The sequence below is a fragment of the Actinoplanes nipponensis genome (genome assembly GCF_016862275.1).
Classification (GTDB): domain Bacteria; phylum Actinomycetota; class Actinomycetes; order Mycobacteriales; family Micromonosporaceae; genus Actinoplanes; species Actinoplanes nipponensis.
This window is the reverse complement of record NZ_BOMQ01000014.1, coordinates 1-55,024: the sequence shown is the minus strand read 5'-3', so window position 1 is coordinate 55,024 and position 55,024 is coordinate 1. Positions and strand designations below refer to the sequence as shown.

Annotated in this window: 56 protein-coding genes; 24 read left to right on the top strand and 32 right to left on the bottom strand. The window is 73.0% G+C overall.

Going from position 1 to position 55,024, the window contains the following annotated elements:
* Positions 1 to 11: 11 nt before the first annotated feature.
* Positions 12 to 1,145, bottom strand: coding sequence for an MBL fold metallo-hydrolase (locus Ani05nite_RS05560; RefSeq protein WP_203765726.1), 1,134 nt, complete (start codon positions 1,143 to 1,145; stop codon positions 12 to 14).
* Between the two features lie 178 nt (positions 1,146 to 1,323).
* Between Ani05nite_RS05560 and Ani05nite_RS05555 the strand changes: the two genes are divergently transcribed.
* From Ani05nite_RS05555 to Ani05nite_RS05535, 5 genes are all read left to right on the top strand, one after another.
* Positions 1,324 to 1,842: an LURP-one-related family protein gene (locus Ani05nite_RS05555; protein WP_377882034.1), complete on the top strand. Its 519-nt coding sequence runs from the start codon at positions 1,324 to 1,326 to the stop codon at positions 1,840 to 1,842.
* Between the two features lie 23 nt (positions 1,843 to 1,865).
* On the top strand, positions 1,866 to 3,362 hold the full coding sequence (locus tag Ani05nite_RS05550; RefSeq protein WP_203765724.1) for a deoxyguanosinetriphosphate triphosphohydrolase family protein: 1,497 nt from the start codon (positions 1,866 to 1,868) through the stop codon (positions 3,360 to 3,362).
* Between the two features lie 74 nt (positions 3,363 to 3,436).
* Positions 3,437 to 3,988, top strand: coding sequence for an ATP-binding transcription factor AbmR (gene abmR / locus Ani05nite_RS05545; RefSeq protein ID WP_203765723.1), 552 nt, complete (start codon positions 3,437 to 3,439; stop codon positions 3,986 to 3,988).
* 49 nt (positions 3,989 to 4,037) lie between these two features.
* Positions 4,038 to 4,784 carry a HipA family kinase gene (locus Ani05nite_RS05540; protein WP_203765721.1) on the top strand — a complete coding sequence of 249 codons (747 nt, stop codon included), beginning with the start codon at positions 4,038 to 4,040 and terminating at the stop codon, positions 4,782 to 4,784.
* Positions 4,781 to 5,158 carry a DUF3037 domain-containing protein gene (locus Ani05nite_RS05535; protein ID WP_203765719.1) on the top strand — a complete coding sequence of 126 codons (378 nt, stop codon included), beginning with the start codon at positions 4,781 to 4,783 and terminating at the stop codon, positions 5,156 to 5,158. The genes Ani05nite_RS05540 and Ani05nite_RS05535 overlap by 4 nt, the downstream gene beginning before the upstream one ends.
* 37 nt (positions 5,159 to 5,195) lie before the next feature.
* Here the strand turns inward: Ani05nite_RS05535 and Ani05nite_RS05530 are convergent, their stop codons facing one another.
* Positions 5,196 to 6,146, bottom strand: coding sequence for an SDR family NAD(P)-dependent oxidoreductase (locus tag Ani05nite_RS05530; RefSeq protein WP_239129340.1), 951 nt, complete (start codon positions 6,144 to 6,146; stop codon positions 5,196 to 5,198).
* A 91-nt stretch (positions 6,147 to 6,237) separates the two neighbouring features.
* Between Ani05nite_RS05530 and Ani05nite_RS05525 the strand changes: the two genes are divergently transcribed.
* A complete protein-coding gene (locus Ani05nite_RS05525; RefSeq protein ID WP_203765717.1) occupies positions 6,238 to 7,305 on the top strand; it encodes an ATP-dependent DNA ligase in 1,068 nt (355 codons plus the stop codon).
* 66 nt (positions 7,306 to 7,371) lie between these two features.
* Complete coding sequence (locus tag Ani05nite_RS05520) at positions 7,372 to 8,943, top strand: alpha/beta hydrolase (RefSeq protein ID WP_239129338.1); 1,572 nt, start codon at positions 7,372 to 7,374, stop codon at positions 8,941 to 8,943.
* Here the strand turns inward: Ani05nite_RS05520 and Ani05nite_RS05515 are convergent.
* Complete coding sequence (locus Ani05nite_RS05515; RefSeq protein ID WP_203765715.1) at positions 8,897 to 9,349, bottom strand: potassium channel family protein; 453 nt, start codon at positions 9,347 to 9,349, stop codon at positions 8,897 to 8,899. The two genes, Ani05nite_RS05520 and Ani05nite_RS05515, sit on opposite strands and share 47 nt — an antisense overlap.
* A 65-nt stretch (positions 9,350 to 9,414) precedes the next feature.
* Here Ani05nite_RS05515 and Ani05nite_RS05510 point away from each other — a divergent pair, with 65 nt between their 5' ends.
* Positions 9,415 to 9,915, top strand: a complete 501-nt coding sequence (locus tag Ani05nite_RS05510) for a GNAT family N-acetyltransferase (RefSeq protein ID WP_203765714.1) — start codon at positions 9,415 to 9,417, stop codon at positions 9,913 to 9,915.
* Positions 9,916 to 9,927: 12 nt separating this feature from the next.
* On the opposite strand, the gene ligD is transcribed toward Ani05nite_RS05510, so the two are convergent.
* The 3 genes from ligD to Ani05nite_RS05495 form a co-directional block, all read right to left on the bottom strand.
* Positions 9,928 to 10,950 (bottom strand): non-homologous end-joining DNA ligase, encoded by a 1,023-nt coding sequence (gene ligD, locus Ani05nite_RS05505; protein ID WP_203765713.1) that lies wholly within the window; start codon positions 10,948 to 10,950, stop codon positions 9,928 to 9,930.
* A gap of 86 nt (positions 10,951 to 11,036) precedes the next feature.
* Positions 11,037 to 11,573: an LPXTG cell wall anchor domain-containing protein gene (locus Ani05nite_RS05500; protein WP_239129326.1), complete on the bottom strand. Its 537-nt coding sequence runs from the start codon at positions 11,571 to 11,573 to the stop codon at positions 11,037 to 11,039.
* Positions 11,574 to 11,685: 112 nt separating this feature from the next.
* Positions 11,686 to 12,174, bottom strand: coding sequence for a PH domain-containing protein (locus Ani05nite_RS05495; protein ID WP_203765711.1), 489 nt, complete (start codon positions 12,172 to 12,174; stop codon positions 11,686 to 11,688).
* A gap of 76 nt (positions 12,175 to 12,250) precedes the next feature.
* Between Ani05nite_RS05495 and msrB the strand changes: the two genes are divergently transcribed.
* A complete protein-coding gene (msrB, locus tag Ani05nite_RS05490; protein ID WP_203765710.1) occupies positions 12,251 to 12,655 on the top strand; it encodes a peptide-methionine (R)-S-oxide reductase MsrB in 405 nt (134 codons plus the stop codon).
* Here msrB and Ani05nite_RS05485 read toward each other — a convergent pair.
* From Ani05nite_RS05485 to Ani05nite_RS05460, 6 genes are all read right to left on the bottom strand, one after another.
* A complete protein-coding gene (locus Ani05nite_RS05485; protein ID WP_203765709.1) occupies positions 12,636 to 13,121 on the bottom strand; it encodes a dihydrofolate reductase in 486 nt (161 codons plus the stop codon). The two genes, msrB and Ani05nite_RS05485, sit on opposite strands and share 20 nt — an antisense overlap.
* Positions 13,118 to 13,915 (bottom strand): thymidylate synthase, encoded by a 798-nt coding sequence (locus Ani05nite_RS05480; RefSeq protein ID WP_203765707.1) that lies wholly within the window; start codon positions 13,913 to 13,915, stop codon positions 13,118 to 13,120. The genes Ani05nite_RS05485 and Ani05nite_RS05480 overlap by 4 nt, the downstream gene beginning before the upstream one ends.
* A gap of 65 nt (positions 13,916 to 13,980) precedes the next feature.
* Positions 13,981 to 14,235, bottom strand: coding sequence for a hypothetical protein (locus Ani05nite_RS05475; RefSeq protein ID WP_203765705.1), 255 nt, complete (start codon positions 14,233 to 14,235; stop codon positions 13,981 to 13,983).
* A gap of 73 nt (positions 14,236 to 14,308) precedes the next feature.
* Positions 14,309 to 14,518, bottom strand: a complete 210-nt coding sequence (locus Ani05nite_RS05470; RefSeq protein WP_203765703.1) for a DUF397 domain-containing protein — start codon at positions 14,516 to 14,518, stop codon at positions 14,309 to 14,311.
* A gap of 49 nt (positions 14,519 to 14,567) precedes the next feature.
* Complete coding sequence (gene wrbA / locus Ani05nite_RS05465) at positions 14,568 to 15,176, bottom strand: NAD(P)H:quinone oxidoreductase (protein WP_377882031.1); 609 nt, start codon at positions 15,174 to 15,176, stop codon at positions 14,568 to 14,570.
* A 70-nt stretch (positions 15,177 to 15,246) separates the two neighbouring features.
* Entirely contained in the window at positions 15,247 to 15,522 is a 276-nt protein-coding gene (locus tag Ani05nite_RS05460) for an isoamylase early set domain-containing protein (protein WP_203765700.1), read from the bottom strand.
* A 76-nt stretch (positions 15,523 to 15,598) separates the two neighbouring features.
* On the opposite strand from Ani05nite_RS05460, the gene Ani05nite_RS05455 reads away from it, so the two are divergent.
* Positions 15,599 to 16,042, top strand: coding sequence for a GNAT family N-acetyltransferase (locus Ani05nite_RS05455; RefSeq protein ID WP_203765699.1), 444 nt, complete (start codon positions 15,599 to 15,601; stop codon positions 16,040 to 16,042).
* Here the strand turns inward: Ani05nite_RS05455 and hemQ are convergent.
* From hemQ to hemE, 3 genes are all read right to left on the bottom strand, one after another.
* Positions 16,039 to 16,746 (bottom strand): hydrogen peroxide-dependent heme synthase, encoded by a 708-nt coding sequence (gene hemQ, locus Ani05nite_RS05450; RefSeq protein ID WP_203765698.1) that lies wholly within the window; start codon positions 16,744 to 16,746, stop codon positions 16,039 to 16,041. The genes Ani05nite_RS05455 and hemQ overlap by 4 nt on opposite strands.
* Positions 16,747 to 16,831: 85 nt before the next feature.
* The gene (gene hemG, locus Ani05nite_RS05445) at positions 16,832 to 18,229 is read right to left on the bottom strand and encodes a protoporphyrinogen oxidase (RefSeq protein ID WP_203765697.1); all 1,398 of its coding nucleotides are present in this window, start codon (positions 18,227 to 18,229) and stop codon (positions 16,832 to 16,834) included.
* Positions 18,230 to 18,343: 114 nt separating this feature from the next.
* Positions 18,344 to 19,372: a uroporphyrinogen decarboxylase gene (gene hemE / locus Ani05nite_RS05440; RefSeq protein ID WP_307836690.1), complete on the bottom strand. Its 1,029-nt coding sequence runs from the start codon at positions 19,370 to 19,372 to the stop codon at positions 18,344 to 18,346.
* A gap of 86 nt (positions 19,373 to 19,458) precedes the next feature.
* On the opposite strand from hemE, the gene Ani05nite_RS05435 reads away from it, so the two are divergent.
* A complete protein-coding gene (locus Ani05nite_RS05435; protein ID WP_203765695.1) occupies positions 19,459 to 20,031 on the top strand; it encodes a DUF3000 domain-containing protein in 573 nt (190 codons plus the stop codon).
* Here Ani05nite_RS05435 and Ani05nite_RS05430 read toward each other — a convergent pair.
* Positions 20,028 to 21,026 carry a S1C family serine protease gene (locus Ani05nite_RS05430; protein WP_203765693.1) on the bottom strand — a complete coding sequence of 333 codons (999 nt, stop codon included), beginning with the start codon at positions 21,024 to 21,026 and terminating at the stop codon, positions 20,028 to 20,030. The two genes, Ani05nite_RS05435 and Ani05nite_RS05430, sit on opposite strands and share 4 nt — an antisense overlap.
* Before the next feature lie 189 nt (positions 21,027 to 21,215).
* On the opposite strand from Ani05nite_RS05430, the gene Ani05nite_RS05425 reads away from it, so the two are divergent.
* The 6 genes from Ani05nite_RS05425 to Ani05nite_RS40835 all read left to right on the top strand — a co-directional run bounded on the left by Ani05nite_RS05425 (position 21,216) and on the right by Ani05nite_RS40835 (position 30,027).
* On the top strand, positions 21,216 to 22,562 hold the full coding sequence (locus Ani05nite_RS05425; RefSeq protein ID WP_203765691.1) for a ribonuclease D: 1,347 nt from the start codon (positions 21,216 to 21,218) through the stop codon (positions 22,560 to 22,562).
* Positions 22,563 to 23,429: 867 nt separating this feature from the next.
* Positions 23,430 to 24,626 carry a thiolase family protein gene (locus Ani05nite_RS05420; protein ID WP_203765689.1) on the top strand — a complete coding sequence of 399 codons (1,197 nt, stop codon included), beginning with the start codon at positions 23,430 to 23,432 and terminating at the stop codon, positions 24,624 to 24,626.
* Positions 24,627 to 24,634: 8 nt separating this feature from the next.
* Positions 24,635 to 26,695 (top strand): 3-hydroxyacyl-CoA dehydrogenase NAD-binding domain-containing protein, encoded by a 2,061-nt coding sequence (locus Ani05nite_RS05415; RefSeq protein WP_203765738.1) that lies wholly within the window; start codon positions 24,635 to 24,637, stop codon positions 26,693 to 26,695.
* Between the two features lie 153 nt (positions 26,696 to 26,848).
* The gene (locus Ani05nite_RS05410) at positions 26,849 to 27,754 is read left to right on the top strand and encodes a hypothetical protein (protein ID WP_203765687.1); all 906 of its coding nucleotides are present in this window, start codon (positions 26,849 to 26,851) and stop codon (positions 27,752 to 27,754) included.
* Positions 27,755 to 27,906: 152 nt separating this feature from the next.
* Positions 27,907 to 28,833 carry a hypothetical protein gene (locus Ani05nite_RS05405; RefSeq protein WP_203765685.1) on the top strand — a complete coding sequence of 309 codons (927 nt, stop codon included), beginning with the start codon at positions 27,907 to 27,909 and terminating at the stop codon, positions 28,831 to 28,833.
* 204 nt (positions 28,834 to 29,037) lie between these two features.
* Complete coding sequence (locus Ani05nite_RS40835; protein WP_377881934.1) at positions 29,038 to 30,027, top strand: DUF2637 domain-containing protein; 990 nt, start codon at positions 29,038 to 29,040, stop codon at positions 30,025 to 30,027.
* Between the two features lie 17 nt (positions 30,028 to 30,044).
* Here the strand turns inward: Ani05nite_RS40835 and Ani05nite_RS05390 are convergent, their stop codons facing one another.
* The 6 genes from Ani05nite_RS05390 to dxs form a co-directional block, all read right to left on the bottom strand.
* Positions 30,045 to 31,274, bottom strand: coding sequence for a sensor histidine kinase (locus Ani05nite_RS05390; protein WP_203765683.1), 1,230 nt, complete (start codon positions 31,272 to 31,274; stop codon positions 30,045 to 30,047).
* Positions 31,271 to 31,963 (bottom strand): response regulator transcription factor, encoded by a 693-nt coding sequence (locus tag Ani05nite_RS05385; protein WP_203765681.1) that lies wholly within the window; start codon positions 31,961 to 31,963, stop codon positions 31,271 to 31,273. The genes Ani05nite_RS05390 and Ani05nite_RS05385 overlap by 4 nt, the downstream gene beginning before the upstream one ends.
* A gap of 85 nt (positions 31,964 to 32,048) precedes the next feature.
* Positions 32,049 to 33,368 (bottom strand): PQQ-binding-like beta-propeller repeat protein, encoded by a 1,320-nt coding sequence (locus Ani05nite_RS05380; RefSeq protein WP_203765679.1) that lies wholly within the window; start codon positions 33,366 to 33,368, stop codon positions 32,049 to 32,051.
* A gap of 38 nt (positions 33,369 to 33,406) precedes the next feature.
* On the bottom strand, positions 33,407 to 34,732 hold the full coding sequence (locus tag Ani05nite_RS05375) for an outer membrane protein assembly factor BamB family protein (protein ID WP_203765677.1): 1,326 nt from the start codon (positions 34,730 to 34,732) through the stop codon (positions 33,407 to 33,409).
* A gap of 2 nt (positions 34,733 to 34,734) precedes the next feature.
* Entirely contained in the window at positions 34,735 to 36,057 is a 1,323-nt protein-coding gene (locus Ani05nite_RS05370; protein ID WP_203765676.1) for an outer membrane protein assembly factor BamB family protein, read from the bottom strand.
* A gap of 49 nt (positions 36,058 to 36,106) precedes the next feature.
* Positions 36,107 to 38,035 carry a 1-deoxy-D-xylulose-5-phosphate synthase gene (gene dxs / locus Ani05nite_RS05365; RefSeq protein WP_203765674.1) on the bottom strand — a complete coding sequence of 643 codons (1,929 nt, stop codon included), beginning with the start codon at positions 38,033 to 38,035 and terminating at the stop codon, positions 36,107 to 36,109.
* Positions 38,036 to 38,161: 126 nt separating this feature from the next.
* On the opposite strand from dxs, the gene Ani05nite_RS05360 reads away from it, so the two are divergent.
* Positions 38,162 to 39,532: a cation:dicarboxylate symporter family transporter gene (locus Ani05nite_RS05360; RefSeq protein WP_203765672.1), complete on the top strand. Its 1,371-nt coding sequence runs from the start codon at positions 38,162 to 38,164 to the stop codon at positions 39,530 to 39,532.
* Positions 39,533 to 39,595: 63 nt separating this feature from the next.
* Here the strand turns inward: Ani05nite_RS05360 and Ani05nite_RS05355 are convergent, their stop codons facing one another.
* Genes Ani05nite_RS05355 through Ani05nite_RS05345 form a run of 3 tightly spaced genes read right to left on the bottom strand, consistent with a single transcriptional unit; the run spans position 39,596 to position 44,249 of the window.
* Positions 39,596 to 40,837: a serpin family protein gene (locus Ani05nite_RS05355; RefSeq protein WP_203765670.1), complete on the bottom strand. Its 1,242-nt coding sequence runs from the start codon at positions 40,835 to 40,837 to the stop codon at positions 39,596 to 39,598.
* The gene (locus tag Ani05nite_RS05350) at positions 40,834 to 42,198 is read right to left on the bottom strand and encodes a class I SAM-dependent RNA methyltransferase (RefSeq protein WP_203765668.1); all 1,365 of its coding nucleotides are present in this window, start codon (positions 42,196 to 42,198) and stop codon (positions 40,834 to 40,836) included. The genes Ani05nite_RS05355 and Ani05nite_RS05350 overlap by 4 nt, the downstream gene beginning before the upstream one ends.
* Positions 42,195 to 44,249 carry an APC family permease gene (locus Ani05nite_RS05345; protein WP_239129324.1) on the bottom strand — a complete coding sequence of 685 codons (2,055 nt, stop codon included), beginning with the start codon at positions 44,247 to 44,249 and terminating at the stop codon, positions 42,195 to 42,197. The genes Ani05nite_RS05350 and Ani05nite_RS05345 overlap by 4 nt, the downstream gene beginning before the upstream one ends.
* A gap of 113 nt (positions 44,250 to 44,362) precedes the next feature.
* Between Ani05nite_RS05345 and Ani05nite_RS05340 the strand changes: the two genes are divergently transcribed.
* Complete coding sequence (locus tag Ani05nite_RS05340) at positions 44,363 to 45,028, top strand: potassium channel family protein (protein ID WP_203765664.1); 666 nt, start codon at positions 44,363 to 44,365, stop codon at positions 45,026 to 45,028.
* A complete protein-coding gene (locus tag Ani05nite_RS05335) occupies positions 45,025 to 45,705 on the top strand; it encodes a potassium channel family protein (protein ID WP_203765733.1) in 681 nt (226 codons plus the stop codon). The genes Ani05nite_RS05340 and Ani05nite_RS05335 overlap by 4 nt, the downstream gene beginning before the upstream one ends.
* On the opposite strand, the gene Ani05nite_RS05330 is transcribed toward Ani05nite_RS05335, so the two are convergent.
* The 4 genes from Ani05nite_RS05330 to dut form a co-directional block, all read right to left on the bottom strand.
* Positions 45,702 to 46,520 (bottom strand): DUF3159 domain-containing protein, encoded by an 819-nt coding sequence (locus tag Ani05nite_RS05330; protein WP_203765662.1) that lies wholly within the window; start codon positions 46,518 to 46,520, stop codon positions 45,702 to 45,704. The genes Ani05nite_RS05335 and Ani05nite_RS05330 overlap by 4 nt on opposite strands.
* The gene (locus tag Ani05nite_RS05325) at positions 46,517 to 46,897 is read right to left on the bottom strand and encodes an OB-fold nucleic acid binding domain-containing protein (RefSeq protein WP_203765660.1); all 381 of its coding nucleotides are present in this window, start codon (positions 46,895 to 46,897) and stop codon (positions 46,517 to 46,519) included. The genes Ani05nite_RS05330 and Ani05nite_RS05325 overlap by 4 nt, the downstream gene beginning before the upstream one ends.
* A 144-nt stretch (positions 46,898 to 47,041) precedes the next feature.
* Positions 47,042 to 47,755, bottom strand: coding sequence for a DUF3710 domain-containing protein (locus tag Ani05nite_RS05320; protein WP_203765731.1), 714 nt, complete (start codon positions 47,753 to 47,755; stop codon positions 47,042 to 47,044).
* Between the two features lie 33 nt (positions 47,756 to 47,788).
* A complete protein-coding gene (gene dut / locus Ani05nite_RS05315) occupies positions 47,789 to 48,280 on the bottom strand; it encodes a dUTP diphosphatase (RefSeq protein WP_203765659.1) in 492 nt (163 codons plus the stop codon).
* A 90-nt stretch (positions 48,281 to 48,370) separates the two neighbouring features.
* On the opposite strand from dut, the gene Ani05nite_RS05310 reads away from it, so the two are divergent.
* Positions 48,371 to 48,853 (top strand): DUF3093 domain-containing protein, encoded by a 483-nt coding sequence (locus tag Ani05nite_RS05310; RefSeq protein WP_203765658.1) that lies wholly within the window; start codon positions 48,371 to 48,373, stop codon positions 48,851 to 48,853.
* Here Ani05nite_RS05310 and Ani05nite_RS05305 read toward each other — a convergent pair.
* Both Ani05nite_RS05305 and Ani05nite_RS05300 read right to left on the bottom strand, forming a co-directional pair.
* Complete coding sequence (locus tag Ani05nite_RS05305; protein WP_239129323.1) at positions 48,843 to 49,688, bottom strand: hypothetical protein; 846 nt, start codon at positions 49,686 to 49,688, stop codon at positions 48,843 to 48,845. The two genes, Ani05nite_RS05310 and Ani05nite_RS05305, sit on opposite strands and share 11 nt — an antisense overlap.
* Positions 49,689 to 49,854: 166 nt before the next feature.
* Positions 49,855 to 50,151 (bottom strand): DUF4193 domain-containing protein, encoded by a 297-nt coding sequence (locus Ani05nite_RS05300; protein WP_023561654.1) that lies wholly within the window; start codon positions 50,149 to 50,151, stop codon positions 49,855 to 49,857.
* 384 nt (positions 50,152 to 50,535) lie between these two features.
* Here Ani05nite_RS05300 and Ani05nite_RS05295 point away from each other — a divergent pair, with 384 nt between their 5' ends.
* Positions 50,536 to 51,075: a LytR C-terminal domain-containing protein gene (locus Ani05nite_RS05295; protein ID WP_203765657.1), complete on the top strand. Its 540-nt coding sequence runs from the start codon at positions 50,536 to 50,538 to the stop codon at positions 51,073 to 51,075.
* Position 51,076: 1 nt separating this feature from the next.
* Here Ani05nite_RS05295 and Ani05nite_RS05290 read toward each other — a convergent pair whose 3' ends face one another.
* A complete protein-coding gene (locus tag Ani05nite_RS05290; protein ID WP_203765656.1) occupies positions 51,077 to 51,898 on the bottom strand; it encodes an inositol monophosphatase family protein in 822 nt (273 codons plus the stop codon).
* A 276-nt stretch (positions 51,899 to 52,174) separates the two neighbouring features.
* On the opposite strand from Ani05nite_RS05290, the gene Ani05nite_RS05285 reads away from it, so the two are divergent.
* Positions 52,175 to 53,743 (top strand): RNA polymerase sigma factor, encoded by a 1,569-nt coding sequence (locus Ani05nite_RS05285; protein ID WP_239129322.1) that lies wholly within the window; start codon positions 52,175 to 52,177, stop codon positions 53,741 to 53,743.
* A gap of 290 nt (positions 53,744 to 54,033) precedes the next feature.
* Positions 54,034 to 54,273: a DUF7455 domain-containing protein gene (locus tag Ani05nite_RS05280; RefSeq protein WP_125803548.1), complete on the top strand. Its 240-nt coding sequence runs from the start codon at positions 54,034 to 54,036 to the stop codon at positions 54,271 to 54,273.
* The last annotated feature ends 751 nt before the right edge of the window (positions 54,274 to 55,024 follow it).

Here is a 55,024-nt window from a genome sequence, read left to right as displayed (position 1 = left end):
GCGGGGGAGACCTAGGCGATCGCCTGCCACCAGCCGTCCACGGCCGGCGGGTTGTCCACATCCACCCGCTCGCCCGGCCGCGGCACCGCGAGCCGTACGTCGCGCGCCTTCGCCTCCCGCCACGCCCGGTCCGCGGGCTCCGGCCAGTCGTGCAGGGCCAGGTTGAACGTCCCCCAGTGCACCGGGATCATCAGGCCGCCGCGCACGTCCACGTGGGTCGCCACGCCGTCCTCGGGGAACATGTGGATGTCCGGCCAGGCGTCGCCGTACGCGCCGATCTGCACCAGCGTCACGTCGAACGGCCCGTGCTCCTCGCCGATCCGGGCGAAGCCCGGGAAGTAGCCGGTGTCCCCGGAGTAGAACGCCTTGCGGTTCGGGCCCGCGATCACCCAGGACGACCAGAGCGTCTCGTCGCGGGTGAAGCCGCGGCCGGAGAAGTGCCGGGCCGCGGTCGCGGTGAACTCGATGCCGGCCACCGTGGCCCGCTCGTCCCAGTCCAGCTCGATGATCCGGGTGGCCGGCACGCCCCAGCGCTCCAGGTGCGCGCCCACGCCCAGCGGCACCAGGAACGGCGCGGCCTGCAGGTCCACCAGGTTGCGGATCGAGTCCATGTCCAGGTGGTCGTAGTGGTCGTGGGAGATCAGCACGGCGTCGAGCGGCGGCAGTTCGCGCAGCGCGATCGGCGGTTCGTGCAGGCGCTTGGGGCCGGTCAGCCGGGACGGTGAGCAGCGTTCGCTCCACACCGGGTCGAGCAGGACCCGGCGGCCCTCGATCTCGATCAGCGCGGACGAGTGGCCGTACCAGGTGACGTAGAGCCCGGCCGGGTCGCCGCCGGTCTCGGGGCGCAGCACCGGGATCGGCTGGCTGGGGTGCCGGCGGTCGCGGTCGGTGAGGGTCGCCGCCAGGACCCGCGGCATCGAGCTCGCCGCCAGCATCGTGGCGGGCTCGGTGTTGCGGAACTTGCCGTCGGCGAACTGGGCGGAGCGGCGGTACCGCTCGCCGCGTTCGCCGTCGGCCCGGGCGCCGATCTTGCGGCTGCCGATCTGCGCGGGGATGTCACGCCCGATCCACGCCGCAGCGGCCCCCAGTGCCAGGGCCACGTACGCCCCGGTCCGTCCCCGCCGGCCGTCTGCCTGTTTCGCCATGCGCGCATCCTCCGTGTCAGTTCTGTCCCGGCTGCCAAGTCTGACCGCCCGCGGGTGCTCACCGCCACCGTCGTGCTGTGGATCTCCTCAGGTACCGGGGGTGTGTCACACTGCCGCCGTGACTGTCAACACCCTTCAGAACCAGCAACAGCTCATCGTGCGCCAGCGGCTCCGCCTGATGGTCAACCAGTACGAGGTCCACGCCGCCGCGCCCGACGGGTCCGAGGCCGGCGTGCTCGCCTTCGCCCAGCAGAAGCGGATGGCGTTCAAGGAGCAGGTGACGCTCTACACCGACGACACCAAGACGACCCCGGTCCTGGGCTTCAAGGCCCGTCAGGTTCTCGACCTGGGCGCCACGTACGACGTCACGGACGCCACCGGTACTCCTATCGGCCTGTTCCGCAAGAATTTCAAGGAATCGCTGCTGCGCTCGACGTGGCACCTGGAGCAGCCCGGCTACGGCGAGATGATCGGCCGGGAGACCAACGTGACCGTCGCGATCCTGCGCCGGTTCGTGGACTCGCTGTCCTGGCTGCCGTACCACTTCGAGTTCCTGCTGAACGGCCGTCCGGCGTTCTCGGTGGTCAAGAAGTGGGGCCTGCGCGACAAGTACGTCGTCACGATCCACGACCCGCAGCTGGACCGCCGGTTGGTCGCCGCGATGTCGGTGGCCCTGGACGCGCTCCAGAGCCGCTGAGCTCATGCATTAGCGTCGGGCGCATGGACGATCCACGCGCCCGACGCCTCTTCGGCGACAGTCTCGTCGCCCCCGGTGACCTCGCCACCAGCCCGTACCGGGTGGACCGGGACCGGATCGTCAGCTCGCCGTTCTTCGCCCGGCTCGGCGGCGTCACCCAGGTGATCAGCCCCGGCGGGGTCGGGCTGCTGGTGCACAACCGGCTCACCCACAGCCTGAAGGTGGCCCAGGTGGGCCGGGCGATCGCGGAGCGCCTGGCGGCGGACACCCGCTACGCCGACCTGCTGGAGAAGCTGGGCGGCTGCGACCCGGACGTGGTGGAGGCCGCCGCGCTGGCCCACGACCTGGGGCATCCGCCGTTCGGTCACCTCGGTGAGCGGGTGCTGGACCAGCTCGCCCGGCAGCGGCTGGGCCTGCGGGACGGCTTCGAGGGCAACGCCCAGTCGTACCGGATCGTCACCAGTACGGAGATCCGCGGGCAGGCCACCATCGGGTTGAACCTGACGGCGGCGACCCGCGCGGCGATCCTCAAGTACCCGTGGACCCGCCGTACCCATCCGGCCCCGCATCCCCGGCTCATGGAGCCGCCGCCGCGCGGTGCGGCCGCCCCGCCGGACGACCCGGACGGCGGCTCGCTGAAGTTCGGGGCGTACTCGACCGAGGTCGAGGACATGGTGCAGGCCCGCCTGCCGTTCGCCGGGCGGGTGGCCGACTGGCAGCAGACCGCCGAGGCCTCGGTGATGGACACCGCCGACGACATCGCGTACGCGATCCACGACCTCGAGGACGTGCACCGGGTCGGCGTGCTGCAGCAGGGTTCGGTGGCGGCGGAGCTGAGCGCGTGGCAGCGTTCCTCCTTCGCCGCCGTCCCGGACGAGGAGCTGGCCCACGCGCAGCGCCGCCCGGGCAGCTCGATCGAGGCGCTGCGCCGCCAGCTGCACCGCAAGGACAGCTGGATCAGCGACGACGACGCGTTCGCCGCCGCGGTCGAGCAGGTGCGCGCGGAGCTGGTGGACGGCCTGCTGGCCGCGCCCTTCGACGGCTCGCTGGACGCGGAGGCCCAGGTGGCGGCGTTCTCGGCGAACTGGACCCGGCGCCTGGTCGAGTCGATCGAGGTGACCGAGAACCCGGCGGTGCGCTCGGGTCACGTGCTGCTGGCCCCGGCCCAGTGGCACGAGGTGCAGGTGCTCAAGTTCGTGCAGAACAGGTTCGTGCTGGCCCGTCCCGACCTGGCCCTGCACCAGCGGGGCCAGGCCCGGCTGGTGGGCTCGCTGGTGGAGGCGCTGCTGTCCTGGCTGGCCGACCCGGACGAGACCGAGCGGCTCCCCCGGCGCATCCGCGACCTGGTGGAACTGGCCGAGGCGGAGCTGCCGGAGGGCACCCCGGACCGGATCTACCGGGCCCGCGGACGCGCGGTGATCGACTACGTGGCGGCGCTGACCGACAGTCAGGCGGTGGCGCTGATGGACGCGCTCTCCGGCCGTACGCGTCAGCTCTGGACCGACGCCTTTGTCCTCTGAGAGCTGAACCGACTTCCTGGTGCAAGCGGTGAAACGGTGTAAGCATGTAATCATCGCTTCAGTTGGAGGTTTTCATGCGCTTCCGTCCGCCCTCCGGGGCCCGTACCGAGCCACCCTCCGCCGATGACGCCGCCGCCTGGATCACCGGCGCCGTCCCCGACGGCTGGTTCACCGAACCGCCGCAGGTCGTCACCGACCGGGACGAGATCATCATCTGGGGCCGGGTGCCCGCGCCCGAGCTGGGCGCCGACGCCACCGACGCCGACCGGTCGGCCGCCCAGGCCGGCCGGATCCACCAGTTCCGCGAGGACACCCGGGACGGCCGGATCAAGGTCGCCCTCCAGGTCGAGCACCGCTACCAGCGCAAGGTCAGCTGGGGCGTGCGCTGCGGCGACACCCAGGAGCTGTTCACCCACCTCTCCGCGCCGGTGATGACCCGGCTGCGGCAGAGCGAGCGGCTGGTGCTCGACACCCTGGTCGACGCCGGGGTGGCCCGCAGCCGCTCCGAGGCGCTGGCCTGGTGCGTCAAGCTCGTCGGGGAGCACACCGAGGACTGGCTGACCGACCTGCGCGACGCCATGACCAAGGTCGAGGACCTGCGCCGCCGCGGCCCGAACGCCGCCTGAGACGCCGGGCCCGGGTGGCCCGGCAGCCGCACGCATTAGGGTGAGCGGCGTGCTGTCCCAGGTCACCGCCACCCGCTACGTCACCCCGCTGCGTGAGGGCGGCTCGCTGCCCGGCATCGTCGAGGCCGACAACCTCGGCACGTACGTGGTGAAGTTCCGCGGCGCCGGCCAGGGCCCCAAGGCGCTGGTCGCCGAGGTCATCTCCGGCGAGCTGGCCCGGCGGCTCGGCCTGCCCGTGCCGGAGCTGGTGGTGGCCGAGCTGGACCCGGTCGTCGCGCGGGCCGAGCCCGACGAGGAGGTGCAGGAGCTGATCAAGGCCAGCGCCGGCGCCAACCTCGGGATGGACTACCTGCCGGGCGCGCTGGGCTACGACCCGGTGGCCCACCCGGTCGACGCCGAGCTGGCCTCGCGCACGCTGGCCTTCGACGCGTACGTGGAGAACGTGGACCGCAGCTGGCGCAACCCGAACCTGCTGATCTGGCACGCCGGCCTGTGGCTCATCGACCACGGTGCGACGCTCTACTTCCACCACAACTGGCCCCGGGCGGCCGCCGTGGTGCGCCGGGCCTACAGGTGGGACGACCACGTGCTGCGGCCGTACGCGACCGCCCTGGCCACCGCCGGCCCGGAGCTGGCCGCCCAGCTCACGCCGGCGCTGCTGGAGGAGGTCATCGCGCTGGTGCCGGACGAGTGGCTGGCCGAGTTCGACTTCGCCTCCCCCGGCGAGGCCCGCCGGGCCTACCTCGGCCACCTGACGGCGCGCGCCGCCGAGCCGACGGCCTGGCTGCCGGCATGAGGGTCCCGTACGAGTACGCGGTCATCCGCGCGGTCCCCCGGGTCGAACGCGGTGAGCTGATCAACGTCGGCGTGCTGCTCTACTGCCAGCGCCTGGGCTTCCTGGCCGCCCGCACCCACCTGCACGAGCCGCGGCTGCTGGCCCTGGACCCGAACGCCGACCTGGACGGCATCCGGGCGTCCCTGCAGTCCTGGGAGGTCACCTGCGCCGGCGGAGCCGACGGCGGCGCGGCCCGGGAGATGAAGCCGGGCGAACGGTTCCGCTGGCTGGTGGCCCCGCGCAGCACCGTACTGCAGGCCGGGCCGGTGCACATGGGGCTGGCGGCGGACCCGGCCGCCGAACTGGACCGGCTGGTCGAGCTGCTCGTCCGGTAGGGCGGGCCGCACCGCGACCCCCGGTCGCGGGTACGGCTCAGGACCCGCGCCGGAACCGCCGTACCCCCGCGGCCACCGTGCTCGAGGCCAGCACGGTAGCCGTCGCAGCGAGGGCCGCCACCGGCAGGCGTCCCCACCGGGCCGGTCCGCCCTCCACCCGGGCGGCGGCCCGGAAGACGTTGCCGGTGTCCGGGGCGACCCGGCGCCGGCTCAGGCCCAGCCGGCCCATCATCGGCCCGACCAGCGCGTCGTAGACCGGCGGCAGGGCCTTGAAGCCGAACTCGGTCAACCGGTTGGCCGCGCCCACCGACAGCTCCCGGCGCGGGCGGTCGGCCAGCCGGACGATGCCGGCGCCCATCCGCGCGGCGCTGTCCACCGGCGGCGGCGGGCGGCCCACTAACCCGGCGTAGTTGGCCGCGCTGGTGTAGATGGGCGTGTCCACGCTGCCGGGCACGAGCTGGCAGACGTGGATGCCGGGCGCGTCCCGGGTCTCCTGCCGCAGCGTCCGGGCCAGGCCGCGCAGGCCCCACTTCGAGGTCACGTAGGCCGACATGTACGGCGCGGTGATGTGCCCGAGCAGCGAGCTGGACAGGATCAGGGTGCCCTGGCCCTGGCGGCGGAACACCCGCAACGCCGCCCGGGCCACGTTGGCGGAGCCGAGCAGGTCGGTGGTCACCACCTTGTCGAAGACGTCCGGCGGCACGTCCTCGAACCGGCCGTACGCCATCACCGCCGCGGAGTCCGCCCACACGTCGATGCGGCCGAACCGTTCCACCGCCGCGTCGGCGAGGTCCTCGACCTCGGCCCGGACACCGATGTCGGTGGGCACCACCAGCGGGCTCCCGCCGCAGCGCGCCGCCACCTTCTCCAGGTCGGCCAGGCCCCGCGCGGCCAGCACCAGCCGGTCGCCGCGTTCGGCGAAGGCCAGGGCGGCGGCCCGGCCGATCCCGCTGGACGCACCGGTCAGCACCACCACACGTGAGGTCATGGCCCACCTTTACCCCCCGCGCCGCCCGCTGAACGTGTTCAACCGGTGCGTCCGGGCTTCCTTTCCCGGCCCGAACGGGGAGACTGGGCCGATGGACCTGCCGATCAACCCGCCCGTGAAGCCGATGCTGGCCAAGCCCGTCGCGGAGATCCCCGCCGGACAGCTCTACGAACCCAAGTGGGACGGCTTCCGGTCGATCATCTTCCGCGACGGCGCCGAGGTGGAGATCGGCAGCCGCAACGAGAAGCCGATGACCCGCTACTTCCCCGAGGTGGTCGAGGCGGTGCTGGCCAACTTCCCGGAGCGCGCGGTGATCGACGGGGAGATCATCGTGGCCGACACCGGGCGCAACACCCTCGACTTCGAGGCCCTCCAGCAGCGGATCCATCCCGCCGCGAGCCGGGTCAAGCTGCTCGCCGAGCAGACCCCGGCCGGCTTCGTGGCCTTCGACCTGCTGGCGCTGGGCGACGAGGACCTGACCACGCTGCCGTTCGCCGAGCGCCGGGCCCGCCTCGAGCGGTGCCTGGCCGACGCGAAACCGCCGGTCCACGTCACCCCGGCCACCGACGACCTGGACACGGCCCGGCGGTGGTTCGCCGAGTTCGAGGGGGCCGGCCTGGACGGGCTCATCGCCAAGGGCAAGGACCTGGGCTACGAGCCCGACAAGCGGGTGATGAGCAAGATCAAACACAAGCGTACGGCGGACTGCGTCGTCGCCGGCTACCGCGTGCACAAGTCCGCCGACAACCGGATCGGCTCGCTGCTGCTCGGCCTGTACGACGAGCGCGACGTGCTGGTCTCGGTCGGCGTCATCGGCTCGTTCCCGATGGCGGTCCGCGAGGAGCTCTTCACCGAGCTGCAGCACCTGGTCACCACGTTCGAGGGGCACCCGTGGAACTGGGCGGCGCACGAGCAGGGCGAGCGCACCCCGCGCAAGAACGAGGTCAGCCGCTGGAACAACGGCAAGGACCTGTCGTTCGTGCCGCTGCGCCCGGAGCGGGTGGTCGAGGTCCGCTACGACTACATGGAGGGCCTGCGGTTCCGGCACACGGCCCAGTTCGAGCGGTGGCGGCCGGACCGTGAGCCGCGCTCGTGCACGTACCAGCAGTTGGAGCGGCCGGTGCGGTTCCAGCTGGCGGACGTGCTGACGAGCCGCTGAGCCAGGTTGTCAGACTTCTCGGCTAGCCTCGTGCGAGCAAGAGCCGATCGAGAAAGGCCGCGCACTGTGCCGCGTACCCCCCGCCTGGTCCTGGCCGCACTGGTCGCTGCGGTCGTCGCGACCGCCGGTTGCACGCTGCCGGTCTTCGCTCCCGACGATTCCGACGGGGCCGCCCCGGCAGTCGGCGGCAGCAAGGCGCCGCCCGCGGTGCCCGGCACGCAGGCGCAGTGGACGGCCTGTCCCGACGTACCGCGGGGCCTGGTGGGGCGGGCCGCGTCCGGCATGACCTACGACTGCGCCTCGGTGGCCGTGCCCCGCAACTGGGCCGCGCCGCAGACGGGCGAGACGTACGACGTCGAGATGATCCGCATCCGCTCGGCGACCCAGAAGGACCGGATCGGCTCGCTGCTGATCAACCCCGGCGGCCCCGGTGGCTCGGGCATCGACACGGCCGTCTACCTCTCCTTCGGCCAGGCCCTGGGCGGGCTGCCGACCGAGGTCACCGACCGGTTCGACATCGTCGGCTTCGACCCGCGCGGCGTCGGGCGCTCCGACCCGGTCAAGTGCATCAGCGACAAGGACCAGGACGCCACCTTCGCCGCGACGCCGGATCCGGAGTCCGACGCCGAGTTCCAGGAAGTGGTCGCGCTCAACAAGCGCGTGGCCGAGGGCTGCGGCCGCAAGTACGGCGCCCAGCTGCCGCTGTTCTCCACCGAGCAGGCCGCCCGCGACATGGACGCGATCCGCACCGCCGTCGGCGACCAGAAGACGACCTACCTGGGCTTCTCCTACGGCACCCTGCTCGGCGCGACGTACGCCCAGCTGTTCCCCGACAAGATCCGGGCGCTGGTGCTCGACGGCGCGATCAACCCCGAGCAGGACTTCGTGGCCGGCTCCGAGTCGCAGGCCAAGGGCTTCGAGCGGGCGTTCACCAACTTCACCACCTGGTGCAAGGCCAACGCGGGCAAGTGCCCGATCGCCCCGGACGCCCGCGGGGCGGTGACCGACGCGCTGGCCAAGGCCGAGGCGTCTCCGGTCGAGGGGTCCGACGGCCGCGAGGCCACCGCCGGCTGGATCTTCGTGGCGGTGATCTCCTCGCTGTACACCGAGTCGGGCTGGCAGCAGCTCGCCAAGGCGGTCGACGACCTGCGGACCGGCGACGCGGACGGCATCTTCGAGCTGGCCGACCAGTACGCCGACCGCAAGCCGGACGGCAGCTACTCCAATCTGTTCGACGCCAACCTCGCGGTCAACTGCGCGGACACCACCGGCGCGCCGAGCGTGGAGAAGGTCCGTCAGCTGCAGGGCGAGTGGCGCAAGAAGTACCCGCTGTTCGGCGCGCCGCTGGCCATGGGCATGCTGCCGTGCACGTTCTGGCCGGGCGCCCGCGACCCGTACCCGACCGGCCCGGCCACCGGCGCGCCGCCGATCGTGGTGGTCGGCACGACGGGCGACCCGGCGACGCCGTACGAGAACACCGCCGAGCTGGCCCGGATGCTGGGCACCGGTCAGGTGCTCACCTGGGAGGGTGAGGGCCACACCGCATATCCGAGCACCAAGTGCATCGTGAACGCGGTCGACGGCTACCTGCTCAATCTGCAGGTGCCGAAGCAGGGACTGCGCTGTCCTCCGCAGTGATGCCCTCCCGCTCGGCCAGGTCCTCCAGCAGGCGCCGCACGTGGCGCAGGTTGTTCTTGAGCTCCTCCTGCTCCTCGTGCTTGAAGGCGTCGTGGTCGACGATGAGCTTGCTGGCGAAGTGCGCCGTGATGAGCGGGACGACGATCAGCACCATGATCGAGATGAGCAGGGCGGCCATGAACCGGCCCTCACCCGTCTTGGGCGAGATGTCGCCGTAGCCCACGGTCGAGGCGGTGACCACGGCCCACCACACCGCGTCGCCGTAGGCCACCTTCTCGAAGAAGTGGTAGAGCACGCTGCACGCCGCGATGAGCAGCAGATAGGACAGGATCAACGTCCGCGGCGAGTTGGCGAGCCAGATCAGCCCGCGGTAGACCCACCGCGCCGGGGTCAGCAGCAGTCGCATCGGGTCATCGTGCCCTGCGGGCACCAGCCGGCGGCTCAGCCCGTCGGGCGTGTCAGGATGGCCGCGTGGCCCAGGTGATCTTCCGCCGCGCGACCCGCGCCGACGTCCCCGCGATCCTCGCCCTGCTCGACGACGACGAGATCGCCCGCTCCCGGGCCGCCGGCCCGTCGCCGGGGCCGGACGACCCGACCGCCGGCGCGCTCACTCCGGAGGCCGTGGACGCGGCGCTGTGGGCGGCCTTCGAGGCCATCGACGCCGACCCGCGCAACGAGCTGATCGTCGCGGACGCCGGCGGCGCGGTGGTCGGCACCTGCCAGCTCACCTTCATCCCGTCGCTGAGCCGCCGCGGCGCCGAGCGGATGACCATCGAGGCGGTCCGCGTCCGCGGCGACCGGCGGGGGCACGGCATCGGCCGGGAGATGATGCTGTGGTCGCTGGCGCGGGCCCGGGAGCGCGGCTGCGGCCTGGCCCAGCTCACCACGGACAAGCGCCGCGCCGACGCGCACCGCTTCTACACGTCGCTGGGCTTCGCCGCCTCGCACGAGGGCTTCAAGATCGGGCTGTGACCGGCGGCCGCTTCACCAGTTCGCCTCGTTCTTGCGGCTGGGCTGCACGCGCGGCGGCTCGCCCGGCATCTTCGGATGGTCCGGCGGGTACGGCAGGTCGCCCAGGCCCGCCCTCTCGTCGCGGGCCGACCACTCCAGCAGCGGCGCGATGTCGTGGGCGACGTCGTCGATCGCCGCGTGCGGGTCGCCGATCTTCGCGAACCGCGGCGGCACCGTGCGCAGGTCGAAGTCGTCCGGCTCGACGTCGGGCAGCTCGGCCCAGGTGACCGGCGTGGACACGGTGGCCCGGGCGTTGGCCCGCAGGGAGTACGCGCACGCGATCGTCCGGTCCCGGGCCGTCTGGTTGTAGTCCAGGAAGACGCGCTCGCCTCGCTCCTCCTTCCACCACGCGGTGGTGATCCGGTCGGGGCTGCGCCGTTCCACCTCCCGGGCCAGGGCGATCGCCGCCCGCCGCACCTCCACGAAGGAGTGCGCCGGCGCGATCCGCACGTACACGTGCACGCCGCGCCCGCCCGAGGTCTTCGGGTAGCCGGTCCAGCCGAGCTCGTCCAGCACCTCGTGCACCACCCCGGCCGTGGTCACCACGTCGCGGAAGTCGGTGCCGGGCTGCGGGTCGAGGTCGATGCGCAGCTCGTCGGGCTGGTCGGGAGCGGCCGCCCGGACCGGCCAGGGGTGGAAGACGATCGTGCCCATCTGCGCGGCCCAGGCCACGTGGGCCAGGTCGGCCGGGCACAGCTCGTCGGCGGTACGCCCGCTGGGGAAGGTGATGGTGGCGCTCTCGACCCACGGCGGCACGCCGCGGGTGGAGATCCGCTTCTGGAAGAACATCTCCCCCTCGATGCCGTCGGGGAAGCGCTGGAGGGTCGTCGGCCGGTGGTCGAGGGCGCGCATGATGCCGTCGCCGACCGCCAGGTAGTACTCGAAGACGTCCCGCTTGGTGTAGCCCGGCTGCGGGAAGCAGACCTTGTCGGGGCTGCTCAGCCGCACCGGGCGACCGGCGACCTCGACCTCGACGGCCGGTGACTTGGATGCCATGCGACGACTCTAGGACAGGCCGCGGGTCGCCGGACGGCGAAGGCCGCCCCCGAGGATCCGGGGACGGCCTTTCGCAGTGGTGTCGCTCAGGCGCTGCGACGGCGCCGCGTGTAGAACACGGCGGCCGCGCCGGCGGCGACCATCAGGCCACCGAGGCCCATGGTGAGCCCCATCGGCGCGCCGGTCAGCGGGAGCGTGCCGCCCGCGCTGACCCCGCCCGGGGTGCTCGCCGACGGCGACGGGGAGGTCGCCGGGCTCTCGCCGCCCGGCGGCACGGTGTCGACGCTGGCGGCCGGCGTCGACGGGCTCGGCGACGGGGTCGGGCTCTCCCCGCCGTAGCCGCCGTTGCCGCGGGTGGGCCCGGCGCCGTTGTCGTCCGGCGTGGCGCCGTTGTCGTCCGGCGTGGAGCCGTTGTTGTCGGGCGTCTCGTTGCCGTAGCCGTAGTCGCACTTGTCGCCGCGCTGAACTTCCGAGCACGGCGTGGTCATCACGGCGGGCTGCTTGGCGCGAGCGGCGGACTCGTCGCCCGTCGCGGCGGCCGGGGACCCGGTGAGGGCCAGTGCGGCGAGGACGGTGACGCCGGCCGCGGGCAGTCCAGCGGCCAACCGGCGCGTCAAACTCATGAAGGGCATCCGTTCTGTTGCGGTAGGTCCATCTTGGTCCGCTGGGAGCTTAGCGGCTAATGACCGAAATGTTGGTATTGCCACGCCGGCGAGTCGGCATCGAAAAGGTGATTCAGCTCGGCACGCCACCGAACCGGTGACTGCGCCACAGGTGCGACAGCGCGAAGACCTTCAGCTCGAACTGCGGGTCCGCGGCGAACAACTCCCCGCTGTACGGCGCCCGCAACTGCACGCTGGCGCCGGACTCCAGGTAGACCGAGACCACGGTGCGGGCCCCGCGCCGCTCGGCCCGCAGGTCCACCACCCGGCTCCACGGCTGGACCCCCGCCCCGAACGGCGTCACGGTGCGGATGCCACCGGCGTCGATCTCGGTACCCAGGCGGGGCCGCAGCAGCACCCCGCCCAGCCCGCCCGCCAGCGGCGGACCGAACGCCAGCAGCGCCCACACCCACGAAGGCGGGGCGGCCGCCGCCGTCCAGGAGTGGGCCACCAGCGCGGCCAGCAGGCCGGCCGACACTCCCATCACCGCGCCCAGCACCCCGAGGTACATGCCACGGGCCAGGGCCTGCTGCCAGGTCGGGCTGAATCGTGCTGCGTCCATGACCGGTCAACGGACGGGCGCCGGGCGACCGGCGCACTCGCGGTGCGCCCCGGCCGTGGCGACGTACCTTTGAGGCATGGCATCCGACAAGACCACCCTGCCCACCACCGAAGACGAGTGGCGGGTCCGCCTGAGCCCCGACGAGTTCCGGGTGCTGCGCCAGGGCGCCACCGAGCCGGCCTGGCGCGGCGAGTACGTCGACACCAAGACCGAGGGCATGTACCAGTGCCGGGCCTGCGGCGCCGACCTCTACCCGAGCGACACCAAGTTCGACTCGCACTGCGGCTGGCCGTCCTTCGACGACGCCATCCCCGGAGCGATCAAGGAGATCGAGGACCGCAGCCTCGGCATGGTCCGCACCGAGATCCAGTGCGCCCGCTGCGGCAGCCACCTGGGCCACGTGTTCAAGGGCGAGATGATGACGCCGAAGAACACCCGGCACTGCGTGAACAGCCTGTCGATCAGGCTGGACCCGAAATAAGCTCCTCGACCGTGTATTGCACGCCGGTGTCCGACGTCCGGGTGTCGGCACCGGCGGCGAGCCGCCACTCCGGCCCGAGCCGGGGGGCGAAGGTGTCGCCCTCGACGGCCAGGTCGATGCGGGTCCGCACGATGTGGCCGGCGTACGGCAGCAGCGCGGCGTAGACCGCCGCCCCGCCCATCACCCAGAAGTCGTCGTGCGCCCGCAGCAGCTCGTCGACCGAGCCGCAGACCTCGGCGCCGGCGGCGGACCAGCCCGGTCGCCGGGTCAGCACCACGTTGCGCCGGCCCGGCAGCGGCCGGACGCGCTCCGGCAGCGACTCCCAGGTGGCCCGGCCCATCACCACGGTCCCACCCATCGTCCGCTCCCGGAAAATCTGCTGCTCCCCCGGCACGCGCCACGGGATGCCGCCGTCCGCGCCGATCACCCCGCCGCGGGCCTCGGCCCAGATCAGGTGGATGGTCATACCGCGACCGGCGCCCGCAGCGCGGGGTGGTGCTGGTAGCCGACCACCGAGAAGTGCTCGTAGGTGTAGTCGAAGAGCGAGTCGGCCGGGGCGATCTCCACCGTCGGGAACGGGTACGCCGGCCGGCTGAGCTGCTCGCGGACCTGCTCGACGTGGTTGGCGTAGATGTGACAGTCGCCGCCCACCCAGATGAAGTCGCCGGGGACCAGGCCGGTCTGCGCCGCGATCATCTGCGTCAGCAGCGCGTAGCTGGCGATGTTGAACGGCACGCCCAGGAACATGTCCGCGCTGCGCTGGTAGAGCTGGCAGGAGAGCCGGCCGTCGGCCACGTGGAACTGGAACATCGCGTGGCACGGCGCGAGGGCCATCTCGGGCAGCTGGGCGACGTTCCAGGCCGAGACGATCATGCGGCGGGAGTCGGGGTCGCGGCGCAGCGTGCTCAGCAGCTCGGTGATCTGGTCGACGTGGCCGCCGTCGGGGGTGGGCCAGGACCGCCACTGCTTGCCGTAGACGGGACCGAGTTCGCCGTCGGCGTCGGCCCACTCGTCCCAGATGGTCACGCCGTGCTCGCGCAGCCACCGGGTGTTGCTGTCGCCGCGCAGGAACCAGAGCAGCTCGACCGCGATCGACTTGAAGTGCACCCGCTTGGTGGTGATCAGCGGGAAGCCCCGGGCGAGGTCGTAGCGCAGTCGCTCGCCGAAGAGGCTGACCGTCCCGGTGCCGGTGCGGTCCGCCTTCGGGGTGCCGGTCTCGAGAACCCGGCGCAGCAGCTCTTCGTACTGGGTGTCGACCATGGCCGCCACGCTAGCGCCTGCGGGCGCCCGGGGCTCTCACGACCCCGGGCGGCGCCGGCCGAAGATCAGTGCGCCCAGGACTCGCTCATCGCCGAGATCTGCTGGTTGAGTTGCTGGAGGTCGCGGTTCGGCTCCTCGCGCTGCTGGGTCGGGTCGACCGCGGCGAAGCCGAGCGGGGCGCCGAGCTGCTGCCACCGGGCGAACAGGATGGCCTCGATGAGCACGTCCTTGACGTCCTCGTGGGCGGCTTCGAGCTCCTTCACGGCAGCCTCGTACCGCTCCACCTTTTTCAGCAGGTCAGAACTCTCGTGAGTGGTCATACCGGCAGGCTACCCAGATATGAACCCTTTTCAGGTTGATATCCGGAAACCGCCGTATGTCCGCCTTCTCAAGCTACAGGTCGAACTCGCCGTCCTTGGCGCCGCCGACGAAGGCATCCCACTCGTCGGGCGTGAAGAACAACACGTCGCCGTCCGGCTTACGGGAGTCGCGGACGGCGACGCCGCCGTCGAGCAGTGCCACCTCGACGGCGGCCTCCGTCTGGACCCCGCCGCTGCGGCGCCACACGGCGTTGGTCAGGTCAGCCTCGAACTTTTTCACCACGCGTGACAGTGTGCCAAGTCACGGCCGTGGGTCAAGAGAAGTAACCCGATCAGGACTTGAGCTTGCCGGCGACCTTGACGATCCGCTGGGCGAGGTGGTCCAGCGCCGCGTTGTCGACGTCGGTCAGCGGGGCGTCGTTGTTGCCGCCGGTGACGTGCGAGACGCCGTACGGGTTGCCGTCGGCGAACTTCAGCGGGTCCGTGTAACCGGGAGCCACCACGATGCCGCCGAAGTGGTACATCGTGTTGTAGAGCGCGAGCAGCGTCGACTCCTGGCCGCCGTGCGCGGTCATCGAGGCGGTGAAGCCGGCGTACGCCTTGTCGGCCAGCAGGCCCTGCCCCCACTGCGGGCCCAGGGTGTCGATGAACTGCTTGAGCTGGCTGGCCACGTTGCCGTACCGGGTCGGGGTGCCGAACAGCACCGCGTCCGCCCAGACGATGTCGTCGGCGGTGGCCCGGGGCTCGTTCTTGGTGCGGTCGAAGTGCTGGCTCCACGCCGCGTTCGAGGCGATCGCCTCCTCCGGCGCGAGCTCGGCCACCTGGCGCAACCGCACCTCCGCTCCCGCCTTCTCCCCGGCCTGGGCGATCCGCTCCGCCATGCCGTGGATCGTGCCGGTCGAGGAGTAGTACACGACCGCGAGCTTCACGTTAGCCACGATGGTCCCTTCGGTAGTTGTTTGTCACGTCAACTATTCCCGAAGACTTGCCCGCGCGCAGGCGAACGAAACGTCAGAGCAACAGCTCGCTGCCGTGCGGACCGACCGCGTCGGCGTGCTCGTCGTCCAGCCAGACCCCGTCACTGGCCAGGTAGCGGAAGCGGTAGTGGCCCGGGTCCAGCCGTACGGTGACGGTCCGGGTGCCGTCCCGCCGGTCCTTGAGCTCGTGCAGCCCCGGCTCCCAGTCGTTGAACGTGCCCACCACGCTCACCGGCCCGTCCGGGGCGTCCTTGGGCAGGCAGAAGGTCACCCGGGTCTTGTTGCCGAAGAGCTTGCTCCGCTTGATCATTTTCGCCTCCAGAGTGCGCGGCTCCTCCTGCACCAACGCCCGAGGGTGCGTTCTGGTGACGCCTAAAATCTCACTCATGCATCCGGAGCCCCGCGAAGAGATCCGGGTGGCGTCGTTCCGCGACCTCGACGCCACCACCCTGTACGCGCTCCTCAAGCTGCGCGTCGACGTGTTCGTGGTGGAGCAGAAGTGCCCGTACCCGGAGCTGGACGGGCGCGACGACGAGCCCGGCACCCGCCACGTGTGGCTGGCCCGGGGCGACGAGATCCTCGCCTACCTGCGGATCCTCGACGAGGGCGGCACCGAGCGGATCGGCCGCGTGGTGACCGCGGCGGCGGCGCGCGCGGGCGGCTACGCGAGCCGGCTGATGGCCCACGCGCTGGAGGTCATCGGCAACCGGCCGAGCACGCTGGCGGCGCAGGCCCACCTGACCGGCTTCTACCGGCGGTTCGGCTACGCCGAGGCGGGACCGGGGTACGTGGAGGACGGCATCCCCCACGTACCCATGAGGAGGTCCTAGGGCAGCGCGGCGACCAGCTCGGTGACCGAACGGCGGCGCCCGGTGTAGAACGGCACCTCCTCGCGCACGTGCCGGCGGGCGCTGGAGGCGCGCAGGTCACGCATCAGGTCGACGATGCGGTGCAGCTCGTCGGCCTCGAACGCCAGCATCCACTCGTAGTCGCCGAGGGCGAACGAGGCCACCGTGTTGGCCCGCACGTCCGGATAGCCCCGGGCCATCTTGCCGTGCTCGGCCAGCATGAACCGCCGCTCCTCGTCGGGCAGCAGGTACCACTCGTAGGACCGGACGAACGGGTACACGCAGATGTACGGGCGCGCCTCCTCGCCGGCCAGGAACGCCGGCAGGTGGCTCTTGTTGAACTCGGCCGGGCGGTGCAGCGCCATCTGGGACCAGACCGGCGCCAGGTGCCGGCCCAGCGCGGTCCGGCGGAACAGCCCGTACGCCTCCTGCAGCGCGTCCGGCGACTCCGAGTGCCACCACACCATGACGTCGGCGTCGGCGCGCAGGCCGGCCACGTCGTACGTGCCCCGCACCACGACGTCCTTGCCCAGCAACTGCTCGAACAACGCGTCGACCTCACCCGCCAGGTCCTCGCGCAGCGCCGGCAGCGGCGTCACGACCTTGAAGACCGACCACATGGTGTAGCGGATCGTCGCGTTCAGCTCCTTGACCCGCGCGGCATTGGTCTGCGACTGATCGGTCATTGCTGTGCCTCCTCTGCAATGCCCTTCCGGCCCTCGCACTCACGGCCGTCGGCATCTCTCGCTCGGTGCTGCTCGGTGCAGGCGGTCATTGCTCGTCCAGGTATTTCAGAACATCGTCGGCGGCCCTCTCGCCGCTGGCCACGCAGGCCGGAATGCCCACCCCGTCGTACGCGGCGCCGGCCAGCGCCAGGCCCGGACGGTCGCCGAGCGCGGCCCGGGCCAGGGCCACCCGGTCGAGGTGCCCGGGGGCGTACTGCGGCAGCCCGCCACCCCAGCGTTGCACCCACGACTCCACCGGCGGCGGCAGCTCGCCGCCGAGCAACCGGCCCACCTCGGCGTGCGCGGTCGCGGCGAGGACCTGATCGGGCGGCTGGAGCCGCTGCTCCTCGCCGGCCCGCCCGAGCGACGCCCGGATGATCACCGGACCGCCCTCGCGGCGCAGGTGTGGCCACTTGTGCGTGAAGAACGTGGCCGCCTTGACCAGCGTGCCCTCGCTCGGCGGGACCAGGAACCCGGACAGCTCGGGCAGCGGCGTGCCGGGCGGCAGCGCCAGGGCGACCAGCGCGACGCCGGCATAGTCGAGCGCCTCCACCTCGGCGGCGGCGGACAGGTCCACCCCGGCGAGCATCCGGGCGGCCGGCCGGGCGGGCACGGCCAGCACGACCGCGTCGACGTCGTCGGTCTGCGGCGCCGGGACCGGGCCGAGCAGCAGCCGCCAGCCGTGCGGCGTCCGGGCGATCTCCCGCACCGGCAGCCCGAGGCTGATCCGGGCGCCGGTGGCGGCCGCGGCGGCGGCGACGAGCTGGGTCATGCCGCCGTCGACAGCCCCGAAGACCGGGCGGCCCGGCGCCCGCACGGCGGCGGCCTGGGCGGCCCGGACGGCGCCGGCCAGGGTGTGCTCGGTGCGCGCGGCGTGGGCCAGCGCGGGCATGGTGGTGGCCAGCGAGAGCCGGTCGGCGCGGCCGGCGTACACGCCGCCGAGCATGGGATCGACCAGCCGGTCGGCTATCTCGTCGCCGTAGCGGGCCCGGACCAGCGCGCCCACCGCGACATCGGCGCCCGGCGCCAGCAGCGGGCGGCCCTCGTCGGCGTCGGCGCCAGCGGCCGGCCGCGCGACCGTGCCGAGCGAGCTCAGATCCCCGGGTACGCCGACCAGCGTGCCCTTGGGCACCGGCTCCAGCACCCCGCCGATCGCCAGCGCGGCCGGAATCGCGGCCGGGTGCACGAGCCGGTCGCCCAGCCCCAGCCGGCGCACGAACCGCACCGCCGCGGACTCCCCGCCGTCGGGCCCGCCGACCAGGAAGGACTCGGCGCCGCGCTCGACGGTGGCCCCGGCCAGCTCGCCGGTGCGCAGCTTGCCGCCGAGCCGCCCGGACTGCTCGTAGATGATGATCTCGGTCTCCGCCGGCGCCCGGTCGCGGATCCGCACGGCGGCGGCCAGCCCGGCGACACCCCCGCCGACAACCGCGACCCGCTTCCGCACGCCACCAACATTGTCAGGTCGCGATGCTCCGCGGCCACCGGGGTCGTTCGATGTGACAGGCACGGCAGCCACCCTGGCCGACGCCGGGGCCCGCCGGACAGGGTCCAACGGCCCTCAGCCGCCGTGCACGACCTCGACCAGGCGGGTGAGGACGTCCGGGTCGGTCTCCGGCATCACGCCGTGGCCGAGGTTGAACACGTGACCCGGGGCCGCCGCGCCCTCGGCCAGCACCCGCCGCGCCTCGCGCTCCACGACCTCCCACGGCGCGAACAGCACGGCCGGGTCGAGGTTGCCCTGCACCGCCTTGTCCGCGCCGATCAGCGTCGTCGCTTCGGTCAGCGGGGTACGCCAGTCCACGCCCACCACGTCCGCCCCGGCCTCGCCCATCGCGCGCAGCAGGACCGCCGTGCCGACCCCGAAGTGGATCCGCGGCACCCCCGCGTCGGCCAGCCCGCCGAGCACCCGCGCCGAGTGCGGCAGCACGTAGCGGCGGTAGTCGGCCTCGGAGAGCGCGCCCGCCCACGAGTCGAAGAGCTGGACCGCGCTGACCCCGGCGCCGACCTGGACCCGCAGGAAGGCCAGCGTGATGTCGGCCAGCCGGGACAGCAGCGAGTGCCAGAGGTCCGGGTCTCCGTACATCATGGCCTTGGTTCGCAGGTACGTCCGCGACGGCCCGCCCTCGATCAGGTAGCTGGCCAGGGTGAACGGGGCACCGGCGAAGCCGATCAGCGGTACCGGGCCGAGCTCGGGCACCAGCAGGCGCACCGCCTCGTCGACGTAGCCCACGTCGGCCGGCTCCAGCGCGCGCAGCCGGGCCACGTCGGCGGCCGTACGGACGGGCTCGGCCACCACCGGCCCGGTGCCGGCCACGATGTCCAGGTCGACGCCGGCCGCCGCCAGCGGCACCACGATGTCGCTGAACAGGATCGCGGCGTCGACGCCGTGCCGGCGTACCGGCTGCAGGGTGATCTCGGTGACCAGGTCCGGCCGGCGGCACGATTCCAGCATGCCGACCCCGGCGCGGATCTTGCGGTACTCGGGCAGCGAGCGGCCCGCCTGGCGCATGAACCAGACGGGCGTGTGCGGCACCGGCAGGCCGCGGCACGCCCGGACGAACGCCGAATCGTGGAGAGTCGTGGTCACCCGCGACATCGTGCCACGTGAGTGAGTCGATCCGTGCGGCGCGCCGCGCGGGCCGGTATCGCAGTGATCGGCATAGGCTTCGAGGCATGGGTCCCACGTCCGCCGCACCCGAGGCGTTCACCCGCGCCGTCACCGGGCTGCGGGCCGCCGCGCCGCGCGAGGAGATCCTGCTCGAGGAGATCGCCGCGCCGCAGCGGCTGGCGCCGTGGGGCTTCGCCCTGAGCGCGACCGTGCTGCGCGACGGCGAGGAGGTGGCCAGCGGCCGGCTGATCCTGCTGCACGACCCGGCCGGGCACGACGCCTGGCAGGGCAACCTGCGGCTGGTCACGCTGATCACGGCGGAGCTGGAATCGGACATGGCCGGCGACCCGCTGTTGCCCGCGGTGGCCTGGACCTGGCTCACCGACGGGCTGGAGCAGCACGCGGCGGCGTACACGGCGATCGGCGGCACGATCACGCAGACCACGTCGACCCGCTTCGGCGAGCTGGCCGGCCCGGCCCCGACGGCCGACCTGGAGATCCGCGCGTCCTGGACGCCCACCTCCGACGACCTCGGCGCACACCTGCAGGGCTGGTGCACGATGCTCGCCTCCACGGCCGGCCTGCCCCCGCCGGGCGTGACCGCCCTCGGCAACCGCCAGCGCGCCGGGGCGAACTAGCAGACTTTGAAGGTGTCGCAGGCGACCTTGATCGGCACGGCCAGGCCGATGCCCTCGGCGTCGCGGGCCTTCGCCGTCGCCAGCCCGATCACCTCGTCGGCGCTGTTGACCACCGGCCCGCCGGAGTTGCCGGGATTGATCGGGGCGGAGAACTGGATCGTCGGCCCCTCCGCGTCGTTCGGCCGGTACGCGCTGACCACCCCGGTCGTCACGGTGTCCTCCAGCCCGAGCGGCGCGCCGACCACCACCACCTGCTGACCCGGCTTGACCGTGGCCGGCGCGACGTCCAGTCCGGTGATCTTGCGGTCGGCCCGCAGCAGCGCCAGGTCCTTGCCCTTGCTGACCTTGACGATGGTCGCGGACACCTCGTCCTCGCCGCGTTCCAGGAAGACCTTGCGGGCGCCCGACTTCCAGACCGACTCGACCACGTGGAAGTTGGTCAGCAGGTTGGCCTGGTCCTCGCCGGCCTTGTCGCCGACCGAGAACGCCGTACCGGTGAAGTTGCCGGCCCGGACCCGGAAGACGCTCGGCAGCACCGACGACGAGATCGCCTCGGGGTCGAAGACCGCGGCGAGCTTCTGCTCCAGCCGGTCGGCCCGCTCGGTGAGCTGATCCTGCCGCTGCAGGGCGGCGGTGAGCTGGTCGGCGCTGGTGCCGAGCCGGCTGTCCACCCGGTCCAGCCGCCACGCCTGCCAGCCGGCCACGAGCACCAGCACCAGCACGAGCGCCATCGTGGCCAGCCGGCTGCGGCCGCGGCCGTTGAGCACGGCCGGCTCGGTCGCCGGATCGGCCACCACGGGGTACGCGGCGGCGCCGGCCGGCGAGGGCAGGTAGGGCGTCCCGAACTGGCTCGCCGGGCGCGGATGGCCGAACCGGGGCGCGGGCCGGGGCGCCGTGGCCCACTCGCCCGAGGGGTGGTCGGGCAGGCTCAGCAGCGGGTCCCGCGGCGCCCGGCGCGGGCCCGGCACCCCGAAGGGGTCGTAGGCGGTCGTCATGCGGCGCGGGCCTCCCGGTATCGACGCTCCGACCTCTAGTACGGACGGAACGGGCCCCGCGGACGGGCGCGCGCCGGCTTTCTTGAAACAGCCGCGGACGGCCCGCCGGAAGGCGCCCAGTCGATCGAGACTCGACGCGCCGGGACCCGGCTGCGCACCCGGGGGTCGGTACCCCCGTACGGTTACGGAGTGACCGACGAAGCACCCCTGCGCCGTCGGGACGCGCCGGACCAAGCAGGGGACGGACCGCACGCCGTGCCGCCCGACCCGATGTCTGGCGGTCCCGAGCCCGAACCTGCCCCCGCCTCCGTTCCCCTGACCGCACCCCGCGACGGCACGCCCCGGCCGGTCGAGACCGCCGACGAGCTGGCCGACGTGGTCGCACGGCTGGCCACGGGCTCGGGCCCGGTGGCGGTCGACGCCGAACGCGCGTCCGGCTACCGCTACACCCAGCGGGCCTACCTGGTGCAGCTGCGCCGCGCCGGCGCCGGGACGGTGCTGATCGACCCGATGCCGCTGGACGACCTGCGCACCCTGGACGCGGCGCTGGCCGACACCGAGTGGGTGCTGCACGCCGCCAGCCAGGACCTGGCCTGCCTGGCCGAGATCGGGATGAAGCCGCGCCGGCTGTTCGACACCGAACTGGCCGCCCGGCTGGCCGGTTTCGAGCGGGTCGGGCTGGCCGCCCTGACCGAGCAACTGCTGGGCTACTCGCTGGAGAAGCACCACTCGGCGGCGGACTGGTCGACCCGGCCGCTGCCGGAGTCCTGGCTGACGTACGCGGCCCTGGACGTCGAGCTGCTGACCGACCTGCGCGACCTGCTGGCGGCGGAGCTGGAGCGGCAGGGCAAGTCGGCGTGGGCCGCCGAGGAGTTCGCGGCCCTGGTGGCCAGCGCCGACCGCCCGCCACGGAGCCGCCCCGACCCGTGGCGGCGTACCTCCGGCATCCACCGCGTGCGCGGCGCCCGAGCCCAGTCCCGGGTCCGCGCCCTCTGGTACGCCCGCGACGGCGTGGCGGCCCGCCGCGACTCGGCCCCGGGCCGGGTCCTGCCCGACTCGGCGATCATCGCCGCGGCCGAACTCGACCCGAAGGACGAGCGCACCCTGCTCGGCCTGCCCGGCTTCGGCGGCCGCTCGGTGCGCCGGCTGGCCCGGGTGTGGCTGGACGCCCTGGACGCGGCCCGCGCCCTGCCCGACGACGAACTACCGGTCAACGTGCCGGTGGAGGGTCCCCCGCCCCCGCACCGCTGGGCGGAACGCGACCCGGTCGCGGCGGCCCGCCTGCAGCGCTGCCGCCAGGTGGTGGTCGGTACGGCCGAGGCACACACCCTGCCCCCGGAGAACCTGATCAGCCCGGACTTCATCCGCCGGCTGGCCTGGTCCCCGCCGGAGGAGGTGACGCCCCAGACGGTGGCGGAGACGCTGCTCGGCTTCGGCGCCCGCAGCTGGCAGGTGGGGCTGATCGCCGACGGGATAGCCAAGGTCCTCCCGGAGCCACCCCCGGTGGCCGCGAACCCGCCGGCCCCGGCCGACTGACCAGTTCGCCGCACTCGCAGAGACGCCACCGACTCCGGTGGCGTCTTTGTCTTGTGCCCATGGGCGGGTGAGGGGGTGGTCGAGGAGCGTCCCCCTCGCCCATCCTCTCAAAGGCCTCGAAGCAGCGCGCACCTCGCAAAACGCCCCGTGGTGCTCGCCTGGCGCGGATCTTGTGGCGCGCGGGTGGGGTTCGTGGTGCCGGCGCCCCAAGATTCATCAGCCAGCGATGCCAGGCGCCGCCAGCCCTTCCTCCCCCACTTCCCCTCGCCCCACCACCCCTCGCCCCACCCCACCTCGCCCCACCTCGCCTCGCCCCGCTCGCCTCGCGTGCGGATCTTGAGGCGCGGAGTGGGGTTGGCGGGTGCTGGCGCTCCAAGATTCAGCGAACGGGACTTCGCAGATATGGCGGCCTCGACGACAGCGGCGAAAAACGATAGGAGGGCCAGCCGGAGGGTGAAACCGGCAGGCGAGGACGACGGGTGAGGACGGCGGGGAGCCGGGCGCGACCGGCGGATGCTGTCGTGCGGACACCCACGGGCGCCAGCAACCCAAGCGCTCAACCCACGCGCTGGCCGCGGCCCGCCCTCGTGTGCGGATCTTGTTGCGCACGGACGCTTCCTTCGGGTGCGGCGCTTCAAGATCCAGCAACAAAACGGCTATTGAGGGGTGCGACGGCCCGCGAACGACGTCAGCCCCCCGCACCCAGCCCCGACCCCCAGAATTCGATCTTGATCAGCCGAAAGACCTCCCAACATCCCCACCCCCCAGAAACTGACTTCTCTCTCACATAGCTTCAATGCAGAGGCCGGGTAGGCAACAATGTTACCGGCGAGTAGCATGAAGTCCCCGCCTGCAAGGAGGCTTGTTGTGCCCCGAGTAAGCCGCGAGGTCGTCTTCGTCGACGGCGTCCGCACCCCGTTCGGCAAAGCGGGCGGCATGTATGCCGAGACCCGCGCCGACGACCTGGTGATCCGTTGCATCCGTGAGCTGCTGCGGCGCAACCCGCAGCTGCCGCCCGAGCGGGTGGACGAGGTCGCCATCGCCGCCACCACGCAGATCGGTGACCAGGGCCTGACCATCGGCCGCACCGCTGCGCTGCTGTCCGGGCTGCCCAAGACCGTGCCCGGCTACGCCATCGACCGGATGTGCGCCGGCGCCATGACCGCGGTGACCAACGTCGCCGGCGGCATCGCCATGGGGGCCTACGACGTCGCCATCGCCGGCGGCGTCGAGCACATGGGCCGGCACCCGATGGGCGAGGGCGTCGACCCCAACCCGCGGATCCTGGCCGAGAAGCTGGTCGACCCGTCCGCGCTGGTGATGGGGGCCACGGCCGAGAACCTGCACGACCGGCTGCCGCAGATCACCAAGGAGCGGGTCGACGCGTTCGGGCTCGCCTCGCAGGAGAAGACCGCCAAGGCGTACGCGAACGGCAAGCTGCAGCCCGATCTCGTTCCCGTCGCCGTGCGCGACGCCGAGCAGGGCTGGGGCCTGGCCACCGTCGACGAGGCGCCCCGCGAGACGTCGATGGAGAAGCTGGCCACGCTCAAGACCCCGTTCCGCCCGCACGGCAAGGTCACCGCGGGCAACGCGGCCGGCCTCAACGACGGCGCGACCGCGGCCCTGCTGGCCGACGAGGAGACCGCCCGCGAGCTGGGCCTGCCGGTCGCCATGCGGATGGTCTCGTACGGCTTCGTCGGGGTCGAGCCCGAGATCATGGGGTACGGCCCCATCCCGTCGACCGAGAAGGCGCTGCGCCTGGCCGGCCTGACCATCGACGACATCGGCCTGTTCGAGCTGAACGAGGCCTTCGCCGTGCAGGTGCTGGCGTTCCTCGACCACTACGGCATCGCCGACGACGACCCGCGGGTCAACCCGTGGGGCGGCGCGATCGCGATCGGCCACCCGCTGGCGAGCTCCGGCGTACGGCTGATGACGCAGCTGGCCCGGCACTTCGCCGAGCACCCCGAGGTGCGGTACGGCATCAACGCCATGTGCATCGGCATCGGCATGGGCGGCACTGTGATCTGGGAGAACCCCCACTGGGAAGGTGCGGACAAGTGACCACGGCATTGCCTGAGTACCCCAACGAGGTCGTCACCCAGGCGCTCCTGCGCCTGGTGAAGGTGCCCGGGCTGGACAAGCCCGCCGCGCTGATCACCCTCGACAACGGCCTGGACTACAAGAAGCCGAACAGCTTCGGCCCGGCCGGCCTGGCGTCGCTCGACGAGGCCATCACCAGGGCCACCGAGGCCGGCCCCGCGTTCATCGCGCTGACCGGCAAGCCGTACATCTTCTGCGTCGGCGCCGACATCACCGGCATGCCGTTCATCACCCAGCGGGAGCAGGCCGTCGCCCTCGGCGAGCTGGGTCACCGGGTGTTCGCCCGGCTCAAGAGTTCGACCATCCCGACCTTCGCGTTCATCAACGGCGCGGCGCTCGGCGGCGGCCTCGAGGTCTCCCTGCACTGCCACTACCGCACGGTGTCGACCGGCGCCGCGGCCCTGGGCCTGCCCGAGGTGGCCATCGGCCTGATCCCCGGCTGGGGCGGCAGCCAGCTGCTGCCCAACCTGATCGGGGTGGCCGGCGCGGCGCAGGTCATCCTGCAGAACCCGCTGACCCAGAAGGTGCTCCGGCCGAAGCAGGCCCGCGAGATGGGCGTCGCCGACGAGCTGTTCGAGGCGGCCGACTTCCTGGAGCGCTCCCTCGAGTGGGCCGCCGGGGTCGTCAAGGGCGACGTGACGGTGCAGCGTCCCGAGGTCGACAAGGACATGTGGGACGGCGTGCTCTTCTTCGCCAAGCAGCAGCTCGACGAGCGGCTGCACGGCGCGGTGCCGTCGGCCAACAAGGCCCTCGAACTGCTCGCGCTGGCGAAGGACGCATCCTTCGAGGACGGTACGGCCGCCGAGACCGAGGCGCTCGCCGACCTGATCATGGGCGACGAGTCCCGGGCCAGCCTGTACGCGTTCGACCTGGTGCAGCGGCGGGCCAAGCGTCCGGTGGGCGTGCCGGACCGGTCGCTGGCCCGCAAGGTCACCAAGGTCGGCATCGTCGGCGCCGGCCTGATGGCCTCGCAGCTGGCGCTGCTGTTCGCCCGCCGGCTGCAGGTGCCGGTGGTCATGACCGACCTGGACCAGACCCGGGTCGACAAGGGCGTGGACTACGTCCGCGGCCAGATCGACAAGATGGTCGGCAAGGGCCGGATGGACGAGGGCACCGCGGCCAAGCTGCGCGGCCTGGTCAGCGGCTCGGTCGACAAGTCCGTGTTCGCCGACGCCGACTTCGTGATCGAGGCGGTCTTCGAGAACCTCGACCTCAAGAAGCAGATCTGGGCCGAGCTGGAGAAGATCGTCGGACCCGAGGCGATCCTGGCGACCAACACGTCCTCGCTGTCGGTGACCGAGATGGCCGCCGACCTCGAGCACCCCGAGCGGGTCGTCGGCTTCCACTTCTTCAACCCGGTCGCCGTGCTGCCGCTGCTCGAGATCATCAAGGGCGAGCGGACCGACGACGCGGCGCTGGCCACGGCGTTCGCGGTGGGCAAGGAGCTGCGCAAGTCGTCGGTGCTGGTCAAGGACGCTCCGGCGTTCGTGGTCAACCGGCTGCTGACCCGCTTCACCAGCGAGGTGTTCCACGCGATCGACGCCGGCACGCCGCTGTCGGTCGTGGACACGGCGCTGGACCCGCTGGGCCTGCCGATGCGCCCGATCGCGCTGCTCCAGCTGGTCGGTCCCGCGGTGGCCCTGCACGTGGGCGAGACGCTGCACCGGGCGTTCCCGGACCGCTTCGGCGACAGCCCCAACCTCCGCAAGATCGTCGACGCCGGCCTGCCCCTGATGGTCGACGACGAGATCAACCCCGAGGTGGTCGCGCTGGTCGAGGGCGGTTCCGCCCCGCTGACCGCCGACGAGGTACGCCAGCACGCGCTCGACGCGCTGGCCCAGGAGATCCGGCTGATGCTGGACGAGGGCGTCGTCGCCGAGGCGCAGGACATCGACCTGTGCATGATCCTGGGCGCCGGATGGCCGTTCCATCTGGGCGGCGTGACGCCGTACCTGGACCGCAGTGGCACCTCGGAGCGCGTCACCGGCCAGCGCTTCCTGCCGCGCGGGGTGGCCGGCCTGCCCGCCTGATCCCCGTTCCGGGCCGACGTCCCCGTGCCGCACCTGGGCGCGGGGACGTCGGCGCGCCGGGGCCGGCGAGGCCACACTGACGGGTACGCGACGCCGCGCCCGGTCCGGGGTCGGTAGGCTCCGGCGGCTGACCTCATTAGTTCTGGAGTTCCCATGTCACAGCCGCCGTATCAGCCCAACCCCGGTGAGCCCGGTCCCGAGGGTGGCTACCAGCCGCCGGCGGCACCCGGCTCGTACCCGCCGCCCGGCCAGGGTTCCTACCCGCCGCCCGGCCAGGGCTCGTACCCGCCGCCCGGCCAGGGCTCGTACCCGCCGCCCGATCAGGGCTCGTACCCGCCGCCCGGCCAGGGGTCGTACCCGCCGCCCGGCCAGGGCGCCTACCCGCCGGGCGCCGACCCGAACGCCTACCCGCCGCCCAACGCCGGGTTCCCGGGCCAGGGCGCCCCGCAGTACGGCACGGTCCAGCCGCCGAAGAAGAAGTCGTCGGCCCTGAAGATCGTGCTGATCGTCGTCGGCGTGGTGGCCCTGCTCTGCGTGGCCGGCAGCGTCGTCGCCTTCGTCGCGGCCAAGGACAAGGTGGAGCAGGTCGTCGACGCGACCAAGATCACCGTGGTCGAGCCGGCGACGCTGGGCGGCCGCCCGAAGGCGAGCGACCCGACGCTGCAGAGCAGCATCTCCGGCCTGGACGGCATCATGTCCAACATGCCGGGGGCCACCGGCTCGGTCGGCGGCATCTACGGCGACCTGCAGAAGCAGGACGTCGTCATGGTGGCCGCGGCGTCCTCGATCAACGGTTCCGCGCAGGACCGCTTCGACGCCATGACGCAGGGTCTGGGCGGTTCGGGCGGCATGAAGGTCGACGACTTCACCGACACCGAGCCGGGCCCGCTGGGCGGCATCGCCAAGTGCGGCGAGACCAACTCCGCGGGCGTCCCGATGGCGATCTGCGTCTGGTCCGACAACGGCAGCTCCGGCATGCTGCTGATGATGTTCAAGCAGAAGGCGGACCTCGAGAAGGAGTTCGTCACGCTGCGCGGCGAGATCGAGAAGAAGGCCTGAGCCGATCGGTGAGTCCCGCCGCCCCGGGGGTCCGGGGCGGCGGGGCCCGGCTGACCGGCCGGTCGTCAGCAAGATCGCAGCACGCCTGTGACCATCGGCCGCCCGGCGGCGGCTAGGCTCCCCGGTGCTGTAGCCCGAGCGATGGAGCGTTGATGTCGCAGCCACCCCACCAGCCCTACCCGGGCCAGCCCAACCCCGACGTGCCCTCCTCGGTGCCGCCGCAGCCGGGCTATCCCCCGCAGCCGCCGTACCCGCAGCCGGAGTACGCCCCACCCGGCTACCCGCAGACGGGATACCAGCCGACCGGGTACCAGCAGCCCGGCAGCCCGCAGGGCGGCTACGCCCAGCCCGGCTACGCCCAGCCGGGCTACCCGCAGCAGGGCCCGCCGATGCCGGGCTACCCGCCGGCGCCCCGGAAGTCACGGGCGCTGCCGATCACCCTCGTCTCGATCGCCCTGGTGCTGGTCCTGTGCGGCGGCGGCGGCACCGCGATCTACCTGGCCGGGCGCAACACCGCCGAGGGGATCGCCGACGTCATCGCCTCGGCGGCGCCGACCCAGCCGACCCGGCCGACCCAACCGGCCGAGCCGACCGAGACCGCGACGACCGCGCCGCCGGCCAGGATCACCATCGTGGAGCCCAGGACGCTGGGCGGCCGGCCCAAGGTGAAGGACAAGAAGTTCGCCGCCTCCGCCGAGCAGCTCGAGAGGAGCCTGGCCCTGGTGCCCGGGGCCACCCAGACGGTCGGCGCGCTCTACGGCACCCCGTCGAAGCGGGACCTGGTCGTGGTCGTGGCGGCCCGCTCCTATGTCGGCAACCCCAAGCGGGAGCTCGACAACGCCTTCACCGGCCCGGGCATGGACGAGTTGAAGCTGGTCGGGATCAGCAGCATCCCGGCGGGCCCGCTCGGCGGCGTGGCCAAGTGCGCGAAGGGCAACGCCGGCGGCGCGCCCGTGTCGATGTGCGCGTGGGCGGACGAGGGCAGCTCCGGCTGGGTGTTCTGGTACTTCACGTCGCTGAGCAAGGCCAAGGCCGAATTCGTGAAGCTCCGTGGGCAGGTCGAGAAGAAGTCAAACTGACACGCCGTCCGCCTCCGTCACACGTTCGCATCGCTCTCGACACGAACGTGACGCGGTCTCGGCGGTGGCGGCCACCGATGCCGTACCGAAACATCGAAGCGACAGGATGATCGGCCGGGTCCCGTCCGGGGCCCGGCTCTCGTTTCGACAATCTCGGAGGAGCGTCCGGTGGTACTCCCGCAACTTCGCCGCGTCCGCTGGGCCGTGCGATCGACCCTGGTCCTGGGCGTCGCGGCCTCCGTGGTCGCGAACGTGCTGCACGCCCTGGACAACCCGATCAGCCAGGCGATCGCCGCCTGGCCCCCGCTGGCCCTGCTGCTGACCGTCGAGCTGATCTCCCGGGTCCCGGTCCACCGGCGTTCCCTGGCCTTCGCCCGGCTGCTCGCCACGGCCACCATCGCGGGCATCGCCGCCTGGGTCTCCTACTGGCACATGGTCGGGGTCGCGGCCCGCTACGGCGAGACCGGCGCCTCGCCGTACCTGCTCCCACTGTCGGTGGACGGCCTGATCGTGGTGGCCAGCATCTGCCTGGTCGAACTGGCCGGCCGGATCACCGCCCTGGAGAACGAGGCAGCCGAGGGTGCGCCGGCGCGGGCGGCCGAGGCGACACCGGCCACGACCGTCGCGCCGGCCGGCGGCCACGACGACGCCGGCGTGCCCGGTCTCATCCCGGTGCCGTCGAGCGCCACCGTGCGCCGGGGGCCGACCACGTCGGCCGCGCTGGCCGAGGTGGCGGCGGCGCTGCCCCGCAAGACCCTGCCGAGGACCCGCGGCGCCGAGGTCTCCGCCTTCGCCCCGACCCTGACCCGCCAGGGCCGGGTCACGGCGTCGACCCGAACGACGGCGACGTCCGCGAAGCCCGGGCCCGGCAAGCCCAGGGCCGGCACGCCCGGTGCCACCACGCCCGGGGCCACCAAGCCCGGTGCCACCACGCCTGGTGCCACCACGCCCGGGACCGCCAAGCCCGGGGCCACCAAGCCGGGCGCCGCCAAGCGTGGCGCCCCGGCCGACGCCAAGCCGCCGGCAAAAGCCCGGCGGACCCCGGCGGAGACCCTGGACGCGGCCGCGAAGATCAAGGCGGCCGACCCGGACATCACCGAGGCCGACCTGGCGGCGCGGCTGGGCATCAGCGCCTCCCGCTGGCGCACGATCCGCCGCCAGGCGGACCGGGAGGACCTCCGCCTCGCCGCCTGAGCCGGGCCGGGCCACCATCACCCCGGTGCGACGCCGAGACCCTTGGCCCGCGGCACGGTGGCGGTCGCGGCCACCACCGGGGTGGTCTCGGCCGCCGGCAACCGTACGGTCACCTCGAGCCCCCCGCCCGGCTGAGCCACCGCGGACACCGTCCCGCCGTGGGCGTCACAGACGGCCCGCACGATCGACAGCCCCAGCCCGGACCCCCGGGACCCGGTCCGCTCCCAGCCACCCCGCCGGAACGGCTCGAACAGCCCCGGCACGTCCCCCGGGTCCACCTCGTAGCCGGTGTTGCCCACCACCAGCCGGGCGTGCCCGTCGGCGTTCTCCGTCCGCAGCCAGAGCTTGCCCATCAGGTGGTTGTAGCGGATCGCGTTCTCGATGAGGTTGCCGGCGAGCCGGTCCAGCAGGCTCGGGTCGCCCACCACCGGCGCCGCCTGCAGGTCCGTGGTCACGTCGAGCTTCATCCGTTCCGCCTCGGCCCGGACCGCCGACAGCGCGTTGTAGACGCTCGTCGCCAGGTCCGCCGGCACCTTGCGGACCAGCCGGCGGCCGGACTGGGCCTCGCTGCGGGCCAGCACCAGCAGCGCGTCCACCAGTCCGTTGGCCCGCTCGGAGGCATTGCGGACCACCTTGGCCATCCGGCGGTACTCGGCCACGTCGGCCTCGTCGTCGCTCAGCGTCACGTCGATCTCGGTCCGCATGACCGCCAGCGGGGTCCGCAGCTCGTGGGAGGCGTTGGCCACGAAGCGCTTCTGCGACTCGAACGCGCCGGCCAGCCGGTCCAGCATCGCGTCGAAGGTGCGGGCCAGCTCCGCCACCTCGTCGTCCGCGCCGGAGTAGCGGATGCGCTGGTCGAGCGTCTCCTCGCCGAGGCGCTGGGCGGTCGCCGTCACGAAGTGCAGCGGGCGCAGGGCGCGGCCGGCCACCGCGTACGCGCCCGCGATGCCGATGATGCCGATGGCGAAGAGCGCGATCAGGCCCTTGACCAGCAGTTCCCGGGAGGCGCGTTCGACCAGCTGGGTCTGCCAGAGCAGCGCGTCGAGGCGTTCGCCGTTGTCGAGTACCACCTGGGTGCCGGGCTGCAGCTTGTCCGACGGGTGCAGCGCGTCGCCGACCAGCAGCCAGGCCAGCAGCACCAGGATGGCGCCGGCCCCGACCAGCAGGATGCCGTTGAGCAGGGTGAGGCGCAGGCGCAGGGTGGGCCGCATCCGCATCCTGTCCCGCCGGCCGGCGTAGACCGTCATACCGCGCCGCCGGCGGGCAGGACCACGACCGGCTCGGGCACCCGGTAGCCCGCGCCGACCACCGTCTCGATCAGCGGCGGGTCGCCCACCTTCTTGCGCAGGGTCATCACGGTGACCCGGACCGTGGTGGTGAACGGGTCGGTGTTGGCGTCCCAGACGCGTTCGAGCAGCTCCTCGCTGGAGACCACCCCGCCGCGGGCCTTGAGCAGCTCCTCCAGGACGCCGAACTCCTTGTTGGTCAGGTCGATCGGGACGCCGCCGCGGGTGACCACCCGGCGGGCCTGGTCGAGGATCAGGTCGCCGACGGTCAGCACCGGCGGCGCGGCCGGGGTGGCGCGCCGGCCGAGGGCCTGGACCCGGGCCACCAGCTCCTCGAAGGCGAACGGCTTGGGCAGGTAGTCGTCGGCGCCGAGCTGGAGTCCCTCGACCCGGTCGGCCACGGTGACGCTGGCGGTGAGCATCAGCACCCGGGTCAGCGCGCCGGAGGCGACCAGGGCCGCGCAGATCTCGTCGCCGTGCATGCCGGGCAGGTCCCGGTCCAGCACCACCACGTCGTAGCGGGTCACGTAGGCCATCTCGTGCCCGGTCAGACCGTCGTAGGCGACGTCGACCGCCATCCCCTTGCGGCGCAGCCCCCGGGCGATCGCGTCACAGAGGTTCCGCTCGTCTTCCACCACCAGCACGCGCACCCGGGGTCCTCCGCAATCCAGTCAGTTCACCGCACAGCCTGGCCGACACCGCGTGAAGAGGCCGTAAATGCAGGCTACCGGTCGGTTACGACTTGGTCAGGGGCCAGATCGCGACGGTGGCGTCGATGCGGCGGCAGACCAGCACGTCGGTGGTCGACTGGCAGTCGCCGGAGACCGCGGTGGCGGCGCCGAGCACCCGTACGGCCAGCCGCACCGGGTCGAGCAGCGCGTAGAACACCACGTCGTCGCCGATGCGCTGGCGCAGGCCGACCACCGTCCCGTCGGGGCGCGGCGGACCGGCCGACCGCCAGGCCCCGAAGTCGCCGTGCACGACGCCGGTGCGCGGCTCCACCACCGCCATCGGATACCGCCCCTCCAGCCCCTCGTCGCCGCTGACCAGCAGGTACGGCCCGGCCTCGGCGGCCGCGGTCCAGCGCCGCGCCGCCCAGCGCACCTGCCCGGTGCCGGGGTCGAGCACCTGCACACCGCCGCGGAAGCCGAAGACGCAGATGGCGTCGACGCAGTCCTGGGCCCAGTGGCCGGACAGCTCGACGGCGCTGTGCCAGCGCGGCCTCAGCCCGGCGAGCGTGTACGCGGTGATCCCGCCCAGCCCGCCGATCAGCACCAGGTCGCCGGTGGGCCAGACGGTGATGCCCCGCCGCGACCAGCCCGGCGCCGCGGCGACGTCGCCCTGGGAGACCAGCGCCCCGCTGGCGGTGTCCCGGATCTCGACGTGGCCGGCCGTGGTGGCCGTGATCAGCCGCCGGGGGAAGCCGTCGGTGACGTCCGCCGGGGTGGTGTACCCCTGGGTCGGCTGCTGGAAGGACCACCGGGTGCGCCCGGTGGCCAGGTCGACGCCGTACCAGTGCAGGTCGCCGAACTGCGGGCTGTTCTCCCGCAGCAGGACCACGCCGTCGGGCGGCGAGACGCCGAGCAGCCGGGCCGGGGCCCGCCAGAGGGCCCGGTCGGTGCCGGCGGCGAGGGCGACCGTCGCCTCGGCGCCGACGGTGTCGACCTGGTACGAGACCAGCACCGTCGCGCCCACCGAGGTGACCTTGAAGACCGCCCCGGTGACCGCGACCGTGGTCCGCGACAGCAGCTCGCCGCCCGGCAGCGCGTACATGCTGACGATCTTGTGCTGGACGGCCGCGTCGGGCCGCCCGGAGTCGGCGCCGACGACGTAGAGGCGGTCCTGCTCGACGAACATGTTGTCGCCCAGCCGGGCGGGCACGATGACCGGCTGGGCCGGCGGTGACTGGGCCACCGCGCCGCCCAGGGCGACCACCAGGAGCGCGGACGCGGCGGCCAGCGCGGCACGGAAGCGGTGCGGCCGGTCGCGGGGCGCCGCCGGGTCGACCGGCAGGCGGCCGTGCTGCTCACCGAGGTCGATCAGGACGTCGCCCACGCCGCCATTGTGCGCCCGGCGGCTGGTGATCGCGGATCTCAGGCCCGGTACGCCCACATCTCGACCACGTCGCCCATCCGGCAGGCCACCAGGGCGGGGACCGCCTGGCACTGCACCGTCACGCCGGGCAGCCGGCCGAGCGGCTGGACCGCGGCGGCGCCCCGCTTCAGCAGCCCGAAGACGGTGGTGCGGTCTTCGTCCACGCTGCTCACCAGGTACGCCTGCCCGCCCTGCACCGGATACTGGAAGCGCCACCGGCTCAGATCGACCCGGGGCCGGCCGGTCGCGGCGTCCGCGGTCCGCAGCGGGGTGCTCAGCCCCCGCACCTCCAGCACCTCGTCGGGGCCGAACGCGAACACGTCGGTGCCGGCGACCCGCCAGCGCACGGCGCCGGTACGCGGGTCCAGCACGAGCAGCTCATCGCTGGTGACGGCGCAGGTCAGCCCCGAGCAGACGCTGGCGTTGCCGGACGGGTCCGGCTGGTTCTGCCGCCACAGCTCGTCGAGCGTGTCCAGGGCGTAGGCGACGACCGGCCCGCCGGTGCCGAACGAGCCGTAGTGCACCAGCACCGTCTCGCCCACCACCTCGCCCTGTTCGGCCTGCACGCCGTCGACCCGGGGCACCGGCCGCTGCCGCAGCACCGCCCCGGTGATCGGGGAGAGCAGGGTCAGCTTGTCCGAGGTGAGCACGACGACGGCGTTGCCCGGGGCGCCCGTCCAGGCGGTGAAGACCGAGCCGGGGAAGCTCAGCGACCACCGTCGCGCACCGGTGGCCAGGTCGAGGCCGCGCAGCTCCGTACGCTGCGCCGGCTCGGTGTGCAGGGCCGCGCTGGAGGTGCCGTAGAGCTGGCCGGGGTCGCCGGACTCCGGGTCGTACTCCGTGCCCGGGCGGAAGATCTCCTCCTCGACGTACGCGACGGTGTCGCTCACCGGCTGCACGGGGACGGGCGAGGTCCACCGGAGGGCCCCGGTGTGCGCGTCCAGCACGCTGACGTTGCGCCCCGACCGCACCACGGCGTAGTCGGCCGTCGCCTCGGCCACGAAGAAGGGGTCGTCGCCCGAGCCGGCCGGATGGCTCCAGAGCCGCCGGACCGGCTCGGCCTGCCAGGCGGTGAGCAGGCGCGGCTCGGCCTCCAGGTCCATCGTGTAGAGGACGCCGCCGATGAGCTGGAAGTCACCACCGGTGGCGAAGGGCACCTCCCCGACGCGCTGGAAGAGGACCGACGCGGCCGGGTCGGCCCCGCCGAGCGCGAGCAGGAGGAGCAGCGCCAGGGCCAGGCCGACCCGGCGGTAGTAGTAGGCGGGCGGCGGCGCGGTCGCGGCGGGCGGAGCCGGCGTCTCCGGGCTCAGCTCGATCAGCGCCACGCTCAGTCCCTTCGCCGGTAGGCCCACACCACCAGTTCGCCGGTCGACTCGCGGCAGACGAGCCGGCCGGGGGCGGCCTGGCAGTCGCCGGTGCCGGCGGGCAGGTCGGCCAGCAGGTGGGGGGTCGCGCCGCCGGCGGCGGCGACGGCGACGGCGACCATGGTACGGCTTCCCGAGTCGGCCAACCGGGTCACGAGCAGATGGTCCCCGCCCCCGGAGCCGGTGACCAGCCGCCAGCCGTGCAGGTCGACCAGCACCTGCCCGGTGGCCGGGTCGATCAGGCCGGCCGGGTCGCCCTCGCCGGCCGGCGTCCCGTACGCGATCACCGCCGTCCCGCGCTGCTCGACGCTGCGCCAGCCCGTCCGCTGCCAGCGCTGGAGCCCGGTGGCCGGTTCGACGGCGCGGACCCCGTCCGGCCCGGTCAGGCAGATGAGCGGCCCGCACGGGCTGACCCCGAAGGCGTAGCCGGCGGGCCGGATCCAGCGCGGCGCCAGGGTCACCGGGTCGAAGGCGCTGACCATCCGTCCGGTGGGCGTCGGGTGCCGCAACAGCAGCAGCCCGCCCGCCACGGTCGGGTTGTCCGGGCCGTAGTCGGCGGCCGGCAGCGCGGCGCTGGCCAGCAGCCGGCCGGTGGCGAGGTCGTGCACGGCGGCGGTCCGGTTGTCGTGCATGAGCAGCATCCGGGGCTCGGCGCCGGCGGGTCCCGGCACCCCCATCAGCACGGCCGTCGACGGGATCGGCACCTGCCAGCGGGTGGTGCCGCTGGCCGGGCCGACCGCGTCGATCCGGCCCTGCACCCGGCGCCCGGATCCGGAGCTGCGGACGCCGTTGACGCCGAGCAGGACGCTGGAGCCGGGCAGGGTGACGACGTTGCCCGCCCGCCGCCACTGGGCCGCCCCGGAGTCGAGCGAGATGGCCGTGGTGCCCGGGTCGCCCTGGCTGCCGCTCCACGGCCGCATCAGCACCAGCCCCCCGCCGGTGCGCAGCCGGTACGTCGGCGCGGCCGAGCCGGCCTGCCAGTTCAGCCGCCCGTCGGCCAGGTCGTACGAGCTGAGCGTCCCGTAGGTCTGCGCGAGCAGCGTCCCGCCGTCGGTGAGGGCGTACGGGTCGGCCGGTCCGAACGGCACGGTGAGCACGGCCGACAACGCGGGAGGCGGTGGCGCCGCCGAGGCCGCGGACGACAGCAGCACGACGACCGCGAGCAGCACCGGGGCGAACCAGTCGGGCGTCGTCGAGCGCACCGGGCGGGCGTACTCGTCGGGTTCACCCCGGGCCAGGCCGAGATCGATGACTACCGTATTGCCGCCGAATGTCTCCGCCGCCATAACCCCAAAGGTAACGGCTTAATAACGAAACGGCTCGTTGACCAAGGCGCTACGCCTGCGGCTGGGGCTCGGTGACCCGGTCCTCCAGCTGCGAGACCCACTCGGTCACGTCCCGGGCGATGTCCTGCGCGGTGAGGCCCAGCGCGGCGAGGATCTCGGCGCGGCTGCCGTGCGGGTGGAAGCCGGCCGGCACCCCGAGATCGCGCAGCGGCACGTCGACGCCCGCGTCGCGCAGGGTGCTGGCCACCGCCTCGCCCACGCCGCCGGCCCGGATGCCGTCCTCCAGGGTCACCACGAGGCGGTGACCGCGGCTCAGCGCGGCCAGCTCGATCGGGACCGGGCGGACCCAGCGCGGGTCGGCGACCGTGACGCCGTACCCCTGCTCGGCGATCCGCTCCGCGACCTCCATGCCCAGCTTGCCGAACGCGCCCACCGCGACCAGCAGGATGTCCTTGCGCTCGTCCTCGCGCAGCACGTCGACCGGGCCGATCCGGCGCAGCGCCGGCAGGTCGGCCGCGACCGAGCCGGTCGGGAAGCGCACGATCGTCGGGCCGTCGTCGACGGCGACCGCCTCGCGCAGCTCCTCGCGCAGGGTGGCGGCGTCGCGCGGGGCGGCGATCCGCAGGCCGGGCACGGCGCCGAAGACGCTCATGTCCCAGATGCCGTAGTGGCTCGGGCCGTCCGGGCCGGTGATGCCAGCCCGGTCCAGCACGATCGTCACCGGCAGCCCGTGCATCGCCACGTCCAGCAGGACCTGGTCGAACGCGCGGTTGAGGAACGTCGCGTAGACGGCGACCACCGGGTGCAGGCCACCCATCGCCAGGCCCGCCGCCGAGGTGACCGCGTGCTGCTCGGCGATCCCGACGTCGTAGGTGCGCTCGGGGTACTTCTTCTGCAGGGCGGCGATGCCGGTCGGCTCGGCCATCGCGGCGGTGATGCCGACGATGTCGGGCCGCTCGTCGGCGATCGCCACGAGCTCCTCGGCGAAGACGTGGGTCCACTTCACCGAGGGCGCGGCCAGCAGCTTGCCGGTCTCGATGCTGAACGCGCTGCCCGGGCCGTGCAGGCAGTCGGCCTCGTCGTCCTCGGCCGGGCGGTAGCCGTAGCCCTTGCGGGTCACCGCGTGCACGATCACCGGGGCGTTGAAGCCCTTGGCCCGGCGCAGCGCGGACTCCATCGCCTGCACGTCGTGCCCGTCGACCGGGCCGAGGTACTTGATGCCGAGGTCCTCGAACATCGGCTGCGGGCTCACCGCGTCCTTGATGCCCTTCTTGACGGCGTGCAGCACCTCGTAGGCCGGCTTGCCGACCACCGGGGTGGAGCCCAGCGCGTTCTTGACCAGGTCGAGAACCCGCTCGTAGCCGGGGTTGAGGCGCAGCGTGGAGAGGTGGTCGGCCAGCCCGCCGATGGTCGGCGCGTACGAGCGGCCGTTGTCGTTGACGATGATGACCAGGCGGTTCTTGGCCGAGGCGATGTTGTTGAGGGCCTCCCAGCACATGCCGCCGGTGAGCGCGCCGTCGCCGACCACGGCCACCACGTGCCGCTCCTCGCCGCGCAGGGTGAAGGCCTTGGAGAGGCCGTCGGCGTACGACAGGGCGGTGGAGGCGTGCGAGTTCTCGATCAGGTCGTGCTCGCTCTCGGCCTGGCTCGGGTAGCCGGAGAGGCCGCCGCGCTGGCGCAGCCGGTCGAAGCCGTCCTGCCGGCCGGTCACGATCTTGTGCACGTACGCCTGGTGGCCGGTGTCGAACAGCACCCGGTCGCGCGGGGAGTCGAAGACCCGGTGCAGCGCCAGGGTGGTCTCCACGACGCCCAGGTTGGGCCCGAGGTGGCCGCCGGTGCGGGACACCTTGGCCACCAGGAAGTCCCGGATCTCCGCGGCGAGCAGAACGAGCTGATCGGGATCGAGCCGCTTGAGGTCACCGGGAGTCTTGATGCCCGCCAGGATGCCGGCCGTCGTCTGATCAGTGCGCTCGCTCATGAGGAGTCAGTCTATCGGCGGAACCCGCGGACGCATCTGGCGCGAACGGACACAGAGACGTCCTCCACAAAACCTGCACAACTCCCGAGACGTGACTCAGATCACTTGCTCGGGTAGGAAGGACCCATGACCGTCGATGCGACCAGCCCGGCCCGACGCCGCGACCGCAGCCACATCCTCTACATCTCGGTGCTGGTGGCGATGGCCCTGGGCATCGCCGTCGGCTTCCTCTTCCCGGAGCTCGGCAAGGATCTGCGCCCGCTGGGCACCGGCTTCGTCGCGCTCATCCAGATGATGATCGCGCCGGTGATCTTCTGCACGATCGTGCTGGGGGTCGGCTCGATCCGCCGGGCCGCCCAGGTCGGCAAGGTCGGCGGGCTCGCCCTCGGCTACTTCCTGGTCATGTCGACGATCGCGCTGACGATCGGCCTGGTGGTGGGCAACATCCTGCACCCGGGCTCGGGGCTGCACCTCAGCGAGGAACTGGCCAAGACCGGTGCCGCCCAGGTCAGCGGGGAGGCCGAGTCCGGCGTCGACTTCGTGCTCGGCATCATCCCGCCCTCGCTGCTCAACGCGATCGCCACCCGGGAGATCCTCCAGACGCTGCTGGTCGCCCTGCTGGTGGGCTTCGCGGTGCAGTCGATGGGCGAGCGCGGGGAGCCGGTCATCCGGGCCGTCGCGGTCTTCCAGCGGCTGGTCTTCAAGATTCTCGCGATGGTGATGTGGCTGGCGCCGATCGGCGCGTTCGGGGCCATGGCGGCCGTGGTCGGCGCGACCGGTGTCGACGCGCTCAAGAGCCTGCTCGGCATCATGATCGGCTTCTACATCACCTGCGCGCTGTTCGTCTTCGTCGTCCTCGGCCTGCTGCTGCGGGTGGTCGCGCACATGTCGATCTTCAAGCTGCTGCGCTACCTGGCCCGGGAGTTCCTGCTGATCCTGTCCACCTCGTCGTCGGAGTCGGCGCTGCCCCGGCTGATCGCCAAGATGGGCCACCTGGGCGTGAGCCGCCCGGTGGTCGGCATCGTGGTGCCGACCGGCTACTCGTTCAACCTCGACGGCACCGCGATCTACCTCACCATGGCCTCGCTGTTCATCGCCGACGCGCTGGACAACCCGCTGTCGGTCGGCGAGCAGATCTCCCTGCTGCTGTTCATGATCCTGGCCTCCAAGGGCGCCGCCGGGGTCACCGGCGCGGGCCTGGCCACGCTGGCCGGCGGTCTGCAGAGCCACCGCCCCGACCTGGTGCCCGGCGTCGGGCTGATCGTCGGCATCGACCGGCTGATGTCCGAGGCCCGGGCGCTGACCAACTTCGCCGGCAACGCCGTCGCCACCGTGCTGGTCGGCACCTGGACCCGGGAGATCGACCAGGAGCAGGCCCGGGCGGTGCTCTCCGGCGCGGCGCCGTTCGACGAGACCACCTACGACGACGATCCGCACGACGCCCACGAACCCAGCGCCGAGGAACGCCCGGCGGAACCAGCTGCGGAGCGCTCCTAGGCCCACCGGCCGCGGAGCGCTCCTAGGCCCACCGGCCGCCGGCCGGGACCGGGCCGGCCGCGGTCAGGCGTCGGCCGCGGGCAGGTCCTCCGGCCGGCTGACCCAGGCGGAGAAGACCGGCACGCCGTGCCATGGACCGAGTTCCCGCCCGCGGTCGCCGTCGCGGATGTCGACGGTCACGGCGAGCACCGCGTACGGGTGGCCGAAGCGCAGCTCGGCGATGCGCGCCACCCCCTCGCTGGGCATGCTCTCCAACACCGCGAAGCCGCTGACGGCGGCGGCCTCGAAGCCGTAGCGGCCGTAGCGGGCCATGGCCACCTGCCGGGCGTCGCAGGCCCGGCCGGAGACCGGCAGGGCCTCCGCCAGGATCCGTGCGGCGGTGGTGAAGCCCAGCCCGGGCCCGGTCAGGTCGTGATCGCTCTCGGCCGACCAGCACGGCAGCACCGCCGTGTACCGCTCCTCGTGGCTGAGGTCGGTCAGGACCGCCTCCTCGCGGATGCTCCACAGCCCGCTGTCCCCCAGCGGCAGGTCGTACAGGGACCGGCGCCCCAGCTCCACGTCGTCGGCCGCGCCGCGACCGATGGCGTAGGCGGCGGCGAGCACGTCACCGGCCTCGACGCCGGGGGCGGCAGCGACCGAGATGACCAGCACCTTGGTCCGGGCGTACAGGTCCCGGTCAGCACAGTCGGCCTCGGCGATGTGCACCACGACGTCACCGGCCCGGTCCGTCGCGGCGATGAACGAGACATGCCCCTCTTCCGGGCTGCGGAGCATCCGGGTCAGCCCGGCGGCCCAGGCACTGTCCGGGCCGAGCGCGGCCGCCGCCGCCACCTCGAACGGCTGGGCCCACGACACCCGGGTGGCCAGCGCACTGGCCAGCAACACCGCCACCTCCGGCGTGACGGCCAGGGGGAAGGACCCGATCAGCCCGCCGGTGTGCTCCCGCGCCCAGGCGTCAGCAGCCTCCTGGGCCGGCAGCAGCCCCACGGTGGTGCTGGGCGGCAGCCCGGCCTGCCAGTCGCGCAGACCGTCGGTGTCCCGGTCCGGCGCGTGCCACACCGCGGTCGCCGAGGACACCAGCGGGTGCGGATGCTCCAGCAGCGCCGCGGCGGCCGACGCCGCGTCGCCGGCCGGCATGCCGAGCACCTCGGCCAGCTCGTCGCCGGCCGGGCCGCCGCCCGCCGAGGCACACAACGCCAACAGCAGCCATGCGCCCAACGGCGACGCGACGTGATGGCCGTCGCCGATGCCGGCGTGCAGACGCTCGGCGTAGGCGGCCAGGGCGTCGTACAGCGGGGTCGTCATCCGGCCCGGCCCGTGGGCCCTCCGGGCACCAGCAGGGCGACGCACTCGATGTGCTGGGTCATCGGGAAGCAGTCGTACGCCCGCAGCTCGGCCAGCCGCCACCCCTCGGCGCCGAACGTCTGCACGTCCCGGGCCAGCGCCGCCGGGTCGCACGCCACGTAGGCCACCGCCCGCGGGCCGGCCGCGGTGATCGCGCGCACCACCTTCGCGCCGGCGCCCGTCCGCGGCGGGTCCAGCACCACCAGGTCGACCGGGCCGGTCACCCGGCGCCGGGCCAGCGCCACGTCCACCTTGGCCGACACCACCTCGACGCCGCCCAGGTCGGCCAGGTTGGTGCGGGCCGTCGCCACACCGGCCGGGGCCGACTCGACGACCGTCGTCCGGGCCCGGGTGCGCTGGGCCAGGGCGGCGGCGAACAGGCCGGCGCCGCCGTACAGGTCCCAGGAGATCTCGCCCTCGACCGGCTGGAGCAGCTCCAGCACCGCGCCCACCAGGGTGTCCGCGGCCGCGGGATGCACCTGCCAGAAGCCCTCCGGCGGCACCCGCCACTCCCGGCCGGCGGCCAGCTCGCGCACCTCGGCCGGACCCTCGATCAGCACCGCGCCGCCGCCGGCCGGCTCGTCGAGCGGCCCGTCGTCCACAGCGACGGGCCGCGGCGCGGCGACCGGGCCGTTGCCACCCGGCGTGTCGGCGCCGGGCCGGACCGCGCCGGCCGCCACCAGCAGCGGGGCCGCGGCCGGGCGGGCCAGCACGCTGACGTCGCCGCCGGTCGAGGCGACCACCTCGACCGCGGCCGCCTCCGGCCAGAGCCGGCCGGTCACGTCGAGCTGCTGCAGGCGCGGGTGGGCGATCAGGCAGCGGTCGACCGGCACGACCTCGTGCGAGCGGTGCTTGAGCAGCCCGGGCCGCCCGGCGGCGTCGACGGCGTAGCGGACCCGCGAGCGCCAGCCCAGCGGGCCGCCCGGCAGCGGCTCGACCCGCACGTCCAGCTCCGCGATCCGCTCGCCGCTCAGGCCGCCCATCCGGCCGAGCAGCTCCCGCACGACGGCGGCCTTCCACTCCAGCTGGGCGGCCGGCGCCACGTGCTGCAGGTCGCAGCCCCCGCAGGCGCCGGGGCGCGCGAACGCGCACGGCGGCGCCACCCGGTCCGGGGACGGCTCGTGGATCTCCACGGCGTCCGCCCGCAGGTACCCCTTGTGCAGCTCGGTCACCTCGGCGGTGACCCGCTCCCCCGGCAGCGCGTGCCGGACGAAGACCACCTGGCCGTGCGGGCCGCCGAACCGGGCGACGCAGTGCCCGCCGTGCGCGGGCGCGCCGACCGTGAGCTCGATGCGGTCACCCTCGAACAGTTCGTCGCTCACTTCGGCTCTTCCGGGGTCTCGGCGGGGGGCGTGGCGGCCACCCCGGCCGGCACGTTGTTCGGTCGGATGCGCGGGCCCCGGGCCGGCGCCCGGCTCAGGTCACGGTCCAGCCGCTCGAGGTCCCGGTCCTGGCTGGACTGCAGCTGCCACGGGACGCTGGTCACCATGACCCCGGGCTCGAACAGCAGCCGGGTCTTGATCCGCAGCGCGCTCTGGTTGTGCAGCAGGTTCTCCCACCAGCGGCCGACCACGTACTCCGGGATGAAGACCGTGACCACGTCGCGCGGCGAACCGCGGCGCATGCTCTTGACGAAGTCGATGATCGGCCGGGTGATCTCCCGGTACGGCGAGTCCACCACGGTCAGCGGCACCGGGATCTGCCGGCGCTCCCACTCGGCCTGGATGGTCCGGGTGTCCTTGTCGTCCACGTTGACCGTCACCGCGGTCAGCGTGTCCGGCCGGGTCGCCTGGGCGTACGCCACCGCCCGCAGCGTGGGCTTGTGCACCTTGCTGACCAGCACCACCGCGTGGTTGCGGGAGGGCAGCACCGGCCGTTCCTCGCTCGGCTCGAGCTCGGCGGCGACCCGCACGTAGTGCTTGCGGATGCCCAGCATGCCGGCGTAGATGACCAGCATGGCGACGATCGCGATCCAGGCGCCGAGCAGGAACTTGGTGATCAGCACGACGATGAGCACCGCGCCGGTCAGCGCCATGCCGAAGGCGTTGATCGCCCGCGAGCGGATCATCCGGCGCCGCACGGCCGGGTCCCGCTGGGTCTTCAGCAGCCGGTTCCAGTGCCGGATCATGCCCTCCTGCGAGAGCGTGAAGGACACGAAGACCCCGACGATGTAGAGCTGGATCAGCCGGGTGACCTCGGCCTCGAACGCCACGATGAGCACCATGGCGGCCACCGCCAGGAACAGGATGCCGTTGCTGAAGGCCAGCCGGTCGCCGCGGGTGTGCAGCTGCCGGGGCAGGTACCGGTCCTGGGCCAGGATCGAGCCGAGCACCGGGAAGCCGTTGAACGCGGTGTTGGCGGCCAGGAACAGGATCAGGGCGGTGACCGCGCCGACCACGTACAGCAGGATCGAGCCGCTGCCGAAGACCGTCTCGCCGAGCTGGGCGGTGACCGTCTTCTGCACGTAGTTGTCCGGCCCGCCGACGATCTGGGTGAGCGGGTCCTCGACGTACTGCAGGTGGGTGGCCCGGGCCAGCATGATGATGCCGACCAGCATGAGGATCGCGATGCTGCCCAGCAGCAGCAGCGTGGTGGCCGCGTTCTTGCTCTTCGGCGGCTTGAACGCGGGCACGCCGTTGGAGATGGCCTCGACCCCGGTCAGCGCCGCGCAGCCGGAGGAGAACGTCCGCAACAGCAGGAACACGAAGGCGAAGCTGGTCAGATGGTGGGTCTCGGCGTCGATGACGATGTCCGCGCTGGGCGCGCGCAGGTCCTGGCCGAGCACGAAGACCCGGACGAAGCCGGTGATGATCATCCCGAGGATGACGACGATGAACAGGTACGTCGGGATGGCGAAGGCGGTGCCGGACTCGCGCAGCCCGCGCAGGTTGAGCGCGGTCAGCACGGCGATGGCGGCCAGCGCTATGCCGATCTTGTGCTCGGCCACGAACGGGACCACCGAGCCCAGGTTCGACACGCCGGCGCTGATCGAGACGGCCACCGTGAGGATGTAGTCGACCAGCAGCGCGCTGGCCACCGCGACCCCGAAGCGCGGGCCCAGGTTGACCGTGGCGACCTCGTAGTCGCCGCCGCCGGACGGGTACGCGTGCACGTTCTGCCGGTAGCTGGCCACCACGGTGGCCATCACGACCGCGACCGCCAGCGTGATCCACGGCGAGTACATGAACGCGCTGGCCCCCGCGATGGACAGCGTCAGCAGGATCTCGTCGGGCGCGTACGCGACGCTGGACAGCGCGTCCGAGGCGAAGACGGGCAGCGCGATCCGCTTCGGCAGCAGGGTGTGCTGCAGCCGGTCGGAACGGAAGGGCCGGCCGAGCAGCAGCCGCTTCGCTAGGGACGTCGAACTTGCCACAAGCGCCAAGGGTACGGCTGCGCACGCCACGCCGTCGGCCGCCCCGGCCAACGGCCGCCGCCGCCGCATGGCACGCTCTGTCCAGGAAGCATCCAGCGGGAAGGCGCAAAACCGTGCACGTGGTGATCATGGGCTGTGGCCGGCTCGGCTCGACGCTGGCGCACAAGCTCGACGCCCGCGGCCATTCCGTCGCGGTGATCGACCAGAACGCCGACGCCTTCCGCCGGCTGAGCGCCGAGTTCGGCGGCACCACGGTGACCGGGATCGGCTTCGACCGCGAGGTGCTCAGCGCCGCCGGCATCGAGCGCGCCGACGCGTTCGCGGCGGTCTCCAGCGGCGACAACTCCAACATCATCTCGGCCCGGCTGGCCCGGGAGACGTTCGGCGTGTCGCGGGTCGTCGCCCGCATCTACGACGCCAGGCGGGCCCAGGTCTACGAGCGGCTGGGCATCCCCACGGTGGCCACGATCCGCTGGGCCGCCGACCGGATGGTCCGGCACCTGGTGCCCGAGGGCACGGTCGAGGTGTTCCGCGACCCGACCAGCTCGGTGTCGATCGTCGAGGCCCCGCTGCACCGCGACTGGGTGGGCCGGACGCTCACCGCGCTGGAGGACGCCACGGGCGCCCGGGTGGCGTACCTGATGCGCTTCGGGATCGGCTCGCTGGCCACGCCGTCCACCGTGCTGCAGGACGGTGACCAGGTCTTCATGCTGGTCACCGACGACATCGTCGACGACGTGCTCGCGAGCGCCGCGGGCGCCGGGCTGGGGGGTCACTGACCATGCGGATCGCCATCGCGGGCGCGGGCAACGTGGGCCGCTCGATCGCCCAGGAACTGATCGGCAACGGCCACCAGGTGATGCTCATCGAGCGCCAGCCGCGCCAGCTGCGGCCCGAGCGGGTGCCCCAGGCCGAGTGGGTGCTGGCCGACGCCTGCGAGGTCACCAGCCTGGAGGAGGCCGACGTGGCCAACTGCGACGTGGTCGTGGCGGCCACCGGCGACGACAAGGCCAACCTGGTCTGCTCGCTGCTGGCCAAGACGGAGTTCGCGGTCGGCCGGGTGGTCGCCCGGGTCAACCGGGCCGAGAACGAGTGGCTGTTCACCGAGCAGTGGGGCGTCGACGTCGCGGTCAGCAAGCCGCGCCTGATGGCCGCGCTGGTCGAGGAGGCGGTCACCGTCGGCGACCTGGTCCGGCTGATGACCTTCCGGCAGGGCGAGGCCAACCTGGTGGAGATCACCCTGCCGGCCACCGCCCCGTACGTGGGTGAGCCGGTGCGCTCGGTGCCGATGCCCCGCGACGCCGCCCTGGTGGCCATCCTGCGCGGCAAGCGGGTGCTGGTGCCGACGCCGGACGACCCGCTGGAGGCCGGCGACGAGCTGATCTTCGTGTGCACCTCGGAGGTCGAGGACGCGGTCCGCGCCGTGGTGCTGGGCAGCAGCCGCGAGTTCGGCTAGGGCTGCGCCTCGGCGCTCGGCTCGGGCGCGTGGGCGTGCTCGGCGGAGGTGACCCGGTGCACGGCCCAGGCGGTGAAGGCGAACGTCGCGGCGTAGATCGGCCAGCTGATCAGGATCCGCACCACGCCGATCGCGTTCGCCTGGTCGGCCAGGTAGAGCCAGCCCTGCACGCCCGCGCGGACGAACAGCGACGCCGCCCAGACCAGCGTCAGCCACTGGAAGGTGCGGAACAGCCGGGGGTGGTCGAACCAGTCGTGCTTGCCGCCGTTGGCCAGCACGCCCCAGACGTACCCGATGATCGGCCGGCGGACCGCGACCGACCCGATCAGCACGACCACCTGACCCAGGGTCAGCAGGATGCCCGGCAGGTAGAAGTTCTTGGCGTCGCCGGTGCGCCAGGCCAGGAACGCGCCGATCGCGATGCCGAACAGGCCGTTGACCGCGTGCCGGATCGGCTGCTTGCGGCTGAGCCGGTAGACGCCGATGGCCAGCGCCGAGCCGACGCTGCCGCCGATCGCCCAGTACAGCGCGGTCTTTTTGCCCAGGTCCAGCCCGGCGCTGCCGAGCAGCACGTTGAGCAGCACGAAGGCGAGCACCGGCACGCTGGACTCGATGAGCCCGCGGACCCCGCCGAGCTGCTCGGAGATCTGCTCGCTGAACGACGGCAGCGGCTCCTCGTCGTCCTCCGGCCGGCGCGCCGGCGGTGGGTCGAGCTCCTCGACGAACTCTCCGATGAGCTCCTCGACGACCTCCTCGGCGACCCGTTCCTCCACTGACTCGTGCGCGGCGTGACGGGGTTCGCTGCCGGGTGTCACCGGGGCGCCTCCAGCTCGTAGTACGGGTTGTAGATGACCTTGCGGTCGTCGCGCAGGGCGATCCGGCCGCGGGCGGTGAGCTGACGACCCGGTTCGATGCCGACGATGGAACGGCGGCCCAGGAAGACGAGCGTGACCACGTCGCTGCCGTCGTAGAGATCCGCCTCGAGCGTCGGCAGGTTGGTGCGGGGAGTGTACGCCACCGTGCGCAGCCGTCCCGACACCGAGACGACCTGACCGCGGCGGCACTGACCGGCCGGCATCGCGCCGCACTTGGCGCTGTCGCGCTGCAACTCCTGCGCGTCCAGTTCCGCCTCGGAGGCGGTCAGCCGTTCGAAGAACCGGCGCAGGCCAGTGGTGCGCTCATCGGTCGACATGACCTCGTGCCACCCTCTCCTCGGCGAACCGTGGAAACGCGCCGGCGGAAGGCCGGCGGACGGCACACAGTGTGGGCAGGTGCCGCAAGTCAACGGTACGCCGGAAGTGGTCCCGGTGACCTACCTCACCGGGAGCCGTTCCGATCAATGCGCGTGACGGCCGTTCGGCCCGGGGAACCGCTCGTTGACCGCCACGTCCGGCGGCGTCGGGTCCTCGTGCTCGTGCGCGTGCTGCTCGGCCTGCTCGGCCATCTCCCGCGGCAGCCGCAGCGGCAGCGCCTCGCGGACCGGCCGGGCCTCCTCGTCGCGGACCACGACCAGGCCGCGCAGGCACTCGCCGAGCACGCCCTCCTGGGCCGGATCGGCGGCGGCCAGGCCCTGGTACAGCGCGCGGACCATCCAGCGGGGGCCGTCCACGCCGACGAACCGGACGTCCGCCGGCCCCTCGGGCGTGTTGACCCGGGCCGCCAGCTCGACGCCGTACGGGCCGTCGAACTCCTGCGGCGCGGCGCCGTCGGCCTTCATCGCCGCGGCGATCTCGGCCCGCACCTCGTCCCAGATGCCCTCGCTGCGCGGCGCGGCGAAGACGCCGAGCTGCAGCGCGCTGTTGCCGTGGACCAGCACGATCTGCTCGACGCCGCCGTCCGGGTTGGCCTGCACCCGCACCTCGACGCCCTCGATCGCCGGGATGAGCAGGCTGCCGAGATCCAGCCGCTGCACCCCGCCGGGGGCCTGCCGGCTGTCGTACGGGCCGTGCTCGGGCGCCGGGCCGTCGCCCATGCTGTGGGCGAGCGCCGCCGACTGGGGTGCGTCGTCGGGTCGCACGTGCTTGGGACCGCCGCGCTTGCGGGAGAACATCTGCGTTGCCACCTTCTTCGTTCTAGCGTCTTTCTAGAGCTGCTGCTGGGGGGCCGGCAGAGCCACGTGCCCGCCGGTCGAGCCGTGCCCGCCCGCACCCCGCGAGGTGCCGGGAAGCTCGTCGACCACGTGGAACACCGCCCGGGCGACCCGCTGCACGACGAGCTGGGCGATGCGGTCGCCCCGGGAGATCTTGGCGGTCGCGGCGGGGTCGTGGTTGACCAGGTTCACCAGAATCTCGCCGCGGTAACCGGCGTCGACCGTACCGGGCGCGTTGAGCACGGTCACCCCCAGGCGCACGGCGAGCCCGGAACGCGGATGCACCAGCCCGACGTAACCCTCCGGGAGCGCGACCGCGAGCCCGGTACGCACCAGCGCGCGCCCGCCCGGGGCGAGCTCGACGTCCTCGGCGGCGACCAGGTCGGCGCCGGCGTCGCCCGGGAGGGCGTACGCCGGCAGCGGCAGGTCGGGGTCGAGCCGGCGGACCTGGATGTCCACGGGGTCGGTCACGGTAACGGTCCTCACGGTCGGCGTCGGTCCTGCGGGCGGGCGAGCGGCACCCACCCTGCCATCCTGCCGTCGCCGCGGACGGAGGCGCGCCGTACCCTCACCAGGGTGACATCCGAGGCCTCCGCACGCACGGCGGCGCCGCGTCCGGCGTACGCCGAGCGCCTGCGCATCCCGTGGCTGGCGTGGCCCGGCTGGGTGGCCGTGGCCGCCCTGCTGGCCGCCGAGATCTGGATGGGCAGCACCGGCCTGCGGGCCTGGGTGCCGTTCGCGGTGCTGCTGCCGCTGACCGTGTTCCTGCTGTGGCGGGCCGACCGGATCAAGGTCGTGGTCACCGCCACGGAGTTCCTCGTGGACGACGCCCGGCTGCCGCTGAGCGTGATCGCCGACGTGGTCCCGCTGGACGCCGCCGGCAAGCGCGAGGTGCTCGGCGTGGGCTCGCACCCGCTGGCCTTCGTGGTGCAGCGGCCGTGGATCTCCGGCGCCGTGCAGGTGCTGCTGGACGACCCGGCCGACCCGACCCCGTTCTGGGTGGTCAGCAGCCGGCACCCGGTCGAGCTGGCGACCGCGCTGCTGCGGTCTAGGAGCTGAGCTCGCGGCGGGTGTCGCCGTCGATGACCGCCGGGCCCTGGCGGCGCAGGTCCTTGATCAGCTTCTCGCCGAGCCCGCGGGTGGCCCGGCGGTTGAGGTAGCTCGCCACGGCCGCGCCGGTGAGCAGCGGTCCCATCGTGGTCAGGTTGCGCCCGAAGCGCCGCAGCAGGGTGCCCTGCAGCTCCTTGCGGGCCGCGGTGCCCAGCACGGTGGCGACGCCGATGCCCGGCACGAGCGGGTTGACCCCCCGCTGGCCGGCCCAGGACTGCACCAGGGCGGAGGCGCGCTCGACGGGGTTGCCGGTGACCGGCCGGCCGTACACCTCGTGCAGCTCGCCGATCAGCTTGAGCTCGACGGCCACCACGGCGACCGTCTCGGCGGCCAGCAGGACCGGGGCCGAGAGCAGGGTCGGGGTGGCCACCCATTCCAGGGAGGCGACACCGCCGCCGGCAGCACCCACCCCGGCGGTGGCCAGGGCGGCGTTGCGCACGAGCCGTTCGGCGAGCGCGTCGCCGTCGAGCCCGTCGAAGTGCCGGCGCAGGGTCGCCCGGTCGCGGACCGGCACGTGCGGCGCCACGTCGGCGACCACGTCCGCCATCCAGCGCAGCGCGGCCCGGGGCCGGAAGAGCTGGCCGAGCCCGCGCCGGCGGACATCGCCGACGAGCCGGCCGAGCAGGCGCCGGCGACCGGCCGGCTCGAGGTCGTCGGCGGTCAGGGCGGCCACGGTGGCGCCGATCCCGGCGTCCTCGTCACCGGCGGCCCCGGCGGGGTCGACCTTGATGAGCTCACGCCCCGGATCTTCGGACGGTGCCGAGCTGTCGTCTGGGCGGCTCATCGTCGACCTCCCCGTGTCGGCTGGCGGCATCGATGCCGTTGGCGTCTATCGGTCAGCCTGATACCCGGTTGCGCTGCCGGGGCAAACCGGCGGCGGGGGGATCAGGGGTCGGTGCTTGACCCGGCCGTCGGGCGACGACCGGGGGTCCTGCTCGCGGACGCGCCGGTCAGGCGCACTCACGGCAGATCAGTTCCCCGTTGCGCTCCACCGCGAGCTGGCTGCGGTGGTGTACGAGGAAACAGCGGGCGCAGCGGAACTCGTCGGTCTGCATCGGCAGCACCTTGACGGTCAGTTCCTCGTCGGCCAGGTCAGCACCGGGGAGCTCGAAGCTCTCCGCCACCTCGACCTCGTCGACGTCCACTGCGCCCGACTGCGAGTCGGCGCGGCGGGCCTTGAGCTCCTCGAGGCTGTCCTCGCCGAGGTCGACCTCGTCGCGACGCGGGGCGTCGTAGTCGGTGGCCATCGGATGTCACTCTCCTGTATCGATGTGTCACTTGGCGTTAGTAACGCCAGCGACGGCGTTTCGGTTCCCGGGTGCGGCGGACTTTTTTCCCCGTTCTGAAACAGGGATCGCCCGTCCGCCGGGGCGCCCCCACCCCCTCGTGAAACTGCCCCGGCAAACGCGGCACCTTACCGCCCCCGCGGGTGGCTTGTACGCGCGCGGGCGGCCCATTGTTCCCGATGTGACCGAGGCGACATCAAAGTAGGGGGCGCAGCCCGTAGATCATCGTCGGCGCGCCGGGAGCATTCCCTCTTTCCGCGGGCTTGGCGCACAGACGCTAACCTCACCGCATACCCCGTCCGGCACCGGACGGGAGCCGATCGAGCTGCCCCGGGAGCCAGTTCCATGAGCTTTGCCCGCGTCCGAGCGCTGGTCGTGGTCGGCGTGCTCGCCGTGGCCGCGGTGGTCTTCGTCGTCGTGGCGCTGGTCCGCGACACCCAGGGCGACGCGGTCGCCGGGGGCGGCTGCCCGGACGGCGCGGTCATGGCCAACGTGACCCTGCCGGACGACCCGGAGCAGGTCACCGTGCGGGTCTTCAACGGCACCAAGACCCCGGGACTGGCCGACGCCGTCACCAACGAGTTCAAGAACCGGCGGTTCAGGACGCAGAAGCCGGCCGAGAACAAGAAGAAGGTCGACGGCGTCGCGGTCATGCGCTACGGCCCGGAGGCGGTCGGCTCGGCGTGGCTGCTGCGGGCGTACTTCCTGGACCAGGCCGACGTGCAGTACGACGCCAAGCGCAAGGGCACGGTCGTGGACGTGGTCGTCGGCAGCGGCTTCCAGCAGCTGGCCACCACCACCGAGGTCAACCAATCGCTGGTCGAGCTGGGCGAGCCCGAGGTGCCGCTGGGCGCCTGCGTGGCCCCGGCCAAGAAGGACTCCTGACCTAGGGGCCGCCGGCGGCGTCCAGCTCCACGAGGGCGTCGTGCAGCGCGCCGAAGATCGCCGGCGGGGCCGCCACGAGCATGTCCGGCCCGGCCGGGGCTCCGTCGAGTCCGGACACCCGCAGCCCGGCCTCGGCGGCCACCAGCCCACCGGCCGCGTGGTCCCAGGCGTTCAGCCCCTTCTCGAAGTACGCGTCCAGGCTGCCCTCGGCCGCCAGGCACAGGTCCAGCGAGGCCGCGCCGAGGCGCCGGATGTCGCGCACCCGGTTCAGCAACGCGGCGACCACCGCGCCCTGGTGCGCCCGCCGGGCCGGGTCGTAACCGAACCCGGTGCCGAGCAGGGTCTGGTCGAGGCTGGTCCGGGCCGAGCCGGCCAGCCGGCGCCCGTCGCGCCAGGCGCCGCCGCCGCGGGTCGCCGTCCACTCCTCGCCGGTGGCCGCGTTGTGCACCACGCCGGCGACGACCACGCCGTCCACCTCGGCGGCGAGCGAAACCGCGTAGAGCGGCAGGCCGTAGAGATAGTTCACGGTGCCGTCGATGGGGTCCAGGATCCACCGTACGGGCCCGGCGGCCGCCGCCGTGGTGTCGCCGTACTCCTCGCCCAGCACGCCCTCTCCGGGCCGCTCAGCGGCCAGCGCGGCGACCACCTGGCGCTCGACGGCCCGGTCGGCCGCGGTCACCACGTCGGTGTCGGTGCTCTTGGTCCGCACGTCGGTGATCGCCCCGGCGCGCATCCGCCGCGCGGTCGCCGCGGCCTCCCGGGCGATCCGTACGGCGATCCGGAGCAGGGCGTCCGGCGTCGATGTCGCGGTTTCTGCAGCCACTGGTGACCGTCCTTTCAGCCGTCTTCATTGTCGTCGCCGGGGCCTCCGCGAGCCCCGACACCCCCCTCTCGACCACCCTCGGCATGCCGGTGGCGTGCTGCGGCGGGAGGATCTAGCCGGACGGCGCTACAATTCACCCCTGCCCACGCTTCACGGACAGCCGCCAGCGGGCCCGTCCGCGTCCCGAGGGCTCCCACACCACACCGGCCAGCCTCGTTCCGCCGCGCGCTGCGCTGGGTTCATGGCCGTGTTACATCGCCCTCCGGAAGGTCATTCGTGACAGAAGCCCACCAGACCGGTGCCGACGTTCGCTCTCTCACCGAGGCCCTGATCGCCCATGCTCAGGGTGCGGGCGGGCAGATCACGTCAGCCGAGGTCGTGCAGACGGTCGAGTCGGCCGAAGTCACGCCGGCCCAGGCCAAGAAGATCCTCCGCGCCCTCGTGGACGCGGGAGTCACGGTCGTCGTCGACGGCTCGGCGAGCACCCGCCGCCGGGTCGCCGCCGCGCGCGCGGCCACGCCCGCCTCCAAGGCCACCACCGCCAAGGCCACCCGGGCCCCGGCGAAGAAGGCCGCGCCGGCGCCCGCCCCCAAGCAGGCCGGCGCGGAGGACCCCGACGCCACGGAGCCGGCCAAGAAGGCGGCGCCCGCCAAGAAGGCCGCGGGCGCGCCCCGCAAGGCCGCGGCCGGCGCCAAGGCCACCCCCGCGAAGGCCGCCAAGCCGGGCGAGGCCCCGGCCGAGGGCGAGGAGATCGACCCCGAGGAGCTCGCCGCCGAGATCGAGGACGTCGTCGTGGAGGAGCCGGCCGCCCTGGTCCAGGCCGCCGCCACCGACGCGGCCGCGACGGCCACCGACGGCGACTTCGAGTGGGACGACGAGGAGTCCGAGGCGCTCAAGCAGGCGCGCCGCGACGCCGAGCTGACCGCGTCGGCCGACTCCGTCCGCGCGTACCTCAAGCAGATCGGCAAGGTCCCCCTGCTGAACGCGGAGCAGGAGGTCGAGCTCGCGAAGCGGATCGAGGCCGGCCTGTACGCGGCCGAGCGGCTGCGCGCCTGCGACGACGGCGAGGAGAAGCTCGAGCGCAACTTCGAGCGCGACCTGCGCTGGATCGGCCGCGACGGCGAGCGGGCCAAGAACCACCTGCTGGAGGCCAACCTGCGGCTCGTGGTCTCGCTGGCCAAGCGCTACACGGGCCGCGGCATGGCGTTCCTGGACCTGATCCAGGAGGGCAACCTGGGCCTGATCCGCGCGGTCGAGAAGTTCGACTACACCAAGGGCTACAAGTTCTCCACGTACGCCACCTGGTGGATCCGCCAGGCCATCACCCGCGCCATGGCCGACCAGGCCCGCACCATCCGCATCCCGGTGCACATGGTGGAGGTCATCAACAAGCTCGGCCGCATACAGCGTGAGCTGCTCCAGGACCTGGGCCGCGAGCCCACCCCGGAGGAACTGGCCAAGGAAATGGACATCACCCCGGAGAAGGTGCTGGAGATCCAGCAGTACGCCCGGGAGCCCATCTCGCTCGACCAGACCATCGGCGACGAGGGCGACAGCCAGCTCGGCGACTTCATCGAGGACTCCGAGGCGGTCGTCGCGGTCGACGCGGTGTCGTTCTCGCTGCTGCAGGACCAGTTGCAGCAGGTCCTGCAGACTCTCTCCGAGCGCGAGGCGGGCGTGGTGCGGCTGCGCTTCGGCCTGACCGACGGCCAGCCGCGCACGCTGGACGAGATCGGCCAGGTGTACGGGGTCACCCGGGAGCGGATCCGCCAGATCGAGTCGAAGACGATGTCGAAGCTGCGGCACCCGTCCCGCTCGCAGGTCCTGCGCGACTACCTGGACTGAGCCGGAACGGTGGAGGCACGGACACCGTGATCATGACTGGACGCCCCCCGTTCAGTCAACGATCCGTGCCTCTTTGGTCACTACCCGTACATCACTCGGTGGTGATCGGACCGTTGTGCAGAAGTGATCGTTGACGTGGCACCCTTGGGGCACGGCACACTAGCCCGACCACGTGTGACTTGGGTCCCCCCGGGACACAGTGGGAAGGCTGTCAGGGCCAAGGGTGTTGCACCATGGGTGAGCAGTAGCCGAGGAACATGTTCATCGGTGACGACCAGAGGAGGAAGGCGATGACCCCGACTCTCACGCCGCCGGCGGGAACGGTGGCCGGACCAGCAGCCGATGAACGGTGCGACCGCTGCAATGCAGCCGGAAAGCTCCGTTTGACCCTGGCTGGTGGCAGCGAGCTGGTGTTCTGCGGACACCACGCCAACAGGTACGCCGAGGACCTGGTGAAGATCACGGTTCAGTACAAGGCGGACCCGGAGTTCTCCTGGCGCGGCGCAGACATGATGTCTAACTCCAACTAACCCCCGATAGACGATCAAGGGGCGCCCCCGGTGTGGGCGCCCCTTTCTCTGCCCTGGGGGATGTCGAGCCTGGTGGCAGGGGGCGCCCGGCGCTTCTCGGTAGTCGTGGGGACCTTGATGGATATCGGCGCGCCCGGTGGCCATCCGTTACCAAGGTTCACTACACGCAGCGATCATGAAGAGCTGGGACGGCCGACGACGGCCGGTCACTGCCATGGCGTGGGCCCTGCGCTGGTCGCCTCATCGACGCTGCGCTGACCTTCCCGCTCGTGCCTCTCGTTGCCCGGCCAACGCGCTGGCTTCCCCGCTCGCGCCTCGCACCGCTCGGCTAAGGCGCTCCGCTTCCCGCTCTTGCCGCCACCGGCGACGCTCCTTGCCTGATCTTGTGGCGACCCGACGTCTGAACCGGGCCCAGCGCATCAAGATCGCGGTCCACGGCGGCCACCGCTCGCGTTTCACACGCGTCCCTGGCTCCCCGGCCGGATCTTGAAGCAACCCGCGGGCCGGACCCACCCCAGCGCAACAAGATCGCGGTCCAGCCTGCCCCCCACCCCAACCCCCATCCCCACCGCCCTCCGCCGCCCACCCGCCCGCGCTATGCCCACCTGCCCGAGCCACACCACGCTGCCCGCCCGCGCTATGCCCACCCGCCCGAGCTAAGCCCACCGCCGAGCGACCCCTACCCGCCCCAGCGCCCCCTACCCGCCCGAGTCAGGCCCACTGGCCCGAACCACCCCACCTGCCCGAGCGA

What these genes read in the sequence shown, in the direction of transcription:
- Ani05nite_RS05560 (WP_203765726.1), bottom strand. Translation starts at nt 1,145, where the DNA reads ATGGCGAAACAGGCAGACGGCCGGCGGGGACGGACCGGGGCGTACGTG.
- Ani05nite_RS05555 (WP_377882034.1), top strand. Translation starts at nt 1,324, where the DNA reads ATGGTCAACCAGTACGAGGTCCACGCCGCCGCGCCCGACGGGTCCGAG.
- Ani05nite_RS05550 (WP_203765724.1), top strand. Translation starts at nt 1,866, where the DNA reads ATGGACGATCCACGCGCCCGACGCCTCTTCGGCGACAGTCTCGTCGCC.
- abmR (WP_203765723.1), top strand. Translation starts at nt 3,437, where the DNA reads ATGCGCTTCCGTCCGCCCTCCGGGGCCCGTACCGAGCCACCCTCCGCC.
- Ani05nite_RS05535 (WP_203765719.1), top strand. Translation starts at nt 4,781, where the DNA reads ATGAGGGTCCCGTACGAGTACGCGGTCATCCGCGCGGTCCCCCGGGTC.
- Ani05nite_RS05530 (WP_239129340.1), bottom strand. Translation starts at nt 6,146, where the DNA reads ATGACCTCACGTGTGGTGGTGCTGACCGGTGCGTCCAGCGGGATCGGC.
- Ani05nite_RS05525 (WP_203765717.1), top strand. Translation starts at nt 6,238, where the DNA reads ATGGACCTGCCGATCAACCCGCCCGTGAAGCCGATGCTGGCCAAGCCC.
- Ani05nite_RS05515 (WP_203765715.1), bottom strand. Translation starts at nt 9,349, where the DNA reads ATGCGACTGCTGCTGACCCCGGCGCGGTGGGTCTACCGCGGGCTGATC.
- ligD (WP_203765713.1), bottom strand. Translation starts at nt 10,950, where the DNA reads ATGGCATCCAAGTCACCGGCCGTCGAGGTCGAGGTCGCCGGTCGCCCG.
- Ani05nite_RS05500 (WP_239129326.1), bottom strand. Translation starts at nt 11,573, where the DNA reads ATGAGTTTGACGCGCCGGTTGGCCGCTGGACTGCCCGCGGCCGGCGTC.
- Ani05nite_RS05495 (WP_203765711.1), bottom strand. Translation starts at nt 12,174, where the DNA reads ATGGACGCAGCACGATTCAGCCCGACCTGGCAGCAGGCCCTGGCCCGT.
- msrB (WP_203765710.1), top strand. Translation starts at nt 12,251, where the DNA reads ATGGCATCCGACAAGACCACCCTGCCCACCACCGAAGACGAGTGGCGG.
- Ani05nite_RS05485 (WP_203765709.1), bottom strand. Translation starts at nt 13,121, where the DNA reads ATGACCATCCACCTGATCTGGGCCGAGGCCCGCGGCGGGGTGATCGGC.
- Ani05nite_RS05480 (WP_203765707.1), bottom strand. Translation starts at nt 13,915, where the DNA reads ATGGTCGACACCCAGTACGAAGAGCTGCTGCGCCGGGTTCTCGAGACC.
- Ani05nite_RS05475 (WP_203765705.1), bottom strand. Translation starts at nt 14,235, where the DNA reads ATGACCACTCACGAGAGTTCTGACCTGCTGAAAAAGGTGGAGCGGTAC.
- Ani05nite_RS05460 (WP_203765700.1), bottom strand. Translation starts at nt 15,522, where the DNA reads ATGATCAAGCGGAGCAAGCTCTTCGGCAACAAGACCCGGGTGACCTTC.
- Ani05nite_RS05455 (WP_203765699.1), top strand. Translation starts at nt 15,599, where the DNA reads ATGCATCCGGAGCCCCGCGAAGAGATCCGGGTGGCGTCGTTCCGCGAC.
- hemQ (WP_203765698.1), bottom strand. Translation starts at nt 16,746, where the DNA reads ATGACCGATCAGTCGCAGACCAATGCCGCGCGGGTCAAGGAGCTGAAC.
- Ani05nite_RS05435 (WP_203765695.1), top strand. Translation starts at nt 19,459, where the DNA reads ATGGGTCCCACGTCCGCCGCACCCGAGGCGTTCACCCGCGCCGTCACC.
- Ani05nite_RS05430 (WP_203765693.1), bottom strand. Translation starts at nt 21,026, where the DNA reads ATGACGACCGCCTACGACCCCTTCGGGGTGCCGGGCCCGCGCCGGGCG.
- Ani05nite_RS05410 (WP_203765687.1), top strand. Translation starts at nt 26,849, where the DNA reads ATGTCACAGCCGCCGTATCAGCCCAACCCCGGTGAGCCCGGTCCCGAG.
- Ani05nite_RS05405 (WP_203765685.1), top strand. Translation starts at nt 27,907, where the DNA reads ATGTCGCAGCCACCCCACCAGCCCTACCCGGGCCAGCCCAACCCCGAC.
- Ani05nite_RS05390 (WP_203765683.1), bottom strand. Translation starts at nt 31,274, where the DNA reads ATGACGGTCTACGCCGGCCGGCGGGACAGGATGCGGATGCGGCCCACC.
- Ani05nite_RS05370 (WP_203765676.1), bottom strand. Translation starts at nt 36,057, where the DNA reads ATGGCGGCGGAGACATTCGGCGGCAATACGGTAGTCATCGATCTCGGC.
- dxs (WP_203765674.1), bottom strand. Translation starts at nt 38,035, where the DNA reads ATGAGCGAGCGCACTGATCAGACGACGGCCGGCATCCTGGCGGGCATC.
- Ani05nite_RS05360 (WP_203765672.1), top strand. Translation starts at nt 38,162, where the DNA reads ATGACCGTCGATGCGACCAGCCCGGCCCGACGCCGCGACCGCAGCCAC.
- Ani05nite_RS05355 (WP_203765670.1), bottom strand. Translation starts at nt 40,837, where the DNA reads ATGACGACCCCGCTGTACGACGCCCTGGCCGCCTACGCCGAGCGTCTG.
- Ani05nite_RS05325 (WP_203765660.1), bottom strand. Translation starts at nt 46,897, where the DNA reads ATGTCGACCGATGAGCGCACCACTGGCCTGCGCCGGTTCTTCGAACGG.
- Ani05nite_RS05320 (WP_203765731.1), bottom strand. Translation starts at nt 47,755, where the DNA reads ATGTTCTCCCGCAAGCGCGGCGGTCCCAAGCACGTGCGACCCGACGAC.
- Ani05nite_RS05305 (WP_239129323.1), bottom strand. Translation starts at nt 49,688, where the DNA reads ATGAGCCGCCCAGACGACAGCTCGGCACCGTCCGAAGATCCGGGGCGT.
- Ani05nite_RS05300 (WP_023561654.1), bottom strand. Translation starts at nt 50,151, where the DNA reads ATGGCCACCGACTACGACGCCCCGCGTCGCGACGAGGTCGACCTCGGC.
- Ani05nite_RS05295 (WP_203765657.1), top strand. Translation starts at nt 50,536, where the DNA reads ATGAGCTTTGCCCGCGTCCGAGCGCTGGTCGTGGTCGGCGTGCTCGCC.
- Ani05nite_RS05280 (WP_125803548.1), top strand. Translation starts at nt 54,034, where the DNA reads ATGACCCCGACTCTCACGCCGCCGGCGGGAACGGTGGCCGGACCAGCA.